The sequence below is a fragment of the Spirulina major PCC 6313 genome, assembly GCF_001890765.1.
Lineage (GTDB): Bacteria > Cyanobacteriota > Cyanobacteriia > Cyanobacteriales > Spirulinaceae > Spirulina > Spirulina major.
On the sequence record NZ_KV878783.1, the window covers coordinates 4,883,038 to 4,940,468 of the forward strand.

Consider the following 57,431-nt stretch of genomic DNA (forward strand, 5'->3'; position numbering starts at 1 on the left):
GGTATCTGTGGCGGTGTAGAACTTGTGGCCGCGATGGGTGAGGGCTTGGGTGAGTTCGCGGTAGTTGTAGAGTTCGCCGTTAAACACCACCCAGACGCTGCGGTCTTCGTTGTGGATCGGCTGTTGACCGTGGTCCAGATCAATAATCGAGAGCCGACGCGACCCCAACCCCACGGGCCCGCGCACATAATACCCCCCTTGATCTGGCCCCCGATGCAGAATCTGGTTAGCCATCGCTTCAATCAGTTTGCCGGAAACGGGGCGATCGCGCTCCTCGTAAACCACCCCACAAATTCCACACACCCGCGCTAACCTCCGGCAAAACCTCGATTTTATCTTAAAATGTTGACCAACAAACCCGACGAACGGGAGACAACTGAATCAACCCCGGTGCTAACAATGAAAGAGCCAACCCAAGTTTACTCTGATTGAGGCTTAATCCATTCGTAGCAGATGAGTTGGATATCTTGACGCTGAATTGATTTCAACATGGCCTCTTTTGTGTCTTCTTCCGGCTCTAGGTGACTGTAATAGTCATTTTCGATAAATAATTCATCAATCATTTGCATGAATTCATCAATCTTTTGATCCTGGGTGTATTGGTTCCAGATGTCTTTCAGTTCGCGATCGTAGCTGCGGAGGTTGGTTTCTTTAATCACCTTGAGAATGCGATCGCGCACTTCTTTCTCCACCGTGGATTCCTCGAATAGACTGGGTTGAGTGAGAGCTTGATAAATGTGTTGCGGGTATTTTGTCAGCTTGCTGGCGATCTTTGCGGTTGATTTACTCTTTTGTAGAGAGTCTAGAATATTACGGATTGCGCCTTCAAAACTCATGAAAACAGACGCATCGAACTGAGCGGGGGGCAGATCATCCGGTGCGGGGAAGTCTAATTCTTCACACTGAATCCAGCTATAGATTTTACGGATACTGTGGACTAGGCTATCGGGTGCGGTGGTGATTGCACCATTGAGTTTGGGGTAGCAGTGCCAGAAGTGGCGATCGCCCGCCCGAAATGCAAAGAAGATGCCACCCGCTTTAAAATTAGGGTCGGGAATATTAAAGTTATAGTTGCTGTGGATACCGAGGGGGATTTCTTCAAGTTGGTCTTGGGCAAACTTTTGAAGATACTGGAGCAGCGGAAAACGCATTTCATCTAAAGAAATCAATTCAGAAGCCTGTTCTAGTTCTTCCAAAATAGCCTGTTTTTCGGCTTCAGTATCGGCGCGTTTGAGGCGGTAGAGTTCTTCTAGGGAACGTTCGGAGATCGTCTCACCCAAAACTGAGGCATCTAACCCCACTTCCCGATCAATCGTGGCGATTCGTTCCTGTAAGCGTTGGACTAATCCCAGCAGTTTATCAAGCCCTTCCTCTGGAAAGCAGTTATAGATATAGAGCAAGTCAAAATCAGTACCCAGTCGGTCAATCCGTCCTGCCCGTTGGATCATCCGCACGGGGTTCCAGTGTAGGTCATAGTTCACTAAAACCCCTGCATCTTGGAGGTTTTGCCCCTCGCTCAATACGTCAGTTGAGATCAAGATATCAATGGGATTTTCAAGGCAGTAGTCTAGTTCTTCTGGGTCTTGGGTGTTGGATTTTGGAGAAAAGTGCCTCACTTTTGCTTCGCGCTGTTTGCCGGATGAATCCCCGGTGAGGATGTCAATGTTGGGAGTTTTGTCCTCGTGGGTCATTTGAGTAAGCCATTCGTGATCATCTAGGAGTGAGCGATAGATATATTTTGCGGTGTCTTTGAAGTAGCTAAAAACGAGGACTTTTTGACCTTTGAAGTTGAGGAGTAATTGTTTGAAGGCGGCAAGTTTACGATCGCTCTCTCGATCGGCATCTACAGCAGCCTGAATTGCGTCAAGTCTCTCTAGAACGCTATTGAGGGCGGTTAGATCTGCTTCGATTTGGGATTGGAGTTGTTTAATATCGTAGTCTTTGGGGTTAATCGCCTCTAGATTTTCGATAATGTCGATTTCGGCCATCTGATCATCATCGTTATCAAGGGCCATGATCAGCTTGCGAAAATTCTTGCTATCGAGGAGTTTTTTCTCTTGGGTTAGGACTTCATAAAATTTAGTTTGAAAGTTGCATTGATTGCGGAGGGTTTTGGTAAATGCGATGAGGGAGCTTTCAAAGCGTTTGAAATACAATGCTTTTTGCAGGCATACCAAGGCTTTATTGCGTTTAACTTCACTGGTATCGTCGTTATTTTTCTTTTTTTTGAAGGCTTTGATGTTATAGGGGGCGAGGTTTAGGGTATCGACTTGATCGGCGATCGCCTCATACAAGCCTGCATAGGTTGCTTCAAAGTTATAGGTGAAGTTTTCAAGCTGACGTTTTGGGAATTGGATCAGTTGTCCGGCAATGGAGATTTCTTCCCCTGCTGCTTGACGTTTGATCACATCTTGGCGGCTGCGACGTACCACGGTTTCCATGAGTAGATCGGTGATTTCGGCTTTGCCCTCTTTGAGGGCTTTGAAGTAGCTGTTAAGGTTGCCCACCCCCCAATTGCGATAGGTGATTTCATTACCTTTGGTGAGTAGCAGAATTTGGTGATACAGGTCAAAGATGGTGTTATTGATGGGGGTGGCGGTAAGTAGTAATACTTTGGTGTCTTGTCGTCCTGTTCCGAGAAGTTTTTGGAGATTGCGGTAGCGATTGGTTGCGCTGTTGCGAAAGTTATGGGATTCATCAATCACGATCAGGTCATGATTGCGAAAACGGCGAATATCGGCATTTTGGCGGCTGACTTCTTCGTGGGATAAAATATCGGCTTTGATGCCGAATTCATCGAGTTTTTTACGCCAAACTAAATCGCGCAGTTGGGCGGGGCAAAGCACGAGAACTTTGGGAATATGGCCGGGTTGTCGCAGTTTGATTAAGTAATGTTCAATGACGCGCAAACCGATGAAGGTTTTGCCTAAACCCACGGCATCGGCGACCATACACCCGTTATGACGTTCGAGGAGTCTGACGGCGCGTTCAAAGCCTTCTTGTTGGAAGCTGGCGAGGGTTAATCCGGTTTGAAGTTCGCCGTCGAGGAGGGTGTCGTCTTTGAAGCGTTCGTAGAGGGCTTTGATGAAGATTTGGTAGGGGGTGTAGGCTTTGCTGCCAAATTTTGAGGCGTTGAGGGCGGCGATCAGTTTGGCTTTGTAGTCGGTGTCAACGCTGGGATGATTCCAGAATCGTTCAAACCAGTGGTCTCGCAAATCGCGGGCGATCGCGCCGATTTTATTGATGATGTTGAGTTCGGAGTTACCGACCAGGCCGGAGGGGGTGAAGTTGCTGGAACCAACGATGCTGAAATCGTCAAAGATGTAGGCTTTGGCGTGGAGAAATTGGTTTTTATCGCCTAATGCGCCAAAGAGTCGCACTTGGATTTCTGGTTTTTCGAGGTATTGAATGAGGCGGGTGATTTGGTTTTTGTAGTCAATGTTGAAGTTTTGCTGTTCAACTTGTCCCTGAATTTCTCGTCTCAGGTGGCGAACGAGGTCGATGCGATCGCTTTCGGCGGGTCGGATGCTGGGGTCACGGCCAATGAGCAGCCGGAGGGATTTGAGTTGCTGCATGGAGTCTTCGAGGCGTACCCAGGCTTCAATTCTAAAAAATCCGGTGGCTATATCTAAAACCTTTTGGTTTTCCTGTTCAATGATTTTGATCAGGATTTCTTGGAGGGTTCTATTTTGGGTGTTGTCGATATAGTCTGGAATTGCCATATTTACTGATGCTTACTGGATTGATTCAGAAATTAAAATTTGCATGGCAATAATTAATTAGGATTTTGGTTAATGAAGTTCTGGAATTCTTCGAGGGTGGGATTTGGGAATTGATGGCGTTCTTTGGTGTAGTTACTATATTTTGGGATTAAGGCTTCTATTTTTTCGCATACGCCTTCAAGATTTTGTAGAATTTCTTGGTTGGTAAAGCGAATCACTTTTAGTCCATAACCGTTAAGGATTTGTGTCCTAATTTTATCGTATTCAATGGCTTCTTTGGTGTAGTGGCTTTCTCCATCAATTTCGATTACGAGTTTTAGGTGAGGGCAATAAAAGTCTACGATATAGTTATCGATTGGGCGTTGACGATGGACGCGATGTTGAAAGGTTCTAAGGTATTCATACCAGAGTTTTTTCTCGGCGGGGGTCATGTTTTTGCGGAGTTCTTTGGCTCTGGATACTAGGTCTTTGTTGTAAGGTAGGTGGTTCATAGATTGGTTGATAGGGTGTCTTCTAGTCTATCTTAATCTGATCCCCCCAACCCCCCTTGGGAAGGGGGGCTATTTTGGGGAGTTGAAAGTCCCCCTTTTTAAGGGGGATTTAGGGGGATCTCTTTGGGTTCTCGGTGGGATTGATCCCCCCAACCCCCCTTGGGAAGGGGGGCTATTTTGGGGAATTGAAAGTCCCCCTTTTTAAGGGAGATTTAGGGGGATCTCTTTGGGTTCTCTGTGGGATTGATCCCCCCAACCCCCCTTGGGAAGGGGGGCTATTTTTGGGATTGGATGATTTTGAGGTCGGCGGGGGTGAGGCCGTAGAGGTGGGCGACTCGTTCATCGATTTCGGCTTCCCATTGTTGGACTCCGATGCCTTTGGCGGTTAGGCATTTTTCGACTAATTTTTCTATCGCCTGCTTCTCTTCTTCACTGGCTTTAGGGATTGGAATTTGAAAAAGATTTTCTCGATATGCTTGAATGTAGCCATTTTGTAAATCTGTACAAATAAATTTCAGAAAATACCATCCAATGAGACTATTAAGAATAGATGCAATAAAGCTGTCAACTTGAGAGATCATGTACAAAGCATCATTATGCAAGTAGTGTTCTTGATCGAATGCAAAAACAGCACTATTCATAAAGCGACCTAAAATTATTTTATTAGTTTCAAACTCTTCCCAGTACGCACAAGATCGCAATTCCCAAAAATATTTTCCTTGGTCTGCACGCTTGATAAGCTTATCTTTGTAAATATTAAATCGTTGATAAATCGCAGGATAAGTTTTAGAGAAAATCTTTTCAGCTTCTACTTTCTTCTTGCCGCTCCAAGGGTGTTCTTTATTTTCTGATGATTCAATTTTGATTAGGTACTGTTCAGCAAAATCTACAGACCATCTTTTGACATCTCGACCCCGAAGAAAGGGTTTAAGGACTTCAGCGGATGAGGGGTGTTCAGCGATGAGCCGATCGCGCGTTTCTCGATCCACAACAAACGCTTCATTAAAACCCGTCTTAATTCCATAATAAAAACGACCATTGACATATTCTCCTAAAGGCGTTCCCGCCTTGCGTAGCTTATCCAAAAGTCGCAACACTTCAGGAGACTCTAACCGCCAGCCGTCCGGCTTCAAATCACTTTGCTTTAACAGAAATTTCTTCTGCTGATAAACCGGAACAAAATCATCAAGCCCATCATTTTCATCCCATGTGAGGACAGAAGCTTGATGAGATCCCCCCCTGCCCCCCTTGGAAAGGGGGGAGTTTGAAGAGGTTGAAGTCTCCCTTTCCAAGGGGGATTTAGGGAGATCAGATCCCCCCCTGCCCCCCTTGCTAAGGGGGGAGTTTGAAGAGGTTGAAGTCTCCCTTTCCAAGGGGGATTTAGGGAGATCAGATCCCCCCCTGCCCCCCTTGCTAAGGGGGGAGTTTGAAGTCCCCCTTTTTAAGGGGGATTTAGGGGGATCTGCCTTTTTGAGCGCAATAATACTCGGATAAGCGATCGCCTCAAATACATTTGCATCCCCAAAATCAATCACCACCTCAATCGTAGACTTTTCGCCTAGATATTTGCGTAACTTTTCCCCATAACCCGCCCGAAAATATTTGTTAGATGTGATGTAAGTTAGATAACCTTGGGGCTTTAATAACCGAAAGCCCTGCTCATAAAAATAGACAAATAGATCCGCAACCCCCGTATAACAGTCATATTCAGCCTTTAACGCGGGCTTGATTTCCTTGAGTTGCTCCTGTCGCACATAGGGCGGATTGCCAACCACAAGATCAAACCCTCCCTTTTCCTCGAACACATCCCGAAAATGGAGATAATACTGAAAGAAATTCAAGGAGCGATCGCCCCGCTGCACCGCCGCCTCAAACTCATCCAACCCCGCCAACAGCGCCGCCAAAACCTCCCGCTCCTGTAACTGCTTCTTCTGAGGCTTTTTAAGCTGCTTCAGTTCCCGCTCCAACTCCTGCTGCTGCTGAATTACCACCCGCCGCTGATCCGCGATCGCCCCCGCAAAAACCCGCTTTTCCGCCGCCAAAATCTCCAACCGTAACCCCTGCCGCTCCTCCGAACTCACATCAAAATATCGCTTCTCCAACCCCACCAAAACCGCGATCGCCCGATCCAGTTCCGTCGTCTGGAACCCAAGACTTAACTGCTCCGCTTGACCCGGCACAGGAATAATCGTTTGACCATTAATCTTCGAGATTAACGAATCCCCACACATCAACTTATAATCCAGATTCGGCAACGGCTCCACATCCGCGATCGTCGGAATATCCACCACCAACGACAACCACATCCGCAACTTCGCAATCTCGATCGCCTCCGGCTTGATATCCACCCCATAGAGATTGTTCGCGATGATCTCCCGCTTCCACTCCGAAATCGCCAAACTCCCCCGCTGCACCGTCATCCCCTCCCGACGCGCGATCGCCTGCCGCACATTTAGGATTAACTGCATCATCCCCAACGGAAACGCCCCCGAACCCACGGCAGGGTCAAGCACCTTGAGCGAGGCGATCGCCTGCTTTAAACCCCGCGCCTGCTGTGGCGAAATCAACTCATGCAAATCCCGATCCGAAATATCCGGGTCATAATTCACCAACAGTTGCGCCGTTGCCAACGAGACCCCCGCCTCATCCACCAAATACCGCGCCAACACCTCAGCACACATAAACTGCACAATGCCACGGGGCGTGTAGAACGTCCCCGACTTGCCCCGCTCCTCCGCCACCAACATATTCTCAAACACCTTCCCCAACATCTCCGGATCAACCGCCACATCCTCATCCCCCGCCACATTTTCCGCGATCGTGAAGTTGTAACCATTGAAGAAACCGAGGATGCTCTCCGAATCCCCAGGGTCAAAAATGTGATTGGGCAGAGTGATCAATTCCGGTGTAGCTTTCCCCGCCCCATCCCGAACACCCACGCCATAATCGCGATCGAATAGACCGCCATTTAGATAGGGAATGCGATCCCCCCCGGCCCCCCTTACTAAGGGGGGAGTTTGAAGTCCCCCTTTCCAAGGGGGATTTAGGGGAATCTGATCCCCACCGGCCCCCCTTGGGAAGGGGGGAGTATCGGAAAGTCCCCCTTTCCAAGGGGGATTTAGGGGGATCTCTCTCTGATCCATTGGCGTATTCAAGACATTGAAAAACAGCGGCTCTAAAATTTCGGCGTAGTAGTCCGTCCCGTCCGCCTGGTACTTGTTCACCCGGTACTGGGTTTTCAGGAATTGGCGATCGCCCGCCAAAAACTCCTTTTTCTGGAGAAAATATAAAAACATGATTCGCCCCAAAAGCCGCTGGGCAAACTGGTGGAGGCGATCCATATCCTCAAAATAAGGGTCTGGGTTATGGTCTTGGATGACCTGCAAAACCCGCTCAAACAACCGCTTATATTGCTCATAAAACCGCTTGGTGAGCTTCTCCACATCAAAAGCGTCACAGTGGGCTTTGTAAAGTTCCAGAGCCGATTTACCTCGGACGGCGATCGCCTCCAAGCGGTCTAAATCGTAGGCCGTGGGGTTTTGGCGATCGATCAATAACTTGCGGATACTCGCCCGCAACGCCATCTTGTCATCAAAGGATTTGCGAGGATTCACCAGCATCAACTGGTTGTAGTCCTTCGTCGCTAAGAGCAAAAATTCTGAGGGACGTTTGCCAAGCTGAGAGGCGATCGCCTTCATCCGCGTGCTGGCCATCGATGCCGATTCCCAAGCACTCGGCTCCAGCTCAAACAACACAACCTGCAACCCGCCCCGGTCTTGGTCGGCAATCAGAAAAGCTTTCGCGATCGCCTCCTGACTGCGAGCCGATAGCTCCAACGTCTCGATCTCGATGGGTTCCGCCGTCGCGTTGTAGCCCAACTGCCTAAAGATTTTGGCAATCTTTTCCGGGCTGGTTAAATCGCGGAGGTCATCAACCTTGAGGATTCTGGGTGACATGACATTTCCCAAAGACGATAGGAGAAGGGCGCGATCGATATCTAATCGCGAGGCAGAGCGGCCTGAATCGTGACGCTCAATCTGAATGATTCAGTATATGTGATATATATTAATTTTTTATCTAAATTTAAATTAACTTTAGATAACATGAATTTAGACAACTGTTGATCCAGTGCGGCCTAAATAACGGCTTCGCTGAATACGATACGCGATCGCTTAGCGGGAAATGAGGGCGCGGATGGTGCAGCCTTGGCCCGGTTGGCTCTGAATTTGGAATTGACCACCGATGGCCTCGATGCGATCGCCCAGACTTCGTAACCCGAACCCCCCAGAAGCGATCGCCCTTTGCTTCACTTTGCGCAATGAGCTTAGTGTGGCGAAAGAGGTGCAATGGTAGGGCGATATTGCAGCTCTAGATGACAATGACCATTGTCTGCTCATCTAGTGTTGATCTCAGTCCAGGACAAAACGCTTGAAAAGAATGTAGAGAGAGGATTTGCTCAAAGTTAGCCTGATTGGACATAACGATCAAGGACATAACTCAGGGTATTCACGGATTTTTTAATCAAGACTTCTATTGAGGACTTTTTTGCCTCAGTAGGTGTACGGAAATTTAGGCGTATTCTTTATCAATAATTAACATCTGTTAATACGGGATTGCATAAAGAGTTTTCGCCAATACCATTAAGGTAAAACCACCAGGGTAGTAACGTTGTTGATTCAGAGACTTCATGCAATCTTGATGGTTGTGGGTAAGAAAGTTTACTGAACCTTCACCCATCACTGAAGATAAACCTCTTTAATAGAAAGGGAGAGATGTAGTCTGACGAATCCGCTGAGAGCAAAACCACGCAGCGATCGTCAACAGCAGATGGACTGTTCAACGTTGAGAACATCATTCAGTAACCGGGAGAGGATTTTAAAGATGAAACGGACACAGCAATTACTTTGGGGCTTAGCCATTATGACGGGATGTGGGGTGTTAGCCTCGCAGCCAGCCTGGTCATTCAGTATCGACTTTGACGATGCTGAGACCAACTATCGGACTTATACCAATGATCCCGATCCGGATGCGTTATACAGTTACGGGGAGTCCGCCGCGATTCGGGCCCTCACCGATGGAGATATCAAAACCAACGTCGAACTGACTTACAAGAGCGAGGTTGTCTCTGAGAATGTCGGATTTGAGGCAACACGGGGTAACCACACGGCTAAGATCAGCAGCGTGACGACAGCAGACTGGGATGAATATGGTCAAGTCTGGATGGATGACTTATTCAAGCGCTACAACAGTCTGCAAACCAGTTGGTCTGGTCTCAGCAGTTCTGCCCAGAGTGTATTCACGGAGTCGTTTAAATCTGCTGGTTTGGGTGATCCCAATATTGCTGAGTTTTCGCTTCAGGATGATGGTGCGATCGCGATGCAAACCGTGGGTTTCTATGATCTCCGCAGCGTCCTCAGCACCCGCGCCAGTGCCCAACTCGCCAACTACAACACCTTGCAACAGCTTGCCGGGGCGAGTCCCCTGCAAAAAGCCGCAGTGGCAGCCAAAGCGGGCATCACCGTTGCTGCTCTAGAGCAACAGATTGCCTCCGCCCCGGCCGTGATCGAGGGGTTAAGTGCTCTCTTGACCACGATTGATAGCCTCAAAGAAGAACTCCAAGCCAGCGAAGTGGCGAAGGTGGAGCGGTATGAAAACGGCATCCTCCAAAGCACAGAATACGCCTACACCTTTGAGGCTGTGTCGTCAGGGTTGACGGCGTTAGATGATGGTGAATCTTACAGTGGCTTGTACAGTTGGACTAGCCCCGGTACACCCCAAAATTCTGGCGTTCCGGAACCTTCATTCTTGATTGCCTCGGCTGTGGCGGGTGGTTTCTTCTCAGCAGCAAAGCGGAAGCAAAAAAAAGGCTAGGTTTCGACTCCTCTCTCTAAATATTCTCTCTATCTGCACTGATTGTCGAACGGGGAACTGCGATCGCGGTTCTCCTTTTTTTCGTGAGTCACGATCGGCACGTCGTTGAGCCAGTGGCGTGATTTATCATGGGGCGAGTTGGGATTGAGCAGAGGGAACATGGTACGAGTTTTTTTGGCGATCGCCGCAATTTTGGGCGGCTTATCGGTGATGGGCGGGGCCTTCGGGGCACACGCCTTGAACGATCAATTCAGCGAGAAAGCCCTCGCCATCTTTGAGACGGGGATTAAATATCAGATGTATCATGCCCTGGCCTTGCTCCTCGTGGCGTTGCTCCTGGGTCGCGCTGAAGCGGGGCAAGGGTGGCTCACCGTGACGGGGTGGGCGTTTGTGGCGGGCGTGGTGGTATTTTCCGGCAGTCTCTACGCCTTGAGCTTTTCGGGGATTAACTGGCTTGGCGCGATCACGCCGTTGGGCGGTGTGGGGTTGATGATTGGCTGGGGTTGTTTAGCGGTGGCGGCGTTCCAGTACCGTTAACACAGCACGAATAAGCAGGGACATCAGTTAGGGATTCATGATGATGGGTAATAAAACGGTACGGTGGGGCGTGATTGGGGTTGTGGTGGCGCTGTGGGTGGCGTTGAGCGGTGGGCCGATGCGATCGCAGTCGTTCACCCCGATTTTTGACTACAGCGATCGCACCCATCCTGTGCTTGCCGAGCAGGGCATGGTGGCCACTCAAGAAGCCCTCGCCACCGAGGCCGGACTCGCGGTGTTAAAACAGGGCGGCAACGCCATTGATGCAGCGGTAACGGTGGGGTTTGTGTTGGCGGTGACCTTGCCACGGGCGGGGAATTTGGGCGGCGGGGGGTTTATGGTGCTCCATCAGGCGGCAATGGATGAGACGGTAGCGATCGATTACCGAGAAACAGCACCCCAAGCGGCCACACGGGATATGTTTCTGGACGCAGACGGGAACGCCGACCCGCAAAAATCGCGGTTTAGTCATTTGGCCGTGGGTGTGCCGGGGACGGTGGCCGGGTTAGCGCAGGCGTTGGAAACCTATGGCACGATCGCCCTTGCTGATGCACTCCAACCGGCGATCGCCCTCGCTACTGATGGGTTTCCCGTGTCCCAAGATCTGTACGAATCATTATGGCAAGGGCGCGATCGCCTCACTGCCAACCCCGCCACCCGTGCCATTTTCTACCACGACGACGGCACGCCCTACCGGGTCGGGGAAATCCTTAAACAGCCCGATCTCGCCCGCAGTTTGCAACAGATCGCCGATCAAGGAATTGGGGCGTTTTATCAGGGGGAGATTGCCGAGGCGATCGCCTCGGAAATGGCCAATAATGGCGGCTTAATCACCCAAGCCGATCTCGCTGCCTATCGCCCGGCTCTGCGTGAACCTGTCCAGGGCAATTACCACGGTTATCAGGTCTATTCGATGCCGCCCCCCAGTTCCGGGGGCGTGCATCTGATCCAACTGCTCAACATCCTCGAACCCTTTCCCCTGGATCGCTGGGGACATAACAGCGCAAAAACCATTCACCTGATGGCCGAGGCGATGAAGCGGGCCTATAGCGATCGCGCCCAATATCTCGGTGATCCGGATTTTGTGGATGTGCCCGTAGCGGGCTTAACTTCACGAGCCTACGCCGCCGAACTCCGCGCCCAAATTAACCGCGATCGCGCCACCCCCAGCAACACGATCAAGCCCGGCAACCCCATCCCCCCCGAAAGCGACGAAACCACCCACTATGCGATCGTCGATCGCTTTGGCAATGCCGTCGCCAACACCTACACCCTCAACTTCAGTTACGGCAGCGGCATCACCGTCCCCGGTACAGGCATTTTGCTCAATAATGAGATGGATGATTTTTCGGCTAAACCGGGAGTTCCCAACGCCTACGGCTTGATCGGAGGGGAGGCGAATGCGATCGCACCGGGAAAACGGATGCTCAGTTCCATGAGTCCGACGCTGGTGATGCGGGACGGCAAGCCTGTTTTAATCACGGGCAGTCCGGGGGGCAGTCGGATCATTACCATCGTGTTGCAAATGATTCTGAACGTGATCGACCACGGCATGAACATCGCGGAAGCCAGTGCCGCCCCCCGCATCCATCACCAATGGCTCCCGGATCAGCTTTATGTAGAAGAGGGGATCAGCCCTGATACGATCGCCCTCCTCCGTCTGATGGGCCATGATGTGCAGCCTCAATATGCAGCGGGCAGTGTGCAGAGTATCTTGATCGAGGGCGATCGCATCACCGGAGCCTCCGACCCCCGCAAACCCGATGCCTTAACCTTGGGATATTAGGACAATTCCGCCACGATCGCAGCTTGTAATAATGTTGTTTGGGTGAGTAAATCTTCCACCGTGAGCCGGAGGCGGCGTTGAGCATCGACGGAAAAGAGAAGTTTGAGGCGATCGCGCCCCGGCACACCCGCCGGGGACAGGATAGCGATCGTCCTGGCTCCGTCGCGATCGTTCAAGGGTTTAACGGCCACATCGCCGCTCTCGATGTTGCGAGTGACGAGGCGATCGCCATCAAAATACACCTCGGTGCTGCTGGTTTGGGTCCCCAACTCGCCGATGATCAATTCGACGCTGGGCTGATTTTCCACCGATGCCCCTAACAGGAGTTCAATCGGTTCGGCCATGGGGTAGGGCTGGCCAGCGGGGATGATCGGATGCCAGGCGTGGCGTTTGTCGCGGCGATGCCAATAGCGGATGCCGTAGCTGTGATAGAGAAAGTCTTTCAGTTCAAAACCTTGGGCCAGTTGCAGCGCACCGAGGGCGATCGCTCCAAAGGGATTCTCTGCCCGAATCTTGTCGCGCTCCACATACCTTCCGATCCAGTCCTGTACCGCTGGGAGTTGTGTCGTGCCGCCCACCAATAGCACCGCGCCGATATCCTCCCAATCGACCCCTTGCGATCGCCCCTGCTGCAAGACTTGGGTCATCAACTCATCCAACTGCTCAAAAAAGCCCCGTTCCGTTAAAATTTCCTCAAATTTCGCCCGCGTCAGTTTGAGGCTGTAGCTGTCAAGGGTTTCATCGTCGAAATAGGCTTCTTCGGCGGTTTTTTGACTGGAGAGGCGAATTTTTAACCGTTCGGCGAGGCGGGTGGTGAGGGTAGATTTAGGAAGATTTTGGGTGGTGGCGAAGTGATCAACCAGCCAATCATCAAGATCTGAACCGCCGAGATTTTGCCCGGCTTTGGCGAGGACTTGGGCAGTTTTGACCCGTTGGGTGGTGCGATCGCCCAGCAATTGATCACCCCATTTCAAAATAAATCCCAAGGGTTTTTTCCCGGCACTTTTCTCCTCCGGCTGCAAATCCACCAGGGAAAAATCCACCGTCCCGCCACCAAAATCCACCACCAGCACCGTTTTTGTTCCAAAACTGGCATAGCCCAAGGCCGCCGCCGTCGGTTCATCCAACAGCCGCACCTGGGGAATCTGCAATTCTTGACACACATCGGTTAACCAACGGCGATAGGATTCAAAACTATCCACCGGAACCGTGAGCACCAGGGATTCAATCGGCTCTTGGGCTTGGAGTTGCGTCAAAATCTGCGTCAAAAACCAAGTGCCCGCCTGTTCAAAGGTGATCGTTTTACCATCGAGTTCTGGTAAAAATCCCTGCACCTCCGCCCCAATTCCCCGTTTAAACCGCCGAAAAAAACGTGGATCATTGCGCACATCTAAGCCGCGATCGCACACCTGCTGACCCACCAACACCTGCCCCGTTGCCCCCTGTTCCACATAGAGGAGACTGGGAACCAAGGGCGGATTTTGTAAAAACTGCTGAGTCAGCGGGGGCAATGTCACCAATTCCCCTTGCTTCGTGGTGGCTGAGAGGCGAGCAATAGCCGTATTGCTCGTTCCCAAATCAATCGCAACAATCATGACCGTTTGCTAGTACAAGACTTTGAGGGGCATCATACGCCATGGCCCAAACCCCATCGTACTTTTTTAGCGGCGAAGATTTGTTACATTTTGAAAAAGTACGGTATAACCAATGCTTAAACCCGTGTTAATCGAGAGGAGGATGGCTCGTGAATGCGGCAGAACAAGCCCATAACCTACAACTGACGAGCAAAATTGCAGCGATCGCCAACATATTCAAAACCACATTCCCCGACGCGAAAGCCGACCTCACCCCCTGGCGGAGCGACCCCGACACCCAAGAATGGGTAGACCCCGACTCCATTGATCTCGGCTTCCATTTCCCCGGCTGGAGTCCCCGCCTCCAAGGTCGCAGCATCCTCGTCCAAGTGCGCTTTCACTGCGATCTAGACACCCAAGTCCAGCGCCTAATCGGAGTTGAGGTGGCGGCGTTTAATCATCGCGGCGAAGCCTGGCGACTTTCCACCATTGACCATTGGCGCATCGAAGGCCAAGACCTGCCTTACCCCGATGTCACAGACAAGCTGAAAAGCGTGTGCCGTCAGATTTTTGAATTGTTTGCAATCTCTGACTCAGCTTGTTAAGATATCTAACTGGTCGCTAGCATAGCTCAATTGGTAGAGCACCTCACTTGTAATGAGACGGTTGCGGGTTCAAGTCCTGTTGCTAGCTTAGTTTGAAGCCCAATTCAGTTTGCGCTGTGATGGGCTAATGCGATCGCCCTCATCAGGGCAGCGAGCTCATCAGGGCAGCGAGCTCATCCGGGCAGCGAGCTAGAAGCTCGCACTCCAGAGGATGTCAGTCATTGGTAGTGTGAGCCTCTGGCTCACTCCTGCTATAGAGGATTACAGTCGTGGTAGCATGCGATCGCCCTCATCAGGGCAACGAGCTCATCCGGGCAGCGAGCTCATCAGGGCAGCGAGCTAGAAGCTCGCACTCCAGAGGATGTCAGTCATTGGTAGTGTGAGCCTCTGGCTCACTCCTGCTATAGAGGATTACAGTCGTGGTAGCATGCGATCGCCCTCATCAGGGCAGCGAGCTCATCAGGGCAGCGAGCTAGAAGCTCGCACTCCAGAGGATGTCAGTCATTGGTAGTGTGAGCCTCTGGCTCACTCCTGCTATAGAGGATTACAGTCGTGGTAGCATTCGATCCCCCTCATCAGGGCAGCGAGCTAGAAGCTCGCACTCCAGAGGATGTCAGTCATTGGTAGTGTGAGCCTCTGGCTCACTCCTGCTATAGAGGATTACTGCTATAGAGGATTACAGTCGTGGTAGCATTCGATCCCCCTCATCAGGGCAACGAGCTCATCCGGGCAGCGAGCTCATCAGGGCAGCGAGCTAGAAGCTCGCACTCCAGAGGATGACAGTTGACAGTCATTGGTAGTGTGAGCCTCTGGCTCACTCCTGCTATAGAGGATTACAGTCGTGGTAGCATTCGATCCCCCTCATCCGGGCAACGAGCTCATCAGGGCAGCGAGCTAGAAGCTCGCACTCCAGAGGATGACAGTCATTGGTAGTGTGAGCCTCTGGCTCACTCCTGCCATAGAGGATTACTGCTATAGAGGATTACAGTCGTGGTAGCATTCGATCCCCCTCATCAGGGCAGCGAGCTAGAAGCTCGCACTCCAGAGGATGTCAGTGAGTCTCTGGCTCACTGTCTACCAGATCCAGACTCCCAGATCCAGACTCGTGCTTGGGTTATGGATAATATCTAGGGAGGGAGGCGAGGAGCGTGGCATGGCTGGAAGGGTCGCGGTTTCGATCGCGGTGGATTATGGTTTTTGTGTAAACAGCCCGAAAGCGTCGGTCAGATTGGCCCTGACTTTGACGTGAGATAGAACTGCCGTCTCTGAAAATCTATATTACGGGTGAGATGAAACCCTGAACATTGCGCTAGGCTGGAAGTAAGCATAGTTTTGAAAACCACACTTAATTACTTTAGGAGGAAAGGACTATCGCTAAGAAACAACTCATGAACCACCAGATCAAATCAACCCATGTGCTTTTGATCGACCACGAGAATAATAATCGCGGCTTGACTGAGACCAGTGAAGCCATGCAACTGGCGAAACAAGTGGGACTGGATCTGGTGGTGGTCTCCACCGATAAAGAAGCCCCCGTGGCCAAACTGATTGACTACGGCAAACATAAATATCAACAGAAGAAACGGCAACGCCAAACCTCCAAACCCACGATGAAAGAGGTCAAACTCCGTCCTAATGTGGGAGATTCGGACTATGGTGTGCGAATTAACCGGGCCACGGAATGGCTGGCCAAGGGAAATCCGGTTAAATTTCAAGTCCGGTTACGAGGCCGGGAACATCAACACCGCGATCGCGCCGCTCAACTTCTCGAACGGGTTATCGAAGACCTCAGTAAAACTGCTACGGTTCAATCCTTTGATCGGCGCAGCTTAATCCTCCAACTTGCACCCACCTAAGGGTCTGGTTGAACGCAGACTAATTTTTTGAAGGGATTCGTCAACGTCCCCCCACAAATCAGAGTGCAACCCCATCACAAGTTCGGTTCACTCTGGTTTGTGTCGCAGGTCAACCCAGGGTTTTTGGCCGTGCAGACCGCAATTGTTTGCTAGAGTTGAAGTGAGCATCATCCACTCCGCCCCGTGATCTAGTTCAGAATGTTTTTTAATGCGACAGAAATTCTGATCGATGAGTTTGTCAAGCGTTTGCGGGCTGCCTATCAACGCACGTATGGTGGTTTAAAGCCAGATTACGCAGAGATTATCACCTGGGCGGGAAGCATGGCGATGGAAAATATTGCCAACAGTGACGCACTCTACCACAATGTGGAGCATTCTATTTTAGTGACTCTGGTGGGGCAAGAAGTGCTCCACGGGCGACATATCCGCGAAGGGGGGGTGTCCTGCGAAGATTGGCTCCATTTTTCCATTGCCTTGGCCTGCCATGATATCGGCTACGTCAAAGGAGTCTGCCGCCAAGACAATGAACTCGAACGCCTCTACGCCACGGGAAAAAATGGCGAAATGGTTCACTTGCCGTCGGGCTGTTCCGATGCGTCCCTCACTCCGTATCATGTGGATCGCGGCAAATTATTTATTGAAGAACGGTTTGGTGGTCATCGCCTCATTGATGCGATGCTGATTAAACAGAGTATCGAACTGACTCGTTTTCCAGTTCCCAACCAGGATGATCATCGCTGCACAACAGATTATCCGGGCTTGCTGCGAGCGTCTGATCTGATTGGTCAACTCAGTGACCCGCGCTATCTCCGTAAAATTAACGCGCTGTTTTATGAATTTGAGGAGACGGGAGCGAATGCGCTGCTGGGGTTTAAAACGCCGGCGGATTTGCGGCAAAATTATCCTCAGTTTTATTGGCATGCGGTGTACCCCTTCATTGAAGATGCTCTGCAATATTTAGCCCTGACCCAAAAGGGCCAGCAGATTATCGCCAATCTTTATGCAAATGTGTTCACGGTGGAACATGCGATGGCGACGGAGGGTAAGGCTCCTTCGTTTCCGTTGGCGTGATTTGTTGGGGTTTAAAACAGGCTGAGGTTAAACAGGAGGGTGGCGCGGCTGATGCCGTCGGCTTGGCCGGTGCTGGTGAGGGAGAGCGATCGCACATGTTCCAAAATGGGTTTGGCAGCCACTTCAATCACCTTGACGACGGGGAATTTTTCGGTGATCAGGGGTCGCACTTGGGGCCAATCGAGATATAGGAGGCCATTGTTGGGGGTGGGCAGGGGGGCGATCGCTGCCTGAAACGCCTGGCTGGTGGTGAGGTTGGCACGGCGCGATCGCACCAAATTACTCACCACATTCAGGGAATTGGACAGCACGAGATAGTCGTCAAGGGTGGTGTAGGCTCCCTGCACTTTGGCGGTAATCTGGCCCCCGGCGGCGGCGAGTTCGGCCCAAGCGGTGACGGGTTGGTCTTGGATGCTTACGGTGCTGATCGTCAGGTTTTGGGCTTGGGCGAGGCTGTCAAGTTCCCCTAGGGCGGCGGGGGTTTGCTCCGTTTGCCGCGTGACAAAGACCCAATCCCGATTGGGCAGCACCGACAGGGCATAATCCCCCGTCACCCAGGGGAAAATCGCCTCGGTGGGATCGAGGTCGGGGCTGAATTGGGTGAGGGCGGTGGTGAGGAGAGACACGACGGGGCTGTCTGTGCCGAGGCTGGTGGTGATCTGCTCCCAAAACTGCTGGAGGTCTGTACCGGCGGCGGTGAAACTGGTTTTGGGGGGGAGGTATTGGAGAGCGGTGACGGGGGCGGTGAGGCTGGGGGGTTGGGCTTGGTCAGTGGCAAGTCCAGCAACGGCGGTATCGGCGATCAACCCTTCCGGGCTGAGGCCGAAGGCCAAGGTGAGGGTGGGAATAGGATCGGTGGGTTCGGTGTCAAAGGCTTTGGCAACGGCGAGCAGATTGAGGTAGGCGACGCCGATGCGGGGGCGGTTGATCGGGGCGAGGGCTTGTTGATAGGCGGTGCTTTGGGCAAGGTTTAAGGTAGGAACTTGGACGTTGTTGATTGCATCGCGGAGGACTTTGGGATCATTGGCGAAGAGGACGTAGCGATCACCCACGACGGCACTGGCTAAATTCGCCCCTTGCCCATTGCGAGTTTGGCGATAGATCAAGTTCACGCCTTTGTATTGTTCAAAGACGAGATCCGCTTCACCGGCGATCGCCCCTTTGGCATAAAGAATCTGCAAGAACTCCCGCGCCCGCTCGCCATCCTGGGCCGCCACGGCCAACAGATAGCCCATTTGCGCCCCATTATCCGGGTTGCGATCGTAGTCCAGGGAGGTGATGGCCAGGGTGATTTCGTCACCGAGCCAGCCTTGAATATCGCGGCGATAGTTGAGGCCCGTCTGGGCGAGGAGTCCCGCTTTGAGGCGATCCAGTTCTTGGCGGGTGCGAGGGCGATCGCCCAAGGGAGTCCCCACCTGCACCAAGGATTCTAAACGAGTGGGATTCACCAACAGCGACACCATCAGCGGCGACTGTTTCGGGATGAACATGGCCGCCGTTGGAGTCGCCTCCACGCCGCCATCGTTGAGGTTTAGCGGGCTTTGGGCCAACACCCAGGCCACGCCTCCCCCGGCGATCGCCAGCAGCACCAACACCGCCGTAAGGAGCGCGATAAAAAATGATCGCAACGTCATAGCTTTTTCATCCCTAACAGTCTTCTGCTCTTCATTATTTCAGGTTGCGCTACCCTTAAGCAGTGCCGCGCTCAACTTCATTCCCTTCACTCTCGTTCCAAACCGATGGTTTTTCAACTCGAAGAAATTGTGCCGTGGGGGCGCTCTAGTGCAGACTACCACGCCATGTTTAACCTCACTGACGCAGATCTTGCCGGGGTGATTCTTGATTGTGCCGGCGGGCCCGCTAGTTTTAACGCCGAAATGACCGAACAGGGACACCACATTATTTCCTGTGACCCAATCTATTACTATTCCCCCGCCCAGCTTGAACAGCGGATTGAGGCCGTCTATCCGATCATTGTTCAGGGGATGGAGCAAGCGCGGGATCAATTTAACTGGCAACCGGGGGAAACGCCCACGAGTTTAGGCGATCGCCGCCTCCTCGCCATGCAAACCTTTCTGGAGGATCTGATTCCGGGGAAAGCTGCCCGGCGGTATCAGGTGGCGGAACTACCGACGCTCCCCTTTGCAGATCAACAATTTTCCCTTGCGATCTCGTCCCACTTGTTGTTTACCTATTCTGAGCAACTTTCCCTAGCGTTTCATCAGGCGGCGTTGGTGGAATTGGCGCGGGTAGCGGCGGAGGTGCGGATTTTCCCGATTGTGGAGAATTTCACGGGGGAGCGATCGCGCCACTTCGACACGGTTTATGACTCCCTCACGACTCAGGGCTATCACCTCCACCTCTGCCCCGTCTCCTACCATTTCCAAAAAGGCGGCAACGAAATGCTCATCATCCAACCGCCCACCTGAATCATCACCGCCGCTCAACTCAATCGTCTAATGGATCGTTATCTAGCTCGGTTGCCGGTTCCGGTTCGTGGCGATAGATCCGGATCGTATGGAGGCGGGGGCCTTCAGCGGTGACGACGGTTAACTCTAGGTTGTCGTAGGTGAGCACTTCGCCCTCTTGGGGGATTTTTTGGAAATGGTAGAGGACAAAACCGCTCAGGGTCTGGTATTCATCGGTGAGGGGCAGATCTAACCCCAGCATTTCGTTGACTTCTTCGAGGTCTAGTTGAGCCGGGACGAGGGAGGTTTGTTCGTCAATGGTGTGGATCGTCAGTTCGTCGTTGGGATCGCTGATCTGTTCATCGCCGATGATTTCCGCGATTAAATCATTGAGGGTGACGAGGCCCGCTGTACCGCCAAATTCATCCATGACCATCACCATTTCCAGGTGCGATCGCTGCATCAAGGTCAATAACTCATTGAGGGGAATCCCTTCCGCCACAAAGCGAGCGGGCTTCACCCAGGGGCGGATTGGGGTATCGGGGGCGAGGAGATTTTGTGCTAGGGGGATCGCCAGATCTTTAAAATCAATAATCCCCACAATGTCATCGAGGGAATCCCCCGTTAGAGGATAGCGGGAATGTTCAGTGCTGACGACAAGATTAATCAGGTCGGTAAAGGTGGCCGTGGAATCAATGGCCGTCAGTTGGGTACGGGGGATCATCACCTCCGCTGCCGTCACTTCCCCGAAGGCGAAGACGTTTTTCAAGAGTTCTCGCTCTTCGACTTCTAAGCCGGTGGATTCTCGCTCGGTGGTGATGATGAGTTGCAATTCTTCTGGGGTGACGCGGTTGTACCAGGCTTGGCCCGCATATTCAACACCACCGAGACGCAGGAGCCAGCGCGTCGATTGATTGAGAATCCAAATAAAGGGGTTAAAAAAACGGGCGATCGCTAAACTCGGCGGCGCGAGCATCCGCGCCAACTGCTCCGAATAAATCAACGCCACGGATTTCGGGCAAAGTTCCCCTAGGACAATTTGTAGATAGGCCAGGGCAAAAAAGGCGATCGGCGTGGCGAGGGAATGGGACAGAAACCAAGGGCTAAACCAGGGAATCCCCAAATTGTGAATCATCGTGCGCAGGATGAGAGCGATCGTCCCTTCGCCAATCCACCCTAGGGCCAAACTGGAGAGGGTGATCCCGATCTGGGTTGTGGAGAGGAGGCGTTCCATGCGGTTTTGCAGCGTCTGCACCATCCGCGCCTGAAGATCCCCCGCTGCCACCAGTTGGGTAATGCGCGATCGCCGCACCGAAACAATCGCAAACTCCGCCGTCACAAAAAAGGCATTAATCGCAATCAGCAGCCCCACCGACACCAGGCGCAGCCCCAGAGCTTGACCCGTCAACGGGATCGCATCAAACGTTGAAACCATCAAAACGTTCATAGGGAGACGGTGTGTCTCATTGCCTCCTCACTCAACGGCCGCCTCGGATGTCACCGGAATTCCCGTGAGATTGAGTTGTAAATCTTGGTCAGGATAATTGGTCAGGGCCAGGGAGAGGGTTTGCGCATCAGCGAGAACGACATCGGCGATCCGAATCGTCCCCGTAAACCAATCCCCATTGGAGGGGACTTCCCCCGGCAGGTCATCGGTGATCGCCGTCAGGGAACGCCCCTGTTCATCCCGAACTTCTAAAAAACTGTAGAGAAACTGCACCGCCGCACTACTTTCATTTTTTAAATTCACCGTTAAAACCAGCGCACCATCTTGTTGAAATACATTACTCACCTGTAATGTCACACCTTGAGACTCCCCTTCAATGGTGGAAAAAGAAGGGTTGCGGATGAGTTGAGTCTCAGCAGACGATTCAGCATCGTCGGGGTTTACAACCTCATCCGCCACTGGCTTTTCCGGCGGTTCCGGGACTTGATTCGTCCCATTGATCACCTCTTGAGCCTGCTTGATTAAGGTGTTTTCATCAAGGAGAAAATTAAACGTCTGCGGCGTTCCCGTTGAGGTGTTGGCTGGACTCGCTGGGTCGGGGGAAGAGGCTTCGTTCGGTTGTTGGGTGAGTTTTTTGGACGGACTGACATCAGGTTGACTGACACCTTGTAGGGCTAAATCCCCTAAAACATAGGCCCACCAGCCTGTAACCCCGCCTGCTCCCACCATCAGCAGCAGTAAAACCAGCGTGAGCATTAAGGTTGAGTTCAGTTTCATAATTCGACACAGGGGATCATCATGCCACCTTAGCGCAAAACAATTCGGTTCATTATACGGCGAAAAACACCCCGCCCCAATTTTGGGTCTGCAAAGGAGTGGGTCACTCTATATAATGATAGAGAAATTATTCCCAGGGTTGGCCGAGCGGTTGAGGCAGCGAACTCATAATTCGCCCTAGACAGGTTCAACTCCTGTACCCTGGATTAGCGAATCGGATTGAGCCAAAATTCTCCCCCCGGCAGCGGTTGATTAAGATTGCTAAAGGAGGGTTCAGTGCGGAGACTGGAATTATAGGGGTTGGTGAGGTCGGGGGTGCGGAGGATGGGCCCGTTGCTGTATTGCTGGCGGAGGACATCGACGTACATGGAATGGACGATCGCAGCATCCCGATTAATTTCTACTTCAGGAAACCCAGTTAAGCCGGTGAGGAAATCAATCTGACGACCGATGGTGAATGTGGTCGAGAAGGCATCTTGGGAACTGTAGGTGATGCCATTGTCAAAGGCTTCAGGAATAGTTTCGAGCGGAACGGGGAATTCGTTTGTTACTTCGACTTGGGCGATCGCACCGGATGCGATCGCCATCAATCCACTCACAACACCGCAGGTTACAGCCACAAAACGACGCATTAGCATTACGGTTCTTCTCCAACTTAGGGTTTTAGTGGTTCAATTCTAACCTGAGCCATTCCCAGACGATGGGATCACTATTCACTCGCCGCCGGAGCATCGGCAGCCGGTTTCGGGGGCTTTTCAATCACAGGGGGGGCTGGCGGTGCGGGGGCGGGGGCGGGAGCGGGAGCGGGAGCGGGGGCAGCCGCCGGAGGGGGCGCGGGAGCAGCAGCGGGCGGTGGGGCCGGAGTCGGCGGACGCGAGGGAGCCGGCCGACTCTGGGTGTTTGCCGGTGGACGCGAGGGGGCTGGCTGGCTCGGCTTCGACTCCGTTTGTCGCTTGCGCACATTGTTCGCTGGACTGCTCGCTGGCTCAGAATTAGAATTTTGAGCGGGACTAGACGGTTGCGATGGACTGGAGGAGGAAGAACCCTGAGGAGCCGAACGATTCGAGGGTGGGGGTTCCGGCTTGGGCGGCTCTCGGTAGAAACTTTTCTTCGGTTTAATCGGTTCAACTTCGATGGTGGCTTCCCGTCCCCCTAGCTTGTCAGGCCGCGGGGGAAAATCAGCTTTGGGAATATCATCCACAATGCGTTTCATAAAGGCGTGCCATAGGGCCGCTGCTGTGGTGCTAGCGCCGGATGTGGGGCTGTTGTTATCGTTGCCGAGCCAGGCCCCGGCCACGAGTTGAGGGATATACCCCACAAACCACAGGTCGCGGTAATCGTCTGATGTGCCGGTTTTACCAGCGACATCACGATCGGGCAGATTCGCCGCTGTGCCAGTGCCGTAGTCCACGACAGTTTCTAACATCCAGGTCATAATCGCGGTGGATTCAGCATCGATCGCCTGTACAGACTGGCGCTCTGCTTCATAGATCACCTCACCATTGCGATCGAGGATGCGGGTAATGCCATGGACGGGGACGTGCTTTCCCTCATTGGCGAAGGTGCCATAGGCGCTGGTGAGTTCGAGGAGGGTGACTTCGGAAACCCCAAGGGCAAGGGAGTAGGTGGGTTCGAGTTTTGAGGTGATGCCCATTTTTTTGGCCACCTCAATGACGGGGTTCCAACCTACTTCGATGAGAGCACGCACGGCCGGAATGTTAACGGAGCGTGTCAGGGCATCAAGCATGGAGATATTGCCCCGATAGGTTTCGTCGTAGTTTTTCGGTTCGTAGCCATCGACGACGTAGGGCGCGTCTCGATAGCTCTTGTAGGGAGAAAATCCGGCGGCGATCGCCGTTGCATAGACAAAGGGTTTAAAGGTCGATCCCGGTTGGCGTTGGGCCTGAGTGACTCGGTTAAACTGACCGTTATTCTCTTCACTGTTGTAGTCTTTGCCCCCCACCATGGCTTTGATTTCGCCGGTGGTGGGGTCAATGGCAACCAGGGCAGCTTGTTGGAAGTCTTGGCTCGAACCATAGCGTTCGGAGATTTCCGCCACGGCTGCTTCGGCGGCGATCTGCCACTCTAGATCAATGGAGGTTTCCACCGTTAGCCCCCCGGCGGCGAGTTGCTCCTCGGAGAGAATTTCGGGTAGTTTTTCTTGGACGTAGTCGGTGAAGTAGGGAACTTGACGATTGAAGCGTTTGGGTTTTTGGGGGTTGAGGGCGAGATCTGAGGCGATCGCTGCCTCATACTCGGCTTGCTCAATAAACCCTTGGTCATAGAGCCGATTCAAGACGCGATCGCGCTGACCCTGGGCCGCCTCCGGATTTTCCAAGGGTGAATAGGCACTCGGAGCCGGCGCAATCCCCGCCAGCATTGCCGTTTCCGCCACAGTCAATTCATCAACATCCTTGCCAAAATAGACCCACGCCGCATCAGCGACCCCGTAGGCCCCACTGCCCAAATAGACAAGATTCAAATACCGTTCGAGGATTTCCTCTTTGCTATAGGCATTTTCAATTTTTTGGGCAATCCGCATTTCCCGGAGTTTACGCATCACCTCTTGGTCTTGGTTGAGGTAGACGATCCGGCTCAACTGTTGCGTGATCGTGCTTCCCCCTTCCACCACTTCCCCTGCCCGCAGATTCGCCCAAGTGGCCCGCAAAATCCCCTGATAATCGACACCCTTGTGATTCAAAAAGCGACGATCTTCACTGGCGATAAAGGATTGCACCAGGGAGTCCGGAATCTCTTCAATGTCTAATTCTTCATGACTGATCGGGCCGCGCTCTTGGAGCACCGTATTATCGGCCGCGATCACCCGGAGGGTTTCTTCGCGGTTGTAGGTCATCACCTCATCAACCGATTCTGGGAGGGTCGCTTCGAGGTCTTGCCACCGTTGATAGAAATAGGCTGACCCTCCACCGATTCCCGTTGCTGTCACGAGAGCCACCCAAATCCAGACCCGTTTGTATAGAGGACGACGCGATCGCCCCCCCGCACCCTTTGAGGCGCGAGGCACATTCGGTTTAGCTGTAGCCGGTGTAGAGGATTCCGGTACAGGCATTACGGCTTTTTTTTCAGGCTTTTGAATAAACTTGGACACACCAACTCCTTAAGTTTCGCGACACCACCAAATCTTGCTACGCATCTAGGTTAACCTGCTTAGAATCGGAGTTACCAGATCTAAGATTCACTGCAAATAAACAACAACTGGTGAACGTCGGCGCTTGAAACCCTAGACCAAGCATTAAGGCAAATTATGCTGAATCCCGTACCGTAGTAAATGCTCTAACCCCATCAAGTGATTGTCCCACACTTTACGGCGATAGGGGGAAGCGATCGCCGCCCCTTGCCACTGCTGCCCTACCCTAGCTCGAAACTCACGGAGCACCCGCTGGGCCTGTTGAGCATGGCGTGCCGACGGGTCAGCCGCCAACCGTGCCAGGGCTTGATCCACTTGGGCCGATCGGGTCGCCCAATCTTGCCAGAGAGGCTGATCCGCAGGCAAGGCCTCCTGTTGCGCCCAATATTGCCATTCTCGCTCTAAGGCGCGATACCGTAACACGGCGGTTTCAAAAGGTTGGCGATGGGCGATCGGTTCAGACCCTTGCCGCGTGCGGCGACCTTGAGTTTGGCGGAGGGCGGTTTGTAAGTTGAGACTTAAATTTTCCGCCGCAAACAGGGCATAGCCCCCCGTCGCGTAGTCCCGTAAGTATTGGATCTGATCCAACGTCCCCACCATCGGCAACTGCAACAACCGAATGCCCGGCAGTAATAACGTCGCACTGCGCACCCCATGGCCGAGCACCGGAGCCGTTAATGTTTGTAGCTCCGTGGTCGTTGTGGCATAGGTCATCGGTGCTAACAGATCAACATAGCCCCCCTGGAGCCATGCTTCCCAGTTTTGTTGGAGGCGGGTCAGCCGAATTCGTGTCGGCATCGGAAACACAGCGGCGGAAAGGAGCGTGCCGGGGTGTTTTTCCTGTAACAGGGTGTGGGCCGATTGCACGAAGGTATTAATCTGCTCAATGCGGAATTGAGTCCACTGAGACCAGAGGGGATCGTTGGGGCGAATGGTCAGGGGATCAACGCCGGTTTGGCGAGAAAATTGACGGCGGGCTTCAAGGCCAAACCCATAGGTTTGATCCAGGTTGGGATCTTGGAACGGGTAGCGGATGTAGTCGAGTTGAATCCCGTCTACGTCATAGCGGGTGGCAATTTCGTCAATCAGATCGAGAAGATAGGCGCGGACTTCGGGATGGGCAGGATCAAAAAAGACTTTGCGGGAGTTGACTTGAAAGGGATCGCCCCGGCGATCGGTGGCGACCCAGGTGGGGTTACGGCTGAGGACGGGGCCGAGGTAGTTGTCGGGTTGCCCAAGGAGTTGATTGTGGCGTTCATTGGCGGCGGCGAAAATCCAGACCCAGGCGTGTAATTCCATGCCGTGCTCGTGGGCGAGTTTAACCGCAGCGGCGAGGGGGTCCCAGCCTTGGGTGAGGGGGTTTTGTTCGGGGGCGACGGTGCTGGGATAGATGGGGTAGCTGGCGTTGACGGTTTCAAAGAAAACGGTATTGATGCCAGCGTCAGCGAGGCGGTTAAAGATGCGGGCAAGATCGGCTTCGGAATGGGTGCGGACGATGGTGCCGCGATCAAGCCAAATGGCGCGGGTTTCGGGATAGCGGATCGGTTCCTCGGCGGGGAAGCTGTCCCAGAGGTGGCTGTGCAGTTGACGGGTGGCGGCGGCGGCTTGGGGAAAGGATTGGCTGGCGATCAGGTTGACGATCGCAGTGAGGCGATCGCGGGCTTCCTGCAAGGTGGGGGAGGCTGGGGCCGGGCTGCGATCGCCCTTGTTCCGAATTTGGGCCACGGTGTCCTGAAACGACTCGGTTAAGGCTTGGGATTCAGCGGCGATCATCGCACTTTCATAGCGTTCAAACAGCCGAGTCACGTCGTGATATTGCGCCCGTAAGGAGGCCGGTGCAGCCGCCAGCATCGTGGCTACCTGTGGGGAAGAGGGCGGGGCCGTCGTCGGGGCTGCTGCTGAAATCGCAGGGGCCGGAGTCGCCGCCGGTCGCCCTCCTGGGGGAGTGGTGGGCCGTGGTGGGGCTGGGGGATTGGCTTGGGAAACGGTTTGCGTCACGGTTTGAGTGATCGTGTTTGACCCGGTGGCGCAGTTTTGTCCATTGCCAAACCCGGAACTGCGCAGCCGCCCATATTGCTGCAACAACGCTTCAAACCAGGCTACATCGGTATTCACGGAGGCCACTTGATCATTGCCCCAGCGCCAGCCTAAAAAGACGGTTTGATCCGTGGCGACAATCGCCGGGGTTGACCGCTGGGTTTGCCAGTGGGCCAACACCCGGCTCTTGCCATCGGTGGGGAGAATGGCCGCGCCTTGGAGGGGGGTGGCCAGGGGGAGGGCCGGCACAGGGAGGGTGGCGTTTAATTGCAGGGCTGTGGGGGTGGTGAGGGGAAAGCCCCAGGTGGCACCGAGGAGGGTTTGGAGTTGGGTTTTGACGGCTTCGGGGGCGAGGCTGCCGGTGTTGCCGGTGGCAATAATTCGTCCGCCTTGCTGGAGCCAGGCGGCGATCGCCATCCCTTGGCTGGCATTGAGAGCCGATATATTGGCCAGCACCATGACGGCATTCGCCGGTTGAGGTAAACGCTGGGGGTGTAGATCCGTTCCCTCTAGGACGCAATAGGCCACGTCGAGGGCTTGTAAGCGGCGCGTAATACCACTCCATTGGGTTTGATTCGACGGATCACGAACAACGGTTAAGGATAGATCTTGGGCGATCGCTGCTGCGGGCACGGTCATCAACAGCAATGATCCGGGCAAAATTCTTAACACCACACGACGGAGAAATGACCAGCGCAACACAACGTTTAACACGGCAATAGTATTGTTGAGGACAATGAGGACCAGCAACGCCCGACCCATCAAGGTCTGAGGCAAGGGCTGGGGATGAGCGTGTTATTATTATGCACATTCTGCACTGCAAGACTTGAACTCACGTGCATTACTGTGGGGTTAGCGATGAAACCAAATGATTATTCTCAATTGCCATCCTCCCCTCACGCCAACCGGGAACAGTCCTTAGATGACGGATTTCACCTGATTGGTGCATTGCCCCGTTCTAAGTTTGTCCAGCCCACCCCGCCAACCCAGACTCGGCCTGCCCCCCAGCCTGAGCCTGAGGCATCGGCAGAACCTGAGCTTGCCCCCCGCCGTCTCAATTGGCAAGCGATCGCCATTTTTCTTGTCCTCTGCACCGGAGGCATTGGGTTCACCGCCACGGCTCTGCTATTGAAGTCGCCCGCCGTTCCCAACTGCCCCCAGATCTTTTTACCCACGGCCTCGGCTTCCATGCGGCTTTACTGTGCTCAGTTGGCCGCCAATAAGGGGACTATTCCCGATCTGATGGAAGCCTTGCAACTGGTGCAGAATCTCCCGGTGGATCATCCCCTTTATCCCGAAATTGAACGCTACACCGAAATCTGGATTGAGGAATTACTGCGCTTGGGGGAATCCACATTTCAAGAGGGCAATTTAGAGGAAGCGATCGCCCTCGCCACCCAAATTTCCAGCCAGTTTGATGATCCCACCCTGATTCAAGGCAAAATTCAACGCTGGCAAGAGATTTGGGACGAAGCCGAAGCTATTGAAGCCGAAGCTTTGGCACAAATGGATGAAGGGCTATGGGGTCAAGCCTTCCAAACGGCGGCTGGACTGACCAAATTAGAGAATCGCTACTGGGCGACGACCCGGTATGACCAGCTTTTTGAAACCCTCAATACGGCCCGCGAAGAGAGTAAAAAATTAGATGCGGTGTTTGCCCAAGTTGATCAGGGCGGCCTGGATAATTTACTGGCAGCGATCGCCACGGCCCAACAAGTGCCCAAAACAAGCTCCACCTATAACGAAGCCCAAACCTTAATCAATCGCGCCAAAGAAAAGCTGGTGGAGTTGGCCATGGTCAATCTGCGGCAGGGAAGATGGCAAGCCGCGATGCAGGTGGTGAATAAAATTCCGAGCACCTTGCGGCTAGAGGATGAAATTGCCGACATTAGCACCCTGGCCGATGCGGTGTCGGTGGCGAGTTTTGGGACGCAGATTAACTATGAAGATGCGATCGCCACGGCGCGAGAAATTGCCCCTGGCCGCCCACTGTACAACCAAGCCCAAGAACTGATCAGCCGTTGGCAAGATTCCATTGAAGGCGGCTTAAGTTTAGATGCGGCCATTGCCTTGGCGCGGGGGGGAACCCAAAGCGCCCTAGAAGCGGCAATCTCCCAAGCCCGCACCGTCCCTCGCAATAATCCCCGCTATGCCGAAGCCCAAGGCTTGATCAATGACTGGACGCGCCAAATCGAACGCACCGCTGACCAACCGATCTTGGATGCTGCGGCAGAATTGGCGCGTGCCGGTAATCTTGAAGGGGCAATTCAACGCGCTCGCCAGGTGAGTTCTGGGCGGGGTCTCTACGGGGAAGCTCAAGAACAGATTGATGATTGGCAACGGCAACTCGAACGCGAAGAAGACCGCCCCACTCTGGATCGAGCGATCGCCTTAGCCAATCGGGGGCAATACCTCGAAGCGATCCAAGTGGCACAACAAATTTCCTCCGGGCGGAGCCTCTACGGGGAAGCCCAGCGGCAGATTGAAGGGTGGCAGCAGGAGGTGCGGGGCGCAGAACAGCTTGCTCAAGCGACCCAGCGGGCCCAAGCCGGTACACCTGAAGCCCTCCAAGCTGCCATTGCACTGGCGCAGCAAGTCCCCAGCAATAGCCGCCAAGGGGCCACCAGTCGGCAACGGATCAATCAATGGAGTGGGCAGATTTTGGCGATCGCCCGTCAGCGATCGGGGTCAAGCTTGACTGAGGCTGTGGCGATCGCCCGCCTTGTGCCCCCCAATACGGCTGCCTATAGTGCCGCCCAAGCCCAAATTGAGACCTGGAATCGTTTGCTCAATCCCTCGGCCTTGCCGCCCATTCCTGAATCCCCCTAGGTCGGTGCGTCGCGCCATCAACGGCGATGTGCTAGGAGGCGATCGCTGGGGTGTATAGTAAATGGGAAAAATTTTTGAGATGCGGGCATTTCCCCATCAACGGCAACCCTATGGCCAAACTTTCCACGGAATTGAATCGCTATTTTTTTGAAGAAGAACGCGCCGAGACAGTGAAACTCAACGACGTGCTGCTACTGGCCGGTGAGCGGGTTTTTGGCTTTTTATTTGTGATTTTGGCGTTACCCTCAGCCCTGCCAATTCCAGCACCGGGCTATTCCGTGCCCTTTGGCCTGCTCATTTTTGTCCTGGCGGTGCAGTTTATGACCGGGTCACAAAAACCATGGTTGCCGCAGCGGATGGTGAATTGGAGCATCAAAACCAAGCTAGCGCAACGGTTTGTTAAAGCTGGGTTGCCCTGGTTACGTCGCCTCGAAGGGATCAGCAAGCCCCGCTTTACCGCCGTCTGCACGAGTTTACCGGGTCGTCTCTGGGTGGGCAGTGCGATCGCCCTCATGGCCATTTCAATGATGATCATCATCCCCGGCACGAATACCCTCCCCGCCATGGGGATTTTTCTCACCGGGATTGGACTCGTGGAAGACGACGGCGCGATCTGTGCTGCCGGTGCAACGGCTTGTATTGCGATCGCGGTGGTCATGGTCTCCGTGATTTGGGTGTTCTATCGCGGTGGAGCCAGCATCCTCGACATGGTTAAAACCTGGATTACCGGCACACCCTAAACCCTCACCCCCACCGGAAGCGGTGGACGTGATTGGCGATCGCGCCTAGCAACAAGCAAGGGGCTTGCCGCCCCTTGCCAATGAATCGCCATGGATCTAAACCTTGAACGGGTTAAATTTCGGCAGCAGCCCGCTCAATGAGTCGTCGGGCCAGGGTTTGAGTCCCGGTATGCTCGTAGTAATTCGTGGTGACATCCAGAAACGCCGCCAGGTAATCGAGCTTACTATCCGACACCTCAATAAACTGCCCTAACTTGCCCGTTACCTTCGCCACGGATAGATCATTCCGGTTCACAAATCCGCCCATCCAACCTTTGACGCTGTCGAAACTCTCGCCGATAAAGGCTAATTGTTTCGGGGTGCTTTGGCCCGGAATGAGTTTTTTGACTTGGCTAAACACCGCATTATTTTCGAGATCTTGGGGCGAAAGGCTGTTCAGCTTGGCCTGAGTGCCTTGGATAAAATCCGGGCCAAGGGGAATTAACGCATCAAAACACACCAAGGCGGCCATCCGCATCAGGGATTCACCGCTATAGTCCGCGAGGGATTTGACAAAATCGCCGATGCTATCGCCGGGAATGCCGTTAATTTGGCAAAAGGCCACCACTTCGACCACCAGCTTCAGGCAGAGGTCAATGGTTTGGGCTTTATCGGCTTTGGGGGTCAGGTTGCTCATGAAGCCCAAAAGGGGCACTTTTTCCCCGACTTTATTGGCCAACGCCGCCGCTCCGAGGGCACTGTCGGCGCTATCGACGGTTTGATAGAGCCAGAGGGCGCGTTGGTAGCCTTCGGATTTGTCGTTAAAGAGCCAGACGGCGCGATCGCCAATCTGTTTCACCAGTTCCGGATCGGTTTCGCCCGTCACGGTGCGGATTGTCTCCTTAAACCCCACCAGATTGTTCCACTCACCGGGCACGAGAAAATCCAGCGCCTTGAGGGCACGGACGGTCATATTTTGCTCAGGCAATTCGTCAACAAGTTCAAAAATCGGTTTGCTCATGGTCATCTCTGGAATAAAGGAACAGGTAGAGACAAAGGAGCGGGCAGGACAGGTTGATCTCGCTCCTCAGCATTCAACATTGGACGCGATGGTGGGGTTAGGGACTGTCGAGGGCCGCGAGACCATCGAGGTTGAACTGTTCAAGCCAGGCTTGGCGATCGCCCTCCGTAAAACTCTCCGCACGGGATTGCACCTTGACTTGAAAGCGATCCGCCACCAGTACCCCCGTTCCGGTGTTTCCCTGCGCCGCCAACGGATAACCCCCTAGGGTCTCAGCACTGTCGGCGTATTTCTGGGCCGCATCGGGGTTGTTGCGAATGTCAGCGATGGAGAGCACCGCCACCTCCGTCCCGGCTTGCTTAAGCTTCGCCTGGGCAAACCCCGTTTTTTCTTGGGCGTACACCAGATCATAATCTTCTGCCGGTTGCGGAAAATATTGGTTTAAACTGCCGCCACTGACGGCGGTATCTGCCACTGCCGCAGCCCCCGATTGGGTACTTTCCTGTTGGGCTTGGTCAAACTCCGACGGCGGCGCTGCGGTACAAGATGTTAAGAAAAGTAATACCGCTAAACAAAATGATGTAAACCAGGTACGAGGCATCATAGCCATTGAATCCCCTTTGTAGTTATAGGCAACACCTCCATTCTGCCGTACTCGTTTTGGGTTTTGATTTTTCTTTACTCGAATCTTTTAGGTACGGATTCAGTAGGATAGAAAGCGGAGTAGATAGTTAAGACGTTGCGTTCGTGGGACGCAAATTGATTTTTTGGGTTGAGTTTGTCATCAATGGAGTGCCATCTATCCGTCTTGATGCCGTTTGGCGATCGCTCCCTGCCGTTCTCTCATCGTCTCCCAATTTATGCGTATCCTCATTTACTCCTATAACTACTACCCGGAACCCATCGGCATTGCGCCCTTGATGACCGAGTTAGCAGAAGGATTGGTCAAACGTGGTCATGAAGTGCGGGTGATCACCGCGATGCCCTGGTATCCTGCCGGCGAGATTTTTGAAACCTACCGGGGCAAACTCTACTGCACAGAAGAGATCAATGGTGTGACGGTTCAACGCTGTTATGTGCGCATCAGTAAAAACCGAAACCTGATCAATCGCGGCCTTTTTGAACTGAGCTTTATGCTGTTGAGTTTTTTGCAAGCGTTGCGGGGGTGGCGGCCCAATGTCATTTTGATGACGGTTCCGGGGTTGCCGGTGGGAGTACCGGCGGCCGTGCTGGGATTCCTTTATCGTTGTCCGGTGGTGCTCAATTTGCAGGACATCTTGCCCGATGCCGCGATTCAAGTGGGCCTGTTACGGAATCCGGTGGCTGTTAAGATTTTCAAAGCATTAGAAAAATTTAATTATCTCATTGCCACAAAAATTACAGTTATCTCTGAAGGCTTCATCGAAAACCTGACGCAAAAAAACGTCGATTCTCAAAAGATTTGTTTGATTCCCAATTGGGTCGATGTTAATTTTATTCGCCCGTTGGATCGCTACGATAATGCGTTTCGTGCGGAGCACAAGCTCGGCGATAAATTTGTGGTGCTGTATTCCGGAAATATTGCCCTCACCCAACCGCTCATTAATGTGATTGATGCCGCTCGGAAACTCGCTCACTTACCAGAGATTGTGTTTGTGATCGTTGGCCCTGAGGATGCGCTTCATCCTTTGCGCCGCCGCGCCCGTAAACGCAATCTCCAAAATGTGCAATTCCTGACGTTCCAACCCCGTGCCCAGCTTCCCACAATGCTGGCGGCGGCGAATGTGGGTTTGGTGGTGCAAAAATTCAATGTGGTGTCCTTTAATATGCCCTCTAAAATTCAGGTGCTGCTGGCCAGTGGTTGCCCGATCTTGGCGGCGGTTCCGGAGGAGGGGACGGCGGCGATGGCGATTCGAGCCAGTGGGGGCGGGGTGTTGGTTCCGCCGGAAAATGCGAAGGCGTTGGCGGTGGCGGTGGAGGCGTTATATCGTCAGCCCGAAGAGCTTGAACGACTGGGGCAAAAAGGGCGACAGCATGCGATCGCCAATTACGCCTGCCGGTCTGCCATTGATCGCTATGAAGACCTTTTTCTCAAGCTCATCCAGCCCGAACCCTGTATCACGGTGGGCGATGAGATTCTGAAATAATGCTGGTGGGGGATGGGGCGGCGATCCGTAGGCACATCAACAAAACATTGCAACTTTGGGACGACCGGAACAGGCTTCGTTATGATCGGGGGAGTTCTGTTTTTCTAATTTTGTGCATGACCCAACAACGATCGCCCCTTTCTCCTCCCTCACTGCCGGCACACCTCGCGGCTGATCCCACCTCTCAAATGGCCTGGACGATCGCGATCGCTGCCGATGAGCGCAAAGCCGCCAATATCACCCTCTTGCGCGTCACTGATGTCTGTTACCTCAGTGACTATTTCATCGTGGCAAGTGGGTTTTCGCGCACTCAGGTGCGGGCGATCGCCGATGCCGTCGAAGCCAAAATGGAAGAGCAGTGGCAACGCTACCCCCTCCGCACCGCCGGCAAAACCGAAGGCAGTTGGGTCTTGCAAGATTACGGCGAAATCATTGTTCATGTGCTGCTGCCCACCGAGCGAGAGTTTTATAATTTAGAGGCATTTTGGGGTCATGCCGAGCGCATTGATTTCCCCACTGATGATCCGGAGCCGCTACTGTGATGTCCTCTGAACCTTCCACCCGGTGTCCTGTCCCCGAAGAGCAACAGCCCCTCAATGAATACGAGCAGTTGCGCGAAGCCTGGCTCTTTAACTGGACGGTGCAATCGCGCTTTGTTTATGTGCGTAAACTGGTTTGGGTGTGGGCCTGGAGTTGGGTGATTGCGGGGCCAACGGCGGCGGCGAGCTTTCCACCGGAACGGCTGCCCCTGCAATTTGCCTTAGCCGCCAGTGGTGGAGCGTTGGTGATTGTGGTGCTGCTGTTGCTCCGCCTCTATTTAGGGTGGCTGTATATTCGCGATCGCCTCTCTCAAACCGAGGTAGTCTACGAAGAATCGGGCTGGTACGACGGTCAACGGTGGCAAAAAACCGATGAAGTGTTGATGCGCGATCGCCTCGTTGTATCCTATCAAGTGCAACCCATCCTCCAACGTCTCCAGACCACATTCCTCTGGATCGCCCTCAGTATCCTCGGCGGCAGTGCCCTCTGGTTCGTAGCCGATACCTACCTTTAACTCACCAGTGATCCCCTTCCCTATTCTTTATCCCATTGCTAAAACGCTATTATGACGCGAGGCCTTCGGAACCCAGCCCCAGAATTAGAAGTACAACTCCTCCGAGAAGGTATTCTTGAATCCACCCATCGCGTCACAGCGGTGATTGCCGACCATCGCGGGCGCTTGCTCACCCAAGCCGGTAATGCGGCCATGAGCACCTTTATCCGTTCGGCCCTCAAACCCTTTCAAGCCCTCGCCGTCACCAGCACCGGCACGATCGAACGCTACGGCCTCACCGATCGCGACCTTGCCGTCATCTGTAGTTCCCACCACGGCAGCGTCGAACACGCCCGCCAAGTCTTCAATATTCTCTGGCGCTGTGACATTGATCCCACCGCCCTCCAATGTCCCACCCCCCCCGACAAAGACAGCCCCCTCCAACATTGCTGCTCCGGGAAACACGCCGGGATGCTCGCCGTCGCCCAACAGCGGTACTATCCCCTGGAAACCTATCTGCACCGTAGCCACCCTGTCCAAAAACTGATCATCACCAAAATCAGCGAACTCCTGGGGATGCCCGCCGATGAATTTATTCGCGCCCGTGATGATTGTGGTGCGCCGATCTATTCAATGCCCCTGATCCAGATGGCAAGTTTATACGCTCAACTGGCATCGGGGGAGCATCTTGATCTCGAACGGATTGTGCGAGCGATGACCTACTATCCGCATTTGGTGGCGGGAGAGGGGGCCTTTGATACGGAATTGATGCGGATGACGGAAGGGGAATTAGTGAGTAAAGCCGGAGCCGAAGGCATTCAATGTATTAGCCGCGCTGGGGAAGGATTAGGCTTGGCGATTAAGGTGCATGATGGGGCGAAGCGGGCGAAGTCGGCGATCGCGATCCACATTCTGCGGCAACTGGGCTGGATCACGCCCCCCGTTGCCGAAACCCTATCGGAACAATTCATGAAACTCAGTCCCTATAAACGCCTGGAGGTGGTGGGGGATCTCACCATGCTCTAGGGGCATTCCGTCCCAGTTTTTGGTCAAAATGAGCGATCGCCCCCCGGATCACCCCGGAATTTTCCACAAACTTGGTGGATCACTGGGCACTTGTCTTAAAATAAATGAAAAGATATGTAAACTTTTTTTAACCATCCTGCTGTCCTCTGCCGATTGGGGCGTACCAATGACCTCTGTAAAATCCTTGTTTTCTCCCGTAGAAGCCGACCTTGACATTCTCAGCACCAACCTTAAAACCCTCGTGGGGGCCAAGCACCCGATTTTAAGTGCGGCAGCAGAACACCTCTTTGGCGCGGGAGGAAAGCGGATGCGACCGGCGATCGTGTTGATGGTGGCGCGGGGAACCATGGCCGGGCAAGAGATTACCCCCCGCCACCGTCGCCTCGCTGAAATCACCGAAATGATTCACACCGCCAGCCTCGTCCATGATGATGTCGTCGATGAGTCAGAGTTACGCCGCAATGTGGCCACGGTGAATAACTTTTTTGGCAATCGGATCGCCGTGTTGGCCGGTGATTTTTTGTTCGCGCAGTCGTCGTGGTATCTCGCCAATCTGGATAATTTGCAGGTGGTGAAATTGCTCTCAGAGGTGATTCGTGATTTTGCCGAGGGGGAAATTCGTCAGGGGTTAAACCGCTTTGATACGGATTTATCCATCGAAGCCTATCTCGAAAAAAGCTATTACAAAACCGCGTCATTGATTGCCAACAGTGCCAAGGCTGCCGCTGTGCTCAGTGATGCATCGGTGGAGTTAACCCAAGACCTCTATCATTTTGGCCATCATTTCGGCCTGGCGTTCCAAATTGTGGATGATATTCTCGACTTCACCGCCACCAGTGATGTGTTGGGGAAACCGGCGGGTTCGGATTTAGCGAGTGGGAATTTGACGGCTCCGGTGCTCTACGCCATGGAAGAGAAGCCCTATATTGCAGCGTTAATTGAGCGCGAATTTAGCCAAGCGGGGGATCTGGAGCAAGCCTTAGCAGCGGTGCGGGAAACGGACGGTATTGAGCGATCGCGTGCCTTAGCAGCCCATCATTCCCAACAGGCGATCGCCCACCTCAAAACCCTGCCCCCCTCCCCCTGTGCCCAAGCCCTCGAAGATCTCTCGTCCTATATCCTCACCCGGATGTATTAAGGGTGCATCATTCCTTGCTTTGAACCCAAGGGGCTAAAGCCGCCTTGTCTGGGCGTTTTGATCGGCGGAAGGGTGATCAATTTTCCGGCCGCAGAGTGGCAGATTCAGGGCTGGGACGGGACAATGGAAAAGCGGATTTGTACAATCAACGCCATGGGAGAACGGGTATGGAAAACACCAACTGGATTCAAGAAATGCTCATGATTGGCGTGGGCACAACCTCATTCCTAGCGGAAAAATTAACCGAGGTCGGCGATCAATTAGTGACCGAAGGCAAGATTGATCCGGAACAAGCCCGCACGATTATTGATGAAGTGGTGGGCAAAGTGAAGACAGAACAGGGTAATTTTGAAGAGCGGATGCAGATCCAACTGCGGAATGTGCTCCAGGATTTTGGGGTAGCGCGGCAGTCGGAAGTGGATGAACTGCGCGGCCGCATTGACCGCTTGGAGCATCAAGTGCGAGATTTAGAAAATAAACTGTGGCGTTAAGAGAAACAGAGTTTTTATGCGTGAAATTTGGATTAGTTTTGGCGTGATGGCTGTCTGTGCGGTGGTTTTGATCACCTCGTTGGTGTTGGGTTTGGGGGCGGGGCCGAGTGCGATCGCCGCTGAAAGTCAGCCAACCCCTGATACACTGACGGAACGTGAGGCGGCTCCGGCCCCCACCATTGTTTTTGATGAGGAAGAAGCCCCTGTGAGCGACAGCACCATTGTGACAACGGATTCCGGTTTGCAATATGAAGTGATTACCCCCGCACCGGAAGGGGCAGCAAGTCCCACAAAGGGCAAACGGGTGACGGTTCACTATACGGGCACGCTGGAAAATGGGCAAAAGTTTGACAGTTCCCGCGATCGCGGCACGCCTTTTTCCTTCAAAATTGGCGTGGGTCAAGTGATTAAAGGCTGGGACGAAGGCGTGTTATCGATGCAGGTGGGTGAACGCCGCAAGCTGATCATTCCGCCGGATCTGGGGTATGGGGCGCGGGGGGCTGGCGGCGTGATCCCCCCCAATGCTACGCTCATTTTTGACGTGAAATTACTGGCGACCCAGTAAGCGCGTTGGTTTGGATCGCGATCCCTTTCGGTGTCTGCATCGAAAGGGATTCTGGTGTTTAAGGTGAATCGGGAGTAAAACAGCATGCGGGTGATGGGGTTGATGAGTGGCACGTCCGTGGATGGCATTGATGTGGCCTGTGTGACGATTGAGGGGCAGGATCTGGAGATTTGCGTCACCCTCGAAGCGGGGATCACTGTCCCCTACGCGCCAGAACTGCGATCGCATATTCTCGCCGTTTGTGGTGGGGAACCCCTGACGGTGGCGCAGTTGACGACCCTCGATGATGCGATCGCCGTTGCCTTTGCCGAAGCGGCCCAACACCTCCAGGCCAGCACCGGCCCCGTGGATTTGATCGGTTCCCACGGCCAAACCGTCTTTCACCGCCCTCCCCAGGGCGATCACCTCGGCTACAGCGTCCAACTGGGCCGGGGAGAAGTAATCGCCCAACTGACCCAAACGCCGACGGTGAGCAATTTCCGCGCCGCAGATTTGGCAGCGGGGGGCCAGGGTGCGCCCCTAGTGTCGCGTTTGGATGTGGCCCTCCTCAGCCATCCCACGGAGCACCGCTGCATCCAAAACCTCGGCGGCATCGGCAATGTTACCTATCTACCGCCGCGCCACATGTCAGATTGGCAACACCACATCATGGGCTGGGATACCGGGCCGGGGAATGTGCTGATCGATTTAGCGATCGCCCAACTCACCCATTACCAACAAACCTACGATCTTGGCGGTCAATGGGCGGCCCAAGGTCAACCCTGTGCTGACCTGATCGACACCTGGCTGCAACATCCCTTTTTCCACCAACCGCCCCCCAAATCCACCGGCCGCGAACTCTTCAGCCCGGACTACCTCCAGCACTGTTGGGAACAGGCCCAAGCCCACGGCCTCAGTGATGCGGATTGGCTCGCCACCCTGACCGACTTCACCGCCCGCACCGTCGCCCTCAGTTACCGCACCTTTTTACCCCACCCGCCCGATCGCATCCTTCTCTGTGGTGGCGGCAGCCGTAACCATTATCTGCGCGATCGCCTTGCCCACCACCTCGCCCCTGCTGGGGTGGAAACCACGGATCAGCACGGCGTAGATTCCGGCAGTAAAGAAGCGATCGCCTTTGCCGTCCTGGCCTATTGGCGCTGGCAGGATGGCAGTCCTGGCAATGTCCCCGCCGTCACGGGAGCCAAGCAGGCCTGTACCCTCGGTGAGATTCATCCCGTCATCCGTCAGTCCTGAGGGTATACTGGTGCATGAAAACCTATCGTCTAATATTGCGCCGTGTCTCACACCTTTCTGCTAGAGGAAGGACGCTGGACGTTCAAAGGTCACTGGTTAGAACGCAGTGGTGTACCCATTCCAATTCAGGGCAAAACCTTAATCGCCTGGGGACAAGAAAACTGGTTTACTTGGGTGACTCGCTTGGATTTTCCCAATAGTGAGCAGCCACCCATTACCCTACAGTACAGAGGCCGTCTAGATTTAGGCGATCGCCTCTATAATTTCGTCCTTCAACACAGTGTCTTTGGGCATATTGAAGGGGAAGGGTGGGTTGCACCGGACTCAATTGTGCAAACCTATCGTGTGATTAGCGATGATGAACGCCAAAGCCAGCGACAGAGCGGATTCGAGAGCCTATATCGCCTTGATGATCAAACCTATCTGCTTTCTAGTGGTATTTTTGTCGGGAATGCCATGACCACCACCCTAGAAGCAACCCTTCGTCGTCAAGGTTAGCTCTGTATATTTACTAAATTCTGTATGAAAATCAAGCCATAATGGTGGGGAAAGGCTAGCCTGCGCCTGAAGCCATTCCACCTCCATCACCCATGGCTCTCAGAAGGGAATCGTAACTATGACTGACCCAAACCTTGGTCGTCGCTTATCTAATCGCTATCATCTGGTTGAACTCGCGGGGAAAGGCGCGATGGGGCGTGTTTATCGTGCGGAAGATACGCTGTTGGGCGGGGTTAATGTTGCAGTCAAGTTTTTGGCGCAGACCCTGTTAAATCAGCGGATGCGCGATCGCTTCGAGCGAGAGGCCACCATTTGCGCCCTCCTGGCCGAAAAAACGATGCACATTGTCCGCGTTAAGGATTACGGCGTGGATGACCATGATGTGCCCTACTACGTGATGGAGTTTCTCCAAGGGGAAAACCTCAGCGACATGATCAAAGCCAACGCCATTCCCTTCGGACGGTGTTTGAGTATTGTGCGCCAAGTGTGTCGGGGGCTGAACTGCGCCCACCAAGGCATCTTATTTGGTAGTGCATTAGATTATTGTGGGGAAGGAGAGGATATCCTGCCAACTCCAGCGATGGTCAGTCAATCCTGCTCGTTGTGCCGCCGTGCTCTTGTAGCGACTGTGCTGCCAGATCCAGTTGAAATAACTCACCACTAAACGCACCGTCACCTTTGTCTGCTGCCACAGTTTGCCAAACTTGTTCTGTCGTCGATGCCACCTACCCGTCTGCTGCCTGATAATTCCATTGGTACGCTCCAACCGTTGCGTTTGGTCTTTGCCAATGTAGTGCTCAATTTCCAGCGGCAGTACCCGCTCATATCCTCCCCAGTTGTCACTATTCCATTGCTGGCAATGGGTCTTTCCCTCCGTGCTCACCACCAGTTCTTCAATCAGTTCATCGGTGTGTTTCCCCACTCGTGCTGCCAAGATTAACCCGCTCGAATCTGCCAAACTCATCGCAATCCAGCAATCGCCTACTTCAACTTCTTCGGGCAAGCATTGTTTGTTTTTTTTTCACGAATGACCACATCTCATCAGCACTCACGTCCTCCGTTTCCACGCCCTGCACTTGGTCGTTATGAACCAGCAAAGCTTTAGCACTGGCGGCACGAATAATACTGACCACGGTGTTATAGGCTAATCCGCTGATGCGGCTGACTCCTCGCAAGCTAGTGCCTTCACTGTGGGCTTGAAGTACTTGCTCAATCTGCTCCGGAGTAACATGGCGATAGTAGTAGAGGGTGTCAAAACTCTCGGCAAAGGTTTGCTGGCAGTGAGGGCAGAAGTAGCGTTGATGACCATTGGGCATTTTGCCGTGTTTGTGGGTTTTGGGATGACCGCAGAGCCGACATTCCATAGTTTTAGTGCAGTGGTAACGATTCCTCTACTTTACCAAACCCACATCATTTTGACGCACTACCTCTTATTTAAAGGGGAACCCAGCCAAATCATTCACCGGGATATTAAACCCAGTAACATCCTCATCACCCAAGATCCCAGCGTCGGGGAACTGGTGAAACTGCTGGATTTTGGGATTGCGAAATTAATCGAAGCCAACCGGGATCAAACCCATTCTTTTATGGGGACGTTGGCCTACTGTTCGCCGGAACAGATGGAAGGGAAAGAATTAGATCATCGCTCGGATATCTACAGTCTGGGGGTGACGCTCTACGAGATGCTCTCGCGGGATATGCCCCTGTTGCCGGAAAATAATTCCTTTGGGGGCTGGTACAAGGCGCACCACGAATTCCGACCGTTGCCCCTGCGCCCGGAGTTAAAAATTCCGCCGGAGTTGAGCCAGTTGGTGATGCGGTGTTTGGCGAAAAACCCGGAGCATCGTCCCCAGTCGGTGCAGGAGATTTTGCAACTGATTGAACCGATGGAGGTGGAATTCAACCGATCGCAGAAAATTGCGCAATTGGATGCGATCGCCACCACCGCCGCAACCTCAACCACCCCTAGTATCCCCTCCACGATCGAAAATGCTTGCTGGAGTAAACAATGGCCCAGCAATAAACCGCGCCAAAAAATTGTTTTTCCCCAAATCATCCGCTCTGAAAGCGATGCCGTTGCCTCCCTCTGGGTGATGCTGGAATTAAATGACATTGTTAACCGACGCTCCAGCACTCGGTATAATCAGTTTCTCTTTTCCACCATTCCCCATCCGATGCTGTTGTGGTTAACGGTGCTTTACAACCGTCAGCACGGAGCGCGTTGGTTGCCCTGTTATCTTGACCTCAAAACCCCCATGGGTCAGCAAGTGACGCGCTTACTGGGTGAAATTGGCCATTATCGGGTTTTGTTTTTCGCCCTGGAAAATCCTGCCCGCTGCGAACATGTAACCACCACCACCATTGACCCCGAACAATGCCAACGCCTCCAAGATTGGGTGCAAATTAGCAAGGGCATTCCCGACGCGGGTCAAGCGGCGATGAGTAAAGGTTTGCTCCGGCAGGAACTCGAAAAGTTGAAGCCCAAAATCCTGATGAAGCTCGAAGCGAACCACAATAGTGTTTCCACCCGTCCCCCTTATTGACCCCAGGCGATCGCATCACTGACGCAGGGGCTTATTCTTGAGGTGAAAAGAAGAGGACGGGAAACCAACTATGGCGCAAGATTTCGTTGGCAAAGCTCGGAGCAGTCCAATCCATTAACGCGCCTCGACTGACATAGGCTGTTGCGATCGCACTGATATCAAACTCCAGCGCCACATCATTCAACTCATCCATCGGGTCTCCCGAACGCACCACCGTTTCCACCTGCAAGCCGTAGGCTTCCAGTTCCGCCTGAACATCTGCTAGTTTTTCCTGGGCCATTTGTTCCTCAACCTCGTAGCGAAACTCCCGTCGGCCACCGCTTTCTGTGATCACCCACACCAACAAACAGGCTTGCAAACGCTGCTGATCGTTCTGCGGGAGGATGGTTTTCAGTTCTTGAATCAAATACTGTGCGGCTTCACTGCCATTGTAGGGAATTAAAAGATAGCGCCAGAGGTGTTGACAGCGGAGGCTTAGCTCTTCGCGGGTGTAGGTGGAAATCAGTTGCGGGCGCAGGATCATCAGGGGTTGTGTGAGGCTGCGGGTTAACCCCACCGTGGTACTGCCAAAAATGGTTTCTTGTGCCAAGCTGCGGGTCGGGGTTCCCAGCATAACCACTTGACTGTGGTAATGGGCTACCAACTTAGGGATGGTTTCAGTGGGCTTACCGGACACCACTTCAATCTGCACCTCAGTGTCAGCAGGACAATCCATCGTTGCCGCTAGTAGCCGGGTTCGAGCCTGATCTATTTTTTCGTGATCCACCCGTGGCACGCCCCATTCGTCCCAAAAGGGCACAGTGTGGACAAAAACAATCTGTTGGCAACCGCTCGCCGCTAACTCAGGAACAAAATGGATCAGACGATGTAAACCATCTGAAAAATCAGTGCAAACCAGGCAACGTTCAAACATAAGCGGGAGCGGGTGAAGGGTCAGCTTCCTTTCATTATCCTATGCTTGTTGAATTTCGCTGTGGCTTGCTTAACACAATGGTGCAGAAGAGGTGCGATCGCACAAGGGTGAGGAGTAAAGGGATCGGCGCAGCACCGCCGGTGGCGAGAAAGGATGCTCCCAGAGAAATCACAGCCTAATCTTCTGCTGGGGATGAGAGGGTTGTGATTGGGGGGTTACCCGTCGGGTCACGGTTGAGAGTAACGGTCTGAGGGAGCGCCCCGCGTCCCTAGCATTTTCCGCTGTGGACAGTGCAAGAGAACTGAGGTCGGCCTCGCCGTTCCTGGGGATCTTGTCAGCTAGGCTCCAATCCCCCATTCGTGCCGCAGAAACTCTTTGTACATGTTTTCACGCACCAACATTTGGCGATACATGTTGACCAAGAATTCTTGGGCCTGTTCACGACTCATCTGATTAACTTGAGTCTCGAACGTGCGGATGTTGAATTGTTGCTCCAAAGATAGATCGATGGGCTTGGACATAGTGACCTCCAAACGACATAAAGACGTTGAACTGACATCCCAATCAGCAAAGCGAATTGGTGATGATATTACAAAACATAACAAAGGCTTGACAAAAATGCCAGTCAATATTGATACCGTTTTGTGATTTCTCCAATTCTGACCCATGGGCGAGGGCGGTGGCTGTTCGTGTTATGCACGTTTTAGCGACTTTCCCCAGGGATAACCGCTCAAACTGAACACAAACTCTGAAAGAATGTTGAGGAGGACTGGACGACAGAGGAAAGGGGTTCAGGGCTGGGTATACTGCCCGTTTGGACGGATTAGGGCTGGGGTTAATCTCAAAACTCCGGGGGCGTTTGCAGAGAAGATCGGAGAAAACTTGACGAATTGTGTAAACATTCTGTAATAATTAATCGTGGAGCCAACAAAAAAAAGTAAATTGTATCTGGCCTGTCAGTTATGCAGGAGTTAACAGGTCATTCCCTGCCCAGAGTAGACGTTGTTATACAATCTAGCTGTTGTATGCCTGAAAGCTCTTAGCCGTGTTGTCGGCAGTTTAATCAGTATTATTTTGGCAAAAAATTCGCGATCGCATCATCATGGGCTGGGAGCACAACATCACTTCAATTCATTTACGTCCCATGCTCCCCGTGCAAAGCGGTGTTACGGTTTAGCCCAAGTCCACAGCCTGTGACTGGGCGGTTTTGTTCGTTTCGTTTATTCATATCCGGAGATAATAACTTATGTCTATTCGCCTTTATGTTGGCAATTTGCCGAAAGAATCTGTGGATCGCCAAGCGTTGCACGCCATTTTTGAGGAATTTGGGGAAGAAGTTTCGACGAAGGTGATTAAAGATCGCAAAACTGGGAAATGTCGGGGCTTTGCGTTTGTGACCGTGCCGACGGATGAAATGGCAGACCAAGTGATTGAAAAGCACAATGGTCAAGCGTTTATGGAAAGCACGCTCAAAATTGAGAAAGCGTTGCCCCGTGAAAAAGCGAAGGTAGAAAAGGAAGGGGGCGGCACCAGCAGCAGCACCCCAACCCCCAGCCCGAAACGCGCCCCCGCTGCGAAAAAGCGGGCTACTACGTCCAGTTCAAGCGGTGGTTCTGTGCAACCTGATCCCCGGTGGGCGGATGATTTGGCGAAACTGAAAGAAATGCTGTCTGCTCAAACCAGCAGTTCTTGAGCGATTCACGCTTTTAATTATTTGAGTTCATTCGGGTAAGGGACGTGGGTTCCTTGCCTTTTTTTGTGAGCGATGGGGATGGGGCGCGATCGCACCCCCCATCTCAACGTATTGATCCCGGTTTCGTGGGATTATGGGAACGGTTTTTGATGCGACTAATCAGGAGTAATGGTATGACGACCGATCCCGTTCAAGTGATGAAACAGGAGGTAGGCAAAGCTGCCGCCGCACGGGTTCAATCCAATTCAATTGTGGGGTTAGGTACAGGGTCAACTACCGCGTTTGCGATTCAATCCTTGGGCGATCGCCTTGCCAGCGGTGACCTGACGAATATTGTCGGTATTCCCACCTCTTTTCAGGCTGAAGTGTTGGCCAAAAAATATGGCATTCCCCTGACGAGCTTGGATGCTGTGGACAAAATTGATGTGGCGATCGATGGGGCGGACGAAGTTGATCCCCAGAAAAATTTAATCAAAGGGGGCGGCGCAGCCCATACCCGCGAAAAAATTGTTGATACCTTGGCGGAGATGTTTATCGTGGTGGTCGATCAAGGGAAGTTAGTCGATCGCCTAGGTTCAACGTTTTTGCTGCCGGTGGAGGTTATTCCCATGGCGATGACTCCGGTGATGCGGGCGATCGCTGCCCTAGGCGGTAAACCCGAACTGCGTATGGGCGTGAAAAAAGCCGGCCCCGTGGTGACCGATGAAGGAAATCTCGTCATTGATGTGAAATTTGACGACATCCCCGACCCCGCCGGTTTAGAAAAAACCCTGAATAATATTCCCGGTGTTTTGGAAAATGGCTTGTTCGTCAACTGCACCGACTTGGTGCTTGTGGGCGAAGTGAAAGACGGCCAGGCCAGCGTCCGAGAGTTCTAGCCTCAGCCTTGCGCTACGGGTGTGGGATAGCTCGGCTGTCCAGCATTGCCTGAAACTGGACGGGCTGCGATGCAATGCGTTTGTTGCAGCCCTAGCCCACACACCGATTTTGTGACAGACAAGGGGCTAATGAAACTTACGGAAATAATCCGGTAATTCCGTAATGCGAGCATCTTGCTCGCTAGAGGTTTAGAGCCTTTTTCAATTACCGGATTAAATAGTTAACCTCCATAAGCCCCTTGGGGTCTTTGCGGAGTGCTCCCCCTGGTGTTCCGGGCTTAGCGACGTTGGAGGATGGGGGCGTGGAAAATGGCTTCAGAGTCGAGGACAATGCTGCTGGTTTCGCGGAGATAGCCGGTGATGTAGGGTTCGAGTTCGGGGGGAAAAAGACCGTCAGGGGGTTGGAGGAGGGTGGGATCGTAGGGGGTGATTTCGTCAATGGTTTGTACCATGACTCCAAGTAAATGGGTGCTGAATTTGAGGATGATCACGGTGACGGTGGAGAGGGATTCGAGATCGAGACCGCCGAGGCCAAGGAGATGGTTGAGGTCTAAGATCCAGAGCATTTCGCCGCGCCAGTTATAAATTCCCAAGACACAATCGGGCATGTCGGGGACGGGGAGGACATGGGCGATCGCTAAATACAGCACCTCTTGAATCGACTCCACGGGTAGGAGAGCGGGGTTTTCGATGCCCAGTTGAAAATTAAGATATTTTTGCTCTTGTGCTTCGGGGTGGGGGAGGGGAGTTATGTCACTCCGACGCGAGGAGACCGCTGGTAAATTCACCACCGCATCCTGAAGGGAGGAGCCGGATTCTAACCAGGCGGCCAAATCAATCGCGAGGGCGGTACTGGCGAGGGAGAGGGTTTGTCGCCAGAGGGGTTGGGACTGTTCCGACAGATTGCCGATGACTTCAACTTGGCTCAATCCGGGGATTTGCAGTTTTTTTAAGCCCCGTTCGATGATTTGGGTGCAGCGTTGGGGCTGGGGAAACTCCGCAGCGGAGAGGTCGATCTGGAGACGGCTTTTGCTCCAAGTGACTTTAGCGTTAATCCCTTCAGGATTGAGCTTGTAATTGAGAAGCCGTGCGATGACCTGGGGGTCTCCGGCCCGTGCTTGCTGCAAAATGCGGTCTTGCTCTGGGGTGGGTGCGGTGGTGTTCATCGCATTAGAGATAGTCGCAGAGTAGGGTGTCACGGGTGGCGCGGCCGGTGCTGGGGTTGGTGCCGGTGGCGCGATCGCATAGTTCCATTTGAATATCTTCACGGAGCAACACATCGGTAAAGTCTGCCCCGTCAATGTTGGCTCCGTTAAACCGTGCTCCCATGGCCAAGGCCCCTTCCAGATTGGCATTGTGGAGGTTGGCACGGGTCAAGCGGGCTGATCCCAGCATGGCAAACTGAAGATTGGCGGCTTCGAGGTTCACCGAATCCATGTTGGCGGAAAAAAAGGTTACCCCTTCGAGGTTGGCGTGGCTAAAATCGCTCTGGCGCACATCGGCACTTTTAAATTGAGAATCGCGCAAATCCTGGCCGGAAAAATCGACCCCGTTTAAAAAGCGATTGTTATAGTCAGTGGCGGCGGCAGTGGGAGCGATCGCACCCCAGAGCATCACTAGCATCATCAGACCCAGCCCAAACGCGGCGATGCGGCGAAGTTTTAACCCCAAACGTTTCATAATCATGACGGTTTCAACACAGATGCTCATCAGGTTTTATTGCGATCCTATCATTGTTCTCCGCTAGAGTTCTTTCAGTTTGGACGGAGCGAGATTGTGATGCAACGGAGGAGGGATGTACCCATGGGCAAACCAAAGAAACAGCAGGATTATTGGGCCGGATATTGGGGCGAAATTCGCGCTCAACAGTGGCTCCAGTCCCAAGGGTGGCGAGTGTTACACCACCGCTGGCGGTGTCGTTGGGGGGAGTTGGATCTGGTGGCGCAAGAACCCAATCATCAGGCCCTAGTGTTTGTGGAGGTGAAGACGCGGGGCGATCGCAACTGGGATCATCACGGCCTCCTCGCCATCACCCCCCACAAACAGGCCCAACTCTGGAAAACAGCCGAACTCTTTTTAGGCGAGTTTCCCCAATACAGCACTGTTCCCTGTCGGTTTGACTTGGCGTTAGTGCAGTATCGTGGGGTGATTCATGGCACGTTAACCCCGGCCCAGGTGGCGGATCAATTCAGCATTTACGATTATCTTGAAGGAATCTTGAGTTAGGCCGGGGCGATCGCGACAACTCACGGCGATCAGCCTTGAGCCTCGGTTCAAGACCGACAACCAAACACCACAAGCGAGGGTTGATGTCAACAAAAGCCTGTTTGATTTTTAACCCGGCATCGGGCCAAGGGGATGCAGAGCGCGATCGCGCCATCATCACCGAGCAGTTAGATCCCCATTTTGATCTCACCATTTACTCAACCACTCCCGACATCAGTGCCCGCGATCGCGTCAAGCAAGCCAAAACCGAAGGCTACGACCTGATCATCGCGTCAGGGGGTGATGGTACGGTGTCCCAGGTAGCGGGGGAATTGATTAACACGGAAATTCCCCTGGGGATAATTCCGAGGGGGACAGCGAATGCGTTTGCGGCGGCCTTTGATATTCCCAATGATCCCGTGGCGGCCTGTGCGGTGATCCGTGAAGGGTTGACCCAGGCGGTGGATGTGGGGTGCAGTGAGGGGCGGCCGGTGATTTTGTTGGCGGGGGTGGGGTTCGAGGCCAATGTGGTGGCAGGAGCCGATCGCGCTGCCAAAGACCAGTTTGGTGCTCTGGCCTATTGGTTTTCGGGGGTGCAACAACTGCGGACACTTGACCCGTTTCAGGTGGAATTGGAAACTGAGGAGCGGGTGATTTCAGTGACAGCGATCGCGGTGACAGTGGCCAATATTGCGCCCTCGACCTCGATTTTTGCCCAAGGGCCAGCGGAATTATTACCCGATGATGGCTTGCTTGATGTCACGATCATCGCGCCGGTCAATTGGGCGAGTGCGATCGCTGCCTCTCAGCACCTCCTCCAAACTGCGATCCAAAACCGTCCCGCCGAACGCAACGACATCGGCTACTTCCGCACCCGCCGCCTCACGATCACCACCGATCCCCCCCAAAACGTTGTCATCGACGGCGAACTCGCCGGCCAAACCCCCATCACCATCGACTGCATTCCCAACGGCCTCACCCTCATCCTGCCCACCGAAAAAGCCCCCACCCAAGCCGAAGACCTGTCTGGCCTGCCTGATTTAAACATCACACCCAAATCCACCGACTCATCCTCCAAGTAAAGTCACAAGAACCGAAGGATAAGCGATTAAAATTGCAAACGTAACGATACTCACCTTTACCCCTCTTGCGACCCATGAAACCTGTTGTCATAACCTTTTTGCTGCTCGTGGCCTATGGCTGGGGCATTTGGAAATTTTGGAAGGGCTACGATCGCACCAACTTCCAAGCCAGTCTGGTCAGTAAAGTTACCCTTGCCCTCTTCTGGCCCGCCCTCCTAATCGTCAACAAGTCCTACCGCAAAAACTTCCAAAAAGCCCTGCGCGGCTAACCCCCACCCTTCCGTGAGCGAAGCCGCTACAATAGGCCCTCTGAACCATTGAATTGCGGAATTTTACTCTAATGCCCACACAAATCAGTGCAGCGGATCTCGCTGCTTTAGACGATCAACTCTCCAAACGCTTTATTGAGCTTGATCCGGACGGGTATTTTCTGATTTTTCTCGAACGAGAGGCCGGCCTAATTTGCGCCGCCCACTACACCAACACGATCAGCGAAAAAGGGTTAGCCCTCGACCCGGCAACCGGTAAACCGTTACCCGTGCGGGGCAAAGTCGAGCGCGTCCCCACCCAGGTGTTTAAAGGCCGCACCGCGAAAGAGTTGGGCATCAAAATCACAGAACAGGCCCAACCCTGTCCGCTGTCCTATTTAGATCACGCCCTGTATTTGGGGCGGGAGTTCGTGCGGGCAGAATTGGCCTTAATCCAAGGCACGGACTATGTTCAAGATTAGGGCGGTGTTGAACTCGCCGCGTTTGGTGGCCACATCGACAATACTGGCTTCATACAGGAGCGCGAGAAGACGTGGATCGCCCCCTGAGCCAAAATCCGATCTACGCAGATCGAGGGTCTCCGTGGCGATCGCATTGGACAGTGTCGCCTCGCTTTGATTCGGGTTGAGGCAGTTAGAGCCAATTACGAGCAACAGGGTCGCCGTAAACAGTGCAATAGTTTGAGGTTTCATAGCGCTTGAAAATGAGTGAAAAACAGCCCTAGATAAAGGCGCACAAGCCTTCATACTAGCAGGCGTTCCCCGTTCGCTTCAGCCGGCCTGAAGCCTGGGGCCGGGGTCTTCTCCTGGACAGTCTGAGGCGAAAAGAGTTCCCCACCGAATGGGTCGGTTGTTCGGCGCGATCGCTGCATCTCCACCCCACACGAACGAGTTCAGCGGCTATCGAGGTAGCCATGCCCGTGCTAAAATCCCTAAGACAAAAAGCGTAGAGACATCAACCCTATGGATAATCCAGTCAAAAGCCCCGAAAATCCCCAAGTCTTTTTTGATGTGTCTGTCAATGGTCAATCACTGGGTCGCATCACCTTTGAACTCTTTGCCGATGTTGTCCCGAAAACAGCAGAAAACTTCCGCCAACTCTGCACCAATGAGCCGGGCTTCGGCTATAAGGGCAGCGTCTTTCATCGCATTATTCCTAACTTCATGTGCCAAGGTGGAGACTTCACCAACCACAACGGCACAGGCGGCAAATCCATCTACGGACGCAAGTTTAAGGACGAAAACTTCACCCTCCAACACGATCGCGACGGCTTACTCTCCATGGCCAACGCTGGTCCCAACACCAACGGCTCGCAATTTTTCATCACTACCGTGGTGATCAACTGGCTTGATGGTAAGCATGTGGTGTTTGGTCAAGTCATCGATGGCATGGATGTGGTGAAGCAACTCGAAGGGTTGGGAACCAACAGCGGCAGTCCCCGCGCTAAGGTCGTGATTGAAGACTGTGGCCAACTTTAAGCGTGTTCCAGCAAAATAAATATTCAAAATACTGTGTGAGGGGTGAGCGAAGTCGAACCCCGGTCGTTTGACTTCGACTTCGCTCAGTCTGCACGAATTGGATAATTTTTGCTGTGGAGCACTCTAAGTCATTGCACTTCCCCTCGATGAACCCACGACCCGCGTGAGCCGCCCCATTCCCTGTCTGCCCTCATTCACGTACTGAACATGACACACAACACCAGCGATGATGTGAATTGGGTGGATTTGGACGAGGATAGGTCCCCCACTCCACCGGACTCCCCTGTACTCTCTTTAGCATCCGACACGGCTCGCACGCCGTTGGTGATGGTGGAGACGGCCTTTTTAGCCAGTGCCGCGAGTTTGATTTGGCTGATTAATTATTACTTTCCCTTGGGGCCGATTTTGCGAATCTTTTTTCCGATTCCGATCGCGCTGGTGTATTTGCGGCGGGGACGGCGGGCGGCTTGGATGGCGGCCTTGGTATCGGGGATGTTGCTGTCGGTGTTGATGGGGCCGACGCGGAGTATTTTGTATGTGATGCCCTACGGTTTGATGGGGGTGCAGCTAGGGATGATGTGGCGGCGGGGGAGTAGTTGGTATTGGTCGATTCTGTTGGGGACGTTGTTGGGGACGCTGGGGTTTTTGTTTCGGTTTTGGTTGTTGTCGATTTTGCTGGGGGAAAATTTATGGGTGTATGTGATTAATCAGGTGACGACCTGGGCGGATTGGGTGGTGATGCGGCTGGGGTTGTTGACGCAGCCAGAACGGGTCTGGGTGGAAATTGCGGCGATCGCGCTCCTGCTGGTGAATAGTGCGATCTATCTGTTCACGGTGCATCTCGTGGCGTTGCTGATGTGCGATCGCCTCAAAACCCCTATTCCTCGCCCTCCCAAGTGGATTCAAATTCTGTTCGATTATGACTACTAAGAGACCGAAAAAATCCTAATCGAGAGCACACCGTAACAGCAGGATTATGTCAAGATGTCTAGAAGTGTGAAAAACAGAAATTTCGTATGGCAAAAAGTCGCACCTGGCAAGCTTTACTCACCATAAGCTCTGGGGTTGTTGTGGGTCTTGTGTTGTTAGGCGGCAGCATCCTTTGGGCCCAACAGCAGGGATGGTTTACGACGTTAGGACTGCCTCGATTCTCCCTCCCATCTCCGTTTAAATCTGCTCAAAAACCGCTCGATGAACAATCGGAGGTGTTGCCTCTGGTGAGTCAGTCCGTAGAAGACCGTCGCCCAGCGTTGGAGCGTCTGGTGTCTCAGGCTGGTCATGGGATTGAGCAGTACCGTGCTCGTTATCTGCTGGCGATTGATCTCTTGACGGAACTTGAAGGAGGGCGAGCGTTACGGTTGTTGGATGGCTTGGAAACAGACTATCCGGTGCTGGCTCCGGCGATTTTGCTGAAGCGATCGCGGGGCTATGCACTGACGAACAACCCTGAACAGGCCACCGCCACGTTGAAGGCGTTAGTGGAGCAATATCCTGATTCTGTGATCGTGGGAGAGGCATTGGTGAAGCTCGGTGAGACTGAACCGGCCGATTGGGAGCGGGCGATCGCCGAGTACCCTTACCATCCGGCGGTGCATCAAATGGTGCGCGATCGCCTGGATGGCCAACTTCAGCAGCCGGAATTACTCTTATTCCTTGTGCGCTACGACAGCGGCAGTGCTGAAACCGATCCATTGCGCGATTATCTCGTGGAAAACTACGCCGATCAACTCACCCCGACCGATTGGCAAGCGATCGCCGATGGCTATTGGCAAGCCTGGCGCTATGGCAACGCCGCCAGCGCCTACCGTCGTGCCCCCCGCACCGCCCAAAATCTCTACCGCATTGCCCGCGGCCAAGATATTTCAGGTCAAAGCAGCGAAGCAAAAATCAGTTATCAAAACCTCGCCAACACCTTCGGAGATGCCGAAGACACCGGCCAAGGCTTGTTGCACCTCGCGCGTCTGTCCAGTGCCGAAGATGCCATTCCCCACCTCAACCAGGTGATCCGCCAATTTCCGGAGCACGCCCCCACCGCCCTCGTGAATAAAGCGGATCGCTTAGAGGAATTGCGCCGGGGCAATGCCGCCGGCCAAGCTCGTCAAGCCCTCCTGGATCGCTATCCCAACTCCGATGCGGCCCTCCGCTATCGTTGGCAGCAGGCCCAGGCCAAAGCCGAAGCCGGTAACTATGGTGATGCATGGAAATGGGCCTATCCCATCGCCCTCAATGACCCAAAACATCTCCTCGCGCCCAAAGCTGCATTTTGGGTGGGGAAATGGGCCAATGAACTGGGACGCACGGACGATGCGAACGATGCCTATCGCTATGTCCTGACCCAGTATCCAGAGTCTTACTATGCCTGGCGATCGGCCTCTCTCCTCGGCTTGGATGTGGGCAGTTTCACGACGGTGCGCGCCCTGTCTCCTCGGATCACCCTTCCCACGGTGCGACCGCTTCCCCCGGCCGGATCGGCCCTGTTTCAAGAACTGTACCAATTGGGTCAGGATCACGATGCCCAGATGGTGTGGTATGGGGAAATGGGCGATCGCACCACCCTCCATTACGGCGATCAAGCCGATTTAACGGTGAATGAGCAATTCACCGAAGGCATGATTAAGGTCGCCCTAGGGGACTACATCCGAGGCATTACGGACATTTGGAGCCTCAAAGAGCGCGACAGTCCAGAAGACGAAGCCCAATGGCAAGCCCTGCGCAACGAGGACTACTATTGGCAAACCCTGTTTCCGTTTCCCTTTAGTGAAACCGTCTTTAAATGGTCTCAAGAGCGTCAACTCAATCCCCTCTTGGTCATTGCTCTCATCCGCCAAGAGTCCCGCTTTCAAACGGATATTCGGTCATCGGCGGGGGCGATCGGCTTAATGCAAGTGATGCCGGAAACGGGGGAATGGGTGGCTGAACAAAGCGGGATGGGTGACTATCAACTGATTGACCCGGATGATAATGTTCAATTGGGGACGTGGTTTTTGGACTATACCCATCGGGAGTATGACGGTAATTCGATGCTGGCGATCGCTAGTTACAATGCGGGACCGGGCAATGTTAGTCAATGGGTGCAGCGGTTCGGCTTGAACGATGGGGATCAGTTTGTCGAGGAAATTCCATTCGGCGAAACCCAGGGCTATGTGGAATCTGTGTTTGGCAATTATTGGAATTATCTACGGGTTTACAGTCCCGAAATCGTCGATCAAATCACCGAATAATCGGCGCGATACCCCAAACGCCCCTGCCTGGAATCCAGTGGAGTGCGAGCTTCTAGCTCGTTGTCTTGAACTGGAATGGGGAGTTGTCTTGAACTGGAATGGGGAGTTGTCTTGAACTGGAATGGGGATGAGTGAGCCGGAGGCTCACACTACCTTTCCTGGAATCTGATGGAGTGCGAGCTTCTCGCTCGTTGTCCTGCCCGGATTGATGGGAATGATCAGGATTGGGCGGGATTTTGGGGACTAACGAGGCTGTTGACCGTTGAGGGTGATCGGTGCGGGCAGAGCCGGAACGGTCATGCCAAAAAAGGTTTCTTGGAGGGCTGCGATCGCCCGTTGATATTGGGGATCTCGCTGCGTTCCTTGGATGGACGGATTCGCCCGCAGGAGGCGTTGCTGATCACGGCTGAGATCCACCTCAATATTGGGGGTGACACCGTGTTTGTTGATGGTGATACCGCTGGGGGGATAGTAGCGGGAGATGGTGACGGCGAGGCCGGATTCATCGGAAAGTTGATGGACGGATTGGACGGTTCCCTTGCCGTAGGTCCGGCTGCCGACGAGGATTGCCCGGCCGTTGTCTTTCAACGCGGCGGCGAGAATTTCACTGGCACTGGCGGAGTAATGATCCACGAGCACCACGAGGGGCAGTTCCGTCAGGGCAGTACGGTTGGCGCTGTATTGGCGATCGCCCCCTTGACGATCTACCGTGCGGACAATCATGCCAGTTTCCATCCACATCCGCGCAATATCCACACTGGCGAACAGCAATCCCCCCGGATTGCCCCGCAGATCGAGGACGAAGCCTTGGGCGTTTTGGGCTTCCAGGGCCGTGATCGCCTTCTCCATTTGTTCAGCGGCGTGGGAGCTAAACTCATCGAGACGTAAATACCCAATGCTGAGGTTGCCTTCCTGTTGGAGGCTGTAGTGCAGGACGGGAACCTCAATTTGTGCCCGCTGGATTGTCACTTCAAACAGGCCTTTTTGGGGGCGAACCAGTTGTAAGCGCACGGTGCTGCCTTCTTCGCCGCGCAGGATTTCGCTGGCTTCTTCGACGGTCATCAGGGCCGTGGGGCGATTGTCGATGCGGAGAATGCGATCGCCCGCCTCAATACCTGCCGCCGCTGCCGGTGAATCTTCTAGGGGTTGAATCACCTTTAATGAACTGGTCTGTTCATCAACTGTGAGTTGAACCCCAATCCCAGAGAGTTCGCCAGAGGTTTGATTGGTGAGGTCAGAATATTCACTGGGGTCTAGGAAGCGGGTGTAGGGATCATTGAGGAGTTTGAGCGCGTCCCGAATGGCGGTATAGGCATCGTTTTGGGATAAATACTGTCGGCCGAGGAGTTCCTGGCGTGTGGCCTGCCAGGCATTCATGTCGAAGTCTGTGCCCACAAACTCGTCGTTGACGATCTGCCAAACTTCATCAATAACCACTTTGGGGCTATCCTCCAGAGCAGCCTCCACTGCGGGGGTAATGCCAGGGGCCAGCATTGAGGCGGTGGCTAAGGTCGCGATCGCACTGTTGAGGAGGAAAGAAGGCAAAAAGGCGGAGGGTTTAAAGGCAGATCGGTTCATAATCTCGACTTGACGAAGAAGGGGGCGGAATCGAGCAAGAGTAGCCCAATATCACCGCACAGGGGCGGGTACAGGCTAATTCTCAGGATAAATCAAGAGCTTCAGGGCGTAGTGAACGAATCAGCCAGTTTTCTGATTGTCTGAACGTTCGCCCAGTCTATGGCTTAAACAAATGCGGAAAAACTTACTCAGAATTTACCTTGACGAGGGAATATAGACAGTTTCTCAACTTCTTTGACTCTCCATAAAATCTAACAAAATTTGACGGTGAAGCACACTGAGGGGACGAACTTCCTGCGCGACCGGAGAGTATTGCTCCCCTTGTCGAATAGCGGCTGGGCTGACTAGTCCTAAATCCCACCCCTCTTGGAGGACAAGCTGATCGAGGGGAACCGTCAGAGGGCAGACAAAAATATGGCGCTGGACGTGCTGATCGGGATATTCACCAAACTTAACGGGGGGATTGGTGAGGGTATAGCAAATTTCTTCGTAGAGTTCCCGTTTGAGGGCGGTGGCGGGGTCTTCTCCCGGTTCGAGGTGGCCGCCAAAAAAGCCCCACTGTCCGGGGGCAGCAATGCCGGGCACATTGTCCCGCAGTTGCATGAGAAAGTGGTCTTGGGATGGGATGATCGCGATCGCTACTTCCGGTTTTGCCATGACGAGAGGAAAGAGTCCCTTTAAGATGGATGGTTAGGATGCCTAAATCATAGGCAATAGCGTTGAGGAATTTTGAAGATGGCGACGATTGCCGTGATTGACTACGACATGGGGAATTTGCACTCGGCCTGTAAGGGGTTGACGGAAGCCGGGGCGCAAACGGTGGTGACCAGTGCTGCGACAGAAATTCTTGGGGCGGATGCGATCGTCTTGCCGGGGGTGGGGGCGTTTGATCCAGCGGTGCAGCATTTGCGATCGCGTTCCTTGGAGGGGCCGATTCGTGATGCGATCGCCGCCGGCAAGCCCTTTTTAGGCATTTGTCTCGGTCTCCACTTACTTTTTGAAGGGTCAGAGGAAGGCATTGAACCGGGATTAGGGATTATCCCCGGTTATGTCCGCCGTTTTCGCCCCGAACCCGGCTTAACGATTCCCCACATGGGCTGGAATACCCTGAACTTCACCCAGCCCCACCATTGGAGTTGGCAAGGGTTAGATCCATCGCCCTATGTGTATTTTGTCCATTCCTACTATGTTGATCCCGTTGATCCGGCGGTCTGCGCGGCCACGGTGCAACATGGGCAGCAAGTGGTGACGGCAGCGATCGCCACCCAAAACATCACCGCTGTTCAATTCCACCCCGAAAAATCCTCCACCGCCGGATTAAAATTGCTGGCGAACTTCGTGCGTCAGGTTAAAACTGCTGCATTGGTGTCCTGAGCCGTCCCATTCCCTCTGTTGTTGAAACTCGCCAAAGGTTCCACCGTCAAGATACAATACCCTCCTAAGATTTATTGAGGCCTATGGCGATCTCGCTCAAAAAAACCTCACAGTTAACTGAGGTACAGCGGTATTGGGAACTTCTATATGTGTTGGTTCAACGTAACTTAAAAGCACGATATCGG

General features: G+C 53.5%; 52 protein-coding genes, 2 tRNA genes and 1 pseudogene (2 of these 55 only partly in view). 33 read left to right on the forward strand and 22 right to left on the reverse strand.

Going from position 1 to position 57,431, the window contains the following annotated elements; all coding sequences use genetic code 11:
- The 5 genes from asnB to SPI6313_RS23790 all read right to left on the reverse strand — a co-directional run.
- Positions 1-303, reverse strand: the beginning of a protein-coding gene (gene asnB, locus SPI6313_RS21570) for an asparagine synthase (glutamine-hydrolyzing) (protein ID WP_072622850.1). It extends 1,590 nt beyond the left edge of the window; 303 of the gene's 1,893 nt are visible here — the first part of the coding sequence; it begins with the start codon at positions 301-303; its stop codon lies beyond the left edge, outside the window.
- A gap of 116 nt (positions 304-419) precedes the next feature.
- Entirely contained in the window at positions 420-3,722 is a 3,303-nt protein-coding gene (locus SPI6313_RS21575) for a helicase-related protein (protein WP_072622851.1), read from the reverse strand.
- A 53-nt stretch (positions 3,723-3,775) separates the two neighbouring features.
- Entirely contained in the window at positions 3,776-4,213 is a 438-nt protein-coding gene (locus tag SPI6313_RS21580) for an endonuclease domain-containing protein (protein ID WP_084669152.1), read from the reverse strand.
- A gap of 275 nt (positions 4,214-4,488) precedes the next feature.
- The gene (locus SPI6313_RS24170; protein WP_072622852.1) at positions 4,489-8,169 is read right to left on the reverse strand and encodes an Eco57I restriction-modification methylase domain-containing protein; all 3,681 of its coding nucleotides are present in this window, start codon (positions 8,167-8,169) and stop codon (positions 4,489-4,491) included.
- Between the two features lie 216 nt (positions 8,170-8,385).
- The gene (locus SPI6313_RS23790; RefSeq protein ID WP_175551207.1) at positions 8,386-8,532 is read right to left on the reverse strand and encodes a hypothetical protein; all 147 of its coding nucleotides are present in this window, start codon (positions 8,530-8,532) and stop codon (positions 8,386-8,388) included.
- 562 nt (positions 8,533-9,094) lie between these two features.
- Between SPI6313_RS23790 and SPI6313_RS22565 the strand changes: the two genes are divergently transcribed.
- From SPI6313_RS22565 to ggt, 3 genes are all read left to right on the forward strand, one after another.
- Positions 9,095-10,084: an NF038130 family PEP-CTERM protein gene (locus SPI6313_RS22565; RefSeq protein WP_139276730.1), complete on the forward strand. Its 990-nt coding sequence runs from the start codon at positions 9,095-9,097 to the stop codon at positions 10,082-10,084.
- A gap of 159 nt (positions 10,085-10,243) precedes the next feature.
- The gene (locus SPI6313_RS21595) at positions 10,244-10,621 is read left to right on the forward strand and encodes a DUF423 domain-containing protein (protein ID WP_072622853.1); all 378 of its coding nucleotides are present in this window, start codon (positions 10,244-10,246) and stop codon (positions 10,619-10,621) included.
- A 37-nt stretch (positions 10,622-10,658) separates the two neighbouring features.
- Positions 10,659-12,407, forward strand: a complete 1,749-nt coding sequence (gene ggt, locus SPI6313_RS21600) for a gamma-glutamyltransferase (protein ID WP_084669154.1) — start codon at positions 10,659-10,661, stop codon at positions 12,405-12,407.
- On the opposite strand, the gene SPI6313_RS21605 is transcribed toward ggt, so the two are convergent.
- On the reverse strand, positions 12,404-14,002 hold the full coding sequence (locus tag SPI6313_RS21605) for an Hsp70 family protein (protein WP_072622854.1): 1,599 nt from the start codon (positions 14,000-14,002) through the stop codon (positions 12,404-12,406). The two genes, ggt and SPI6313_RS21605, sit on opposite strands and share 4 nt — an antisense overlap.
- A gap of 149 nt (positions 14,003-14,151) precedes the next feature.
- On the opposite strand from SPI6313_RS21605, the gene SPI6313_RS21610 reads away from it, so the two are divergent.
- The 4 genes from SPI6313_RS21610 to SPI6313_RS21625 all read left to right on the forward strand — a co-directional run bounded on the left by SPI6313_RS21610 (position 14,152) and on the right by SPI6313_RS21625 (position 17,513).
- Positions 14,152-14,586, forward strand: a complete 435-nt coding sequence (locus SPI6313_RS21610) for a hypothetical protein (RefSeq protein ID WP_072622855.1) — start codon at positions 14,152-14,154, stop codon at positions 14,584-14,586.
- Between the two features lie 15 nt (positions 14,587-14,601).
- Positions 14,602-14,674 (forward strand) — tRNA-Thr (locus tag SPI6313_RS21615).
- A 1,300-nt stretch (positions 14,675-15,974) separates the two neighbouring features.
- Complete coding sequence (gene infC / locus SPI6313_RS21620; protein ID WP_072622856.1) at positions 15,975-16,442, forward strand: translation initiation factor IF-3; 468 nt, start codon at positions 15,975-15,977, stop codon at positions 16,440-16,442.
- Positions 16,443-16,640: 198 nt separating this feature from the next.
- Positions 16,641-17,513: an Npun_R2479 family HD domain-containing metalloprotein gene (locus SPI6313_RS21625; RefSeq protein ID WP_072622857.1), complete on the forward strand. Its 873-nt coding sequence runs from the start codon at positions 16,641-16,643 to the stop codon at positions 17,511-17,513.
- Between the two features lie 11 nt (positions 17,514-17,524).
- Here the strand turns inward: SPI6313_RS21625 and SPI6313_RS21630 are convergent, their stop codons facing one another.
- Positions 17,525-19,147, reverse strand: coding sequence for a DUF3352 domain-containing protein (locus SPI6313_RS21630; RefSeq protein WP_072622858.1), 1,623 nt, complete (start codon positions 19,145-19,147; stop codon positions 17,525-17,527).
- A 105-nt stretch (positions 19,148-19,252) separates the two neighbouring features.
- Between SPI6313_RS21630 and SPI6313_RS21635 the strand changes: the two genes are divergently transcribed.
- On the forward strand, positions 19,253-19,942 hold the full coding sequence (locus SPI6313_RS21635) for a class I SAM-dependent methyltransferase (protein ID WP_072622859.1): 690 nt from the start codon (positions 19,253-19,255) through the stop codon (positions 19,940-19,942).
- 19 nt (positions 19,943-19,961) lie between these two features.
- On the opposite strand, the gene SPI6313_RS21640 is transcribed toward SPI6313_RS21635, so the two are convergent.
- Entirely contained in the window at positions 19,962-21,368 is a 1,407-nt protein-coding gene (locus SPI6313_RS21640; RefSeq protein WP_072622860.1) for a hemolysin family protein, read from the reverse strand.
- A gap of 27 nt (positions 21,369-21,395) precedes the next feature.
- On the reverse strand, positions 21,396-22,145 hold the full coding sequence (locus SPI6313_RS21645; RefSeq protein WP_072622861.1) for a hypothetical protein: 750 nt from the start codon (positions 22,143-22,145) through the stop codon (positions 21,396-21,398).
- Positions 22,146-22,278: 133 nt separating this feature from the next.
- Between SPI6313_RS21645 and SPI6313_RS21650 the strand changes: the two genes are divergently transcribed.
- Positions 22,279-22,351 (forward strand) — tRNA-Ile (locus SPI6313_RS21650).
- Here SPI6313_RS21650 and SPI6313_RS21655 read toward each other — a convergent pair.
- From SPI6313_RS21655 to SPI6313_RS21665, 3 genes are all read right to left on the reverse strand, one after another.
- Positions 22,352-22,783, reverse strand: coding sequence for a hypothetical protein (locus SPI6313_RS21655; RefSeq protein WP_072622862.1), 432 nt, complete (start codon positions 22,781-22,783; stop codon positions 22,352-22,354). It lies immediately after the preceding tRNA gene.
- 71 nt (positions 22,784-22,854) lie between these two features.
- Positions 22,855-25,254, reverse strand: a complete 2,400-nt coding sequence (locus SPI6313_RS21660; RefSeq protein ID WP_245788940.1) for a transglycosylase domain-containing protein — start codon at positions 25,252-25,254, stop codon at positions 22,855-22,857.
- Between the two features lie 144 nt (positions 25,255-25,398).
- The gene (locus SPI6313_RS21665; RefSeq protein ID WP_245788942.1) at positions 25,399-28,107 is read right to left on the reverse strand and encodes a glycoside hydrolase family 10-like protein; all 2,709 of its coding nucleotides are present in this window, start codon (positions 28,105-28,107) and stop codon (positions 25,399-25,401) included.
- 81 nt (positions 28,108-28,188) lie between these two features.
- Here SPI6313_RS21665 and SPI6313_RS21670 point away from each other — a divergent pair, with 81 nt between their 5' ends.
- Both SPI6313_RS21670 and SPI6313_RS21675 read left to right on the forward strand, forming a co-directional pair.
- A complete protein-coding gene (locus SPI6313_RS21670) occupies positions 28,189-30,159 on the forward strand; it encodes a tetratricopeptide repeat protein (RefSeq protein ID WP_084669156.1) in 1,971 nt (656 codons plus the stop codon).
- Between the two features lie 110 nt (positions 30,160-30,269).
- Complete coding sequence (locus tag SPI6313_RS21675; protein ID WP_072622864.1) at positions 30,270-30,899, forward strand: exopolysaccharide biosynthesis protein; 630 nt, start codon at positions 30,270-30,272, stop codon at positions 30,897-30,899.
- 112 nt (positions 30,900-31,011) lie between these two features.
- Here SPI6313_RS21675 and SPI6313_RS21680 read toward each other — a convergent pair whose 3' ends face one another.
- Together SPI6313_RS21680 and SPI6313_RS21685 are read right to left on the reverse strand one after the other, a co-directional pair.
- Entirely contained in the window at positions 31,012-31,899 is an 888-nt protein-coding gene (locus tag SPI6313_RS21680; RefSeq protein ID WP_072622865.1) for a hypothetical protein, read from the reverse strand.
- 97 nt (positions 31,900-31,996) lie between these two features.
- Complete coding sequence (locus SPI6313_RS21685; RefSeq protein ID WP_245788944.1) at positions 31,997-32,503, reverse strand: hypothetical protein; 507 nt, start codon at positions 32,501-32,503, stop codon at positions 31,997-31,999.
- A gap of 256 nt (positions 32,504-32,759) precedes the next feature.
- Between SPI6313_RS21685 and SPI6313_RS21690 the strand changes: the two genes are divergently transcribed.
- From SPI6313_RS21690 to SPI6313_RS24560, 10 genes and pseudogenes are all read left to right on the forward strand, one after another.
- A complete protein-coding gene (locus SPI6313_RS21690; RefSeq protein ID WP_072623281.1) occupies positions 32,760-34,025 on the forward strand; it encodes a glycosyltransferase family 4 protein in 1,266 nt (421 codons plus the stop codon).
- A 116-nt stretch (positions 34,026-34,141) separates the two neighbouring features.
- Positions 34,142-34,567, forward strand: coding sequence for a ribosome silencing factor (rsfS, locus tag SPI6313_RS21695; protein ID WP_072622867.1), 426 nt, complete (start codon positions 34,142-34,144; stop codon positions 34,565-34,567).
- A complete protein-coding gene (locus SPI6313_RS21700) occupies positions 34,567-35,079 on the forward strand; it encodes a CGLD27 family protein (protein WP_072622868.1) in 513 nt (170 codons plus the stop codon). The genes rsfS and SPI6313_RS21700 overlap by 1 nt, the downstream gene beginning before the upstream one ends.
- 51 nt (positions 35,080-35,130) lie before the next feature.
- Positions 35,131-36,084 carry an asparaginase gene (locus SPI6313_RS21705; protein ID WP_072622869.1) on the forward strand — a complete coding sequence of 318 codons (954 nt, stop codon included), beginning with the start codon at positions 35,131-35,133 and terminating at the stop codon, positions 36,082-36,084.
- Positions 36,085-36,250: 166 nt separating this feature from the next.
- Positions 36,251-37,222 carry a solanesyl diphosphate synthase gene (sds, locus tag SPI6313_RS21710; protein ID WP_072622870.1) on the forward strand — a complete coding sequence of 324 codons (972 nt, stop codon included), beginning with the start codon at positions 36,251-36,253 and terminating at the stop codon, positions 37,220-37,222.
- A gap of 167 nt (positions 37,223-37,389) precedes the next feature.
- Entirely contained in the window at positions 37,390-37,713 is a 324-nt protein-coding gene (locus SPI6313_RS21715) for a phasin family protein (protein WP_072622871.1), read from the forward strand.
- A gap of 16 nt (positions 37,714-37,729) precedes the next feature.
- Entirely contained in the window at positions 37,730-38,278 is a 549-nt protein-coding gene (locus SPI6313_RS21720; protein ID WP_072622872.1) for an FKBP-type peptidyl-prolyl cis-trans isomerase, read from the forward strand.
- Positions 38,279-38,362: 84 nt separating this feature from the next.
- Positions 38,363-39,514 carry an anhydro-N-acetylmuramic acid kinase gene (locus SPI6313_RS21725; RefSeq protein WP_072622873.1) on the forward strand — a complete coding sequence of 384 codons (1,152 nt, stop codon included), beginning with the start codon at positions 38,363-38,365 and terminating at the stop codon, positions 39,512-39,514.
- A 42-nt stretch (positions 39,515-39,556) separates the two neighbouring features.
- On the forward strand, positions 39,557-40,012 hold the full coding sequence (locus tag SPI6313_RS21730; protein WP_072622874.1) for a hypothetical protein: 456 nt from the start codon (positions 39,557-39,559) through the stop codon (positions 40,010-40,012).
- A 118-nt stretch (positions 40,013-40,130) separates the two neighbouring features.
- Positions 40,131-40,616 (forward strand): annotated as a pseudogene (locus SPI6313_RS24560) (protein kinase domain-containing protein); the annotation flags it as partial.
- On the opposite strand, the gene SPI6313_RS24175 reads toward SPI6313_RS24560, so the two are convergent.
- Positions 40,548-41,376, reverse strand: a protein-coding gene (locus tag SPI6313_RS24175; protein WP_217650704.1) for an IS1 family transposase whose coding sequence is annotated in 2 segments (ribosomal slippage) — positions 40,548-41,024 and positions 41,026-41,376 — 828 coding nt in all. Because the reading frame shifts where the segments join, the coding sequence is not laid out codon by codon here. The pseudogene SPI6313_RS24560 and the gene SPI6313_RS24175 overlap by 69 nt on opposite strands.
- Between SPI6313_RS24175 and SPI6313_RS21750 the strand changes: the two genes are divergently transcribed.
- Positions 41,353-42,555, forward strand: a complete 1,203-nt coding sequence (locus SPI6313_RS21750) for a serine/threonine protein kinase (protein WP_245788948.1) — start codon at positions 41,353-41,355, stop codon at positions 42,553-42,555. The genes SPI6313_RS24175 and SPI6313_RS21750 overlap by 24 nt on opposite strands.
- A gap of 31 nt (positions 42,556-42,586) precedes the next feature.
- On the opposite strand, the gene SPI6313_RS21755 is transcribed toward SPI6313_RS21750, so the two are convergent.
- Both SPI6313_RS21755 and SPI6313_RS21760 read right to left on the reverse strand, forming a co-directional pair.
- Complete coding sequence (locus SPI6313_RS21755; protein ID WP_072622877.1) at positions 42,587-43,468, reverse strand: universal stress protein; 882 nt, start codon at positions 43,466-43,468, stop codon at positions 42,587-42,589.
- 338 nt (positions 43,469-43,806) lie between these two features.
- Positions 43,807-43,989, reverse strand: a complete 183-nt coding sequence (locus SPI6313_RS21760; protein ID WP_072622878.1) for an NblA/ycf18 family protein — start codon at positions 43,987-43,989, stop codon at positions 43,807-43,809.
- A gap of 725 nt (positions 43,990-44,714) precedes the next feature.
- Here SPI6313_RS21760 and SPI6313_RS21765 point away from each other — a divergent pair.
- On the forward strand, positions 44,715-45,161 hold the full coding sequence (locus SPI6313_RS21765) for an RNA recognition motif domain-containing protein (RefSeq protein WP_072622879.1): 447 nt from the start codon (positions 44,715-44,717) through the stop codon (positions 45,159-45,161).
- A gap of 173 nt (positions 45,162-45,334) precedes the next feature.
- The gene (gene rpiA / locus SPI6313_RS21770; protein WP_072622880.1) at positions 45,335-46,039 is read left to right on the forward strand and encodes a ribose-5-phosphate isomerase RpiA; all 705 of its coding nucleotides are present in this window, start codon (positions 45,335-45,337) and stop codon (positions 46,037-46,039) included.
- Positions 46,040-46,317: 278 nt separating this feature from the next.
- Here the strand turns inward: rpiA and SPI6313_RS22570 are convergent, their stop codons facing one another.
- Positions 46,318-47,238 carry a chemotaxis protein CheW gene (locus SPI6313_RS22570; RefSeq protein WP_217650705.1) on the reverse strand — a complete coding sequence of 307 codons (921 nt, stop codon included), beginning with the start codon at positions 47,236-47,238 and terminating at the stop codon, positions 46,318-46,320.
- Positions 47,210-47,665: a pentapeptide repeat-containing protein gene (locus SPI6313_RS21780; RefSeq protein WP_084669226.1), complete on the reverse strand. Its 456-nt coding sequence runs from the start codon at positions 47,663-47,665 to the stop codon at positions 47,210-47,212. The genes SPI6313_RS22570 and SPI6313_RS21780 overlap by 29 nt, the downstream gene beginning before the upstream one ends.
- Before the next feature lie 177 nt (positions 47,666-47,842).
- On the opposite strand from SPI6313_RS21780, the gene SPI6313_RS21785 reads away from it, so the two are divergent.
- The 4 genes from SPI6313_RS21785 (at position 47,843) to SPI6313_RS21800 (ending at position 50,056) form a co-directional block, all read left to right on the forward strand.
- The gene (locus SPI6313_RS21785; protein WP_084669159.1) at positions 47,843-48,265 is read left to right on the forward strand and encodes a YraN family protein; all 423 of its coding nucleotides are present in this window, start codon (positions 47,843-47,845) and stop codon (positions 48,263-48,265) included.
- Positions 48,266-48,348: 83 nt separating this feature from the next.
- The gene (locus SPI6313_RS21790; protein ID WP_072622881.1) at positions 48,349-49,326 is read left to right on the forward strand and encodes a YegS/Rv2252/BmrU family lipid kinase; all 978 of its coding nucleotides are present in this window, start codon (positions 48,349-48,351) and stop codon (positions 49,324-49,326) included.
- Between the two features lie 74 nt (positions 49,327-49,400).
- Positions 49,401-49,595: a hypothetical protein gene (locus SPI6313_RS21795; RefSeq protein WP_072622882.1), complete on the forward strand. Its 195-nt coding sequence runs from the start codon at positions 49,401-49,403 to the stop codon at positions 49,593-49,595.
- Between the two features lie 71 nt (positions 49,596-49,666).
- Positions 49,667-50,056, forward strand: a complete 390-nt coding sequence (locus SPI6313_RS21800) for a DUF4346 domain-containing protein (RefSeq protein WP_072622883.1) — start codon at positions 49,667-49,669, stop codon at positions 50,054-50,056.
- On the opposite strand, the gene SPI6313_RS21805 is transcribed toward SPI6313_RS21800, so the two are convergent.
- Positions 50,024-50,287, reverse strand: a complete 264-nt coding sequence (locus SPI6313_RS21805) for a hypothetical protein (protein ID WP_072622884.1) — start codon at positions 50,285-50,287, stop codon at positions 50,024-50,026. The two genes, SPI6313_RS21800 and SPI6313_RS21805, sit on opposite strands and share 33 nt — an antisense overlap.
- 270 nt (positions 50,288-50,557) lie before the next feature.
- Here SPI6313_RS21805 and SPI6313_RS21810 point away from each other — a divergent pair, with 270 nt between their 5' ends.
- The 3 genes from SPI6313_RS21810 to SPI6313_RS21820 all read left to right on the forward strand — a co-directional run bounded on the left by SPI6313_RS21810 (position 50,558) and on the right by SPI6313_RS21820 (position 54,294).
- Positions 50,558-51,073 carry a peptidylprolyl isomerase gene (locus SPI6313_RS21810; RefSeq protein WP_072622885.1) on the forward strand — a complete coding sequence of 172 codons (516 nt, stop codon included), beginning with the start codon at positions 50,558-50,560 and terminating at the stop codon, positions 51,071-51,073.
- Between the two features lie 207 nt (positions 51,074-51,280).
- The gene (locus SPI6313_RS21815) at positions 51,281-52,003 is read left to right on the forward strand and encodes a DUF2232 domain-containing protein (RefSeq protein WP_072622886.1); all 723 of its coding nucleotides are present in this window, start codon (positions 51,281-51,283) and stop codon (positions 52,001-52,003) included.
- Positions 52,004-52,089: 86 nt separating this feature from the next.
- Positions 52,090-54,294, forward strand: a complete 2,205-nt coding sequence (locus tag SPI6313_RS21820; RefSeq protein WP_072622887.1) for a lytic transglycosylase domain-containing protein — start codon at positions 52,090-52,092, stop codon at positions 54,292-54,294.
- A gap of 243 nt (positions 54,295-54,537) precedes the next feature.
- On the opposite strand, the gene ctpB is transcribed toward SPI6313_RS21820, so the two are convergent.
- Positions 54,538-55,872, reverse strand: a complete 1,335-nt coding sequence (gene ctpB, locus SPI6313_RS21825) for a carboxyl-terminal processing protease CtpB (RefSeq protein ID WP_072622888.1) — start codon at positions 55,870-55,872, stop codon at positions 54,538-54,540.
- Between the two features lie 225 nt (positions 55,873-56,097).
- Positions 56,098-56,529, reverse strand: a complete 432-nt coding sequence (locus SPI6313_RS21830; protein WP_072622889.1) for an NUDIX hydrolase — start codon at positions 56,527-56,529, stop codon at positions 56,098-56,100.
- A 78-nt stretch (positions 56,530-56,607) separates the two neighbouring features.
- Here SPI6313_RS21830 and hisH point away from each other — a divergent pair, with 78 nt between their 5' ends.
- Both hisH and SPI6313_RS21840 read left to right on the forward strand, forming a co-directional pair.
- Positions 56,608-57,246, forward strand: coding sequence for an imidazole glycerol phosphate synthase subunit HisH (hisH, locus tag SPI6313_RS21835; protein ID WP_072622890.1), 639 nt, complete (start codon positions 56,608-56,610; stop codon positions 57,244-57,246).
- 83 nt (positions 57,247-57,329) lie between these two features.
- On the forward strand, positions 57,330-57,431 hold the 5' portion of the coding sequence (locus SPI6313_RS21840) for an ABC transporter permease (protein ID WP_072622891.1). The gene runs 741 nt beyond the window's last position; the window shows 102 of its 843 coding nt (coding positions 1-102); the start codon lies at positions 57,330-57,332; the stop codon falls past the right edge of the window.

Coding starts and splice junctions, on each gene's coding strand:
- SPI6313_RS21575 (WP_072622851.1), bottom strand. CDS start 3,722: ATGGCAATTCCAGACTATATCGACAACACCCAAAATAGAACCCTCCAA.
- SPI6313_RS21580 (WP_084669152.1), bottom strand. CDS start 4,213: ATGAACCACCTACCTTACAACAAAGACCTAGTATCCAGAGCCAAAGAA.
- SPI6313_RS24170 (WP_072622852.1), bottom strand. CDS start 8,169: ATGTCACCCAGAATCCTCAAGGTTGATGACCTCCGCGATTTAACCAGC.
- SPI6313_RS22565 (WP_139276730.1), top strand. CDS start 9,095: ATGAAACGGACACAGCAATTACTTTGGGGCTTAGCCATTATGACGGGA.
- SPI6313_RS21595 (WP_072622853.1), top strand. CDS start 10,244: ATGGTACGAGTTTTTTTGGCGATCGCCGCAATTTTGGGCGGCTTATCG.
- ggt (WP_084669154.1), top strand. CDS start 10,659: ATGATGATGGGTAATAAAACGGTACGGTGGGGCGTGATTGGGGTTGTG.
- SPI6313_RS21605 (WP_072622854.1), bottom strand. CDS start 14,002: ATGATTGTTGCGATTGATTTGGGAACGAGCAATACGGCTATTGCTCGC.
- infC (WP_072622856.1), top strand. CDS start 15,975: ATGAACCACCAGATCAAATCAACCCATGTGCTTTTGATCGACCACGAG.
- SPI6313_RS21625 (WP_072622857.1), top strand. CDS start 16,641: ATGTTTTTTAATGCGACAGAAATTCTGATCGATGAGTTTGTCAAGCGT.
- SPI6313_RS21630 (WP_072622858.1), bottom strand. CDS start 19,147: ATGACGTTGCGATCATTTTTTATCGCGCTCCTTACGGCGGTGTTGGTG.
- SPI6313_RS21635 (WP_072622859.1), top strand. CDS start 19,253: ATGGTTTTTCAACTCGAAGAAATTGTGCCGTGGGGGCGCTCTAGTGCA.
- SPI6313_RS21640 (WP_072622860.1), bottom strand. CDS start 21,368: ATGAACGTTTTGATGGTTTCAACGTTTGATGCGATCCCGTTGACGGGT.
- SPI6313_RS21645 (WP_072622861.1), bottom strand. CDS start 22,145: ATGAAACTGAACTCAACCTTAATGCTCACGCTGGTTTTACTGCTGCTG.
- SPI6313_RS21655 (WP_072622862.1), bottom strand. CDS start 22,783: ATGCTAATGCGTCGTTTTGTGGCTGTAACCTGCGGTGTTGTGAGTGGA.
- SPI6313_RS21670 (WP_084669156.1), top strand. CDS start 28,189: ATGAAACCAAATGATTATTCTCAATTGCCATCCTCCCCTCACGCCAAC.
- SPI6313_RS21675 (WP_072622864.1), top strand. CDS start 30,270: ATGGCCAAACTTTCCACGGAATTGAATCGCTATTTTTTTGAAGAAGAA.
- SPI6313_RS21680 (WP_072622865.1), bottom strand. CDS start 31,899: ATGAGCAAACCGATTTTTGAACTTGTTGACGAATTGCCTGAGCAAAAT.
- SPI6313_RS21685 (WP_245788944.1), bottom strand. CDS start 32,503: ATGATGCCTCGTACCTGGTTTACATCATTTTGTTTAGCGGTATTACTT.
- SPI6313_RS21690 (WP_072623281.1), top strand. CDS start 32,760: ATGCGTATCCTCATTTACTCCTATAACTACTACCCGGAACCCATCGGC.
- rsfS (WP_072622867.1), top strand. CDS start 34,142: ATGACCCAACAACGATCGCCCCTTTCTCCTCCCTCACTGCCGGCACAC.
- SPI6313_RS21700 (WP_072622868.1), top strand. CDS start 34,567: ATGTCCTCTGAACCTTCCACCCGGTGTCCTGTCCCCGAAGAGCAACAG.
- SPI6313_RS21705 (WP_072622869.1), top strand. CDS start 35,131: ATGACGCGAGGCCTTCGGAACCCAGCCCCAGAATTAGAAGTACAACTC.
- sds (WP_072622870.1), top strand. CDS start 36,251: ATGACCTCTGTAAAATCCTTGTTTTCTCCCGTAGAAGCCGACCTTGAC.
- SPI6313_RS21715 (WP_072622871.1), top strand. CDS start 37,390: ATGGAAAACACCAACTGGATTCAAGAAATGCTCATGATTGGCGTGGGC.
- SPI6313_RS21720 (WP_072622872.1), top strand. CDS start 37,730: ATGCGTGAAATTTGGATTAGTTTTGGCGTGATGGCTGTCTGTGCGGTG.
- SPI6313_RS21725 (WP_072622873.1), top strand. CDS start 38,363: ATGCGGGTGATGGGGTTGATGAGTGGCACGTCCGTGGATGGCATTGAT.
- SPI6313_RS21750 (WP_245788948.1), top strand. CDS start 41,353: ATGACCGCAGAGCCGACATTCCATAGTTTTAGTGCAGTGGTAACGATT.
- SPI6313_RS21755 (WP_072622877.1), bottom strand. CDS start 43,468: ATGTTTGAACGTTGCCTGGTTTGCACTGATTTTTCAGATGGTTTACAT.
- SPI6313_RS21760 (WP_072622878.1), bottom strand. CDS start 43,989: ATGTCCAAGCCCATCGATCTATCTTTGGAGCAACAATTCAACATCCGC.
- SPI6313_RS21765 (WP_072622879.1), top strand. CDS start 44,715: ATGTCTATTCGCCTTTATGTTGGCAATTTGCCGAAAGAATCTGTGGAT.
- rpiA (WP_072622880.1), top strand. CDS start 45,335: ATGACGACCGATCCCGTTCAAGTGATGAAACAGGAGGTAGGCAAAGCT.
- SPI6313_RS21780 (WP_084669226.1), bottom strand. CDS start 47,665: ATGATGCTAGTGATGCTCTGGGGTGCGATCGCTCCCACTGCCGCCGCC.
- SPI6313_RS21785 (WP_084669159.1), top strand. CDS start 47,843: ATGGGCAAACCAAAGAAACAGCAGGATTATTGGGCCGGATATTGGGGC.
- SPI6313_RS21790 (WP_072622881.1), top strand. CDS start 48,349: ATGTCAACAAAAGCCTGTTTGATTTTTAACCCGGCATCGGGCCAAGGG.
- SPI6313_RS21795 (WP_072622882.1), top strand. CDS start 49,401: ATGAAACCTGTTGTCATAACCTTTTTGCTGCTCGTGGCCTATGGCTGG.
- SPI6313_RS21800 (WP_072622883.1), top strand. CDS start 49,667: ATGCCCACACAAATCAGTGCAGCGGATCTCGCTGCTTTAGACGATCAA.
- SPI6313_RS21805 (WP_072622884.1), bottom strand. CDS start 50,287: ATGAAACCTCAAACTATTGCACTGTTTACGGCGACCCTGTTGCTCGTA.
- SPI6313_RS21810 (WP_072622885.1), top strand. CDS start 50,558: ATGGATAATCCAGTCAAAAGCCCCGAAAATCCCCAAGTCTTTTTTGAT.
- SPI6313_RS21815 (WP_072622886.1), top strand. CDS start 51,281: ATGACACACAACACCAGCGATGATGTGAATTGGGTGGATTTGGACGAG.
- SPI6313_RS21820 (WP_072622887.1), top strand. CDS start 52,090: ATGGCAAAAAGTCGCACCTGGCAAGCTTTACTCACCATAAGCTCTGGG.
- ctpB (WP_072622888.1), bottom strand. CDS start 55,872: ATGAACCGATCTGCCTTTAAACCCTCCGCCTTTTTGCCTTCTTTCCTC.
- SPI6313_RS21830 (WP_072622889.1), bottom strand. CDS start 56,529: ATGGCAAAACCGGAAGTAGCGATCGCGATCATCCCATCCCAAGACCAC.
- hisH (WP_072622890.1), top strand. CDS start 56,608: ATGGCGACGATTGCCGTGATTGACTACGACATGGGGAATTTGCACTCG.